Annotated in this window: 52 protein-coding genes, 1 tRNA gene and 1 pseudogene (1 of these 54 running past the window's edge); 31 read left to right on the top strand and 23 right to left on the bottom strand. The window is 70.9% G+C overall.

Annotation, left to right across the window (positions count from 1 at the left end):
* The 3 genes in view from JMF97_RS27045 to JMF97_RS27035 are tightly spaced (at most 52 nt apart) and all read right to left on the bottom strand, a layout consistent with a single transcriptional unit that may run on beyond the window.
* Positions 1-406, bottom strand: the 5' portion of a protein-coding gene (locus JMF97_RS27045; RefSeq protein WP_203224091.1) for an acyl-CoA dehydrogenase family protein. 662 nt of this gene lie to the left of the window's left edge; only the first 406 of its 1,068 coding nucleotides appear in the window; it begins with the start codon at positions 404-406; its stop codon lies beyond the left edge, outside the window.
* A 30-nt stretch (positions 407-436) separates the two neighbouring features.
* Entirely contained in the window at positions 437-1,594 is a 1,158-nt protein-coding gene (locus JMF97_RS27040; RefSeq protein ID WP_203224090.1) for an acyl-CoA dehydrogenase family protein, read from the bottom strand.
* Positions 1,595-1,646: 52 nt separating this feature from the next.
* Complete coding sequence (locus JMF97_RS27035) at positions 1,647-2,846, bottom strand: cytochrome P450 (RefSeq protein WP_203224089.1); 1,200 nt, start codon at positions 2,844-2,846, stop codon at positions 1,647-1,649.
* A 156-nt stretch (positions 2,847-3,002) separates the two neighbouring features.
* Here JMF97_RS27035 and JMF97_RS27030 point away from each other — a divergent pair, with 156 nt between their 5' ends.
* Positions 3,003-4,271 (top strand): condensation domain-containing protein, encoded by a 1,269-nt coding sequence (locus tag JMF97_RS27030; protein ID WP_203224088.1) that lies wholly within the window; start codon positions 3,003-3,005, stop codon positions 4,269-4,271.
* Positions 4,272-4,487: 216 nt separating this feature from the next.
* Here the strand turns inward: JMF97_RS27030 and JMF97_RS27025 are convergent, their stop codons facing one another.
* Positions 4,488-4,841, bottom strand: coding sequence for a VOC family protein (locus JMF97_RS27025; RefSeq protein ID WP_013731211.1), 354 nt, complete (start codon positions 4,839-4,841; stop codon positions 4,488-4,490).
* Positions 4,842-5,045: 204 nt separating this feature from the next.
* Here JMF97_RS27025 and JMF97_RS27020 point away from each other — a divergent pair, with 204 nt between their 5' ends.
* Positions 5,046-6,071, top strand: coding sequence for an acyl-CoA dehydrogenase family protein (locus JMF97_RS27020; protein WP_203224087.1), 1,026 nt, complete (start codon positions 5,046-5,048; stop codon positions 6,069-6,071).
* Positions 6,072-6,139: 68 nt separating this feature from the next.
* On the opposite strand, the gene JMF97_RS27015 is transcribed toward JMF97_RS27020, so the two are convergent.
* The 3 genes from JMF97_RS27015 to JMF97_RS27005 form a co-directional block, all read right to left on the bottom strand.
* Complete coding sequence (locus JMF97_RS27015; RefSeq protein ID WP_203224086.1) at positions 6,140-10,057, bottom strand: non-ribosomal peptide synthetase; 3,918 nt, start codon at positions 10,055-10,057, stop codon at positions 6,140-6,142.
* Positions 10,058-10,302: 245 nt separating this feature from the next.
* Positions 10,303-10,536, bottom strand: a complete 234-nt coding sequence (locus JMF97_RS27010) for an acyl carrier protein (RefSeq protein ID WP_102656819.1) — start codon at positions 10,534-10,536, stop codon at positions 10,303-10,305.
* Positions 10,537-10,580: 44 nt separating this feature from the next.
* Positions 10,581-12,107, bottom strand: a complete 1,527-nt coding sequence (locus JMF97_RS27005) for an aldehyde dehydrogenase family protein (RefSeq protein WP_238360239.1) — start codon at positions 12,105-12,107, stop codon at positions 10,581-10,583.
* Between the two features lie 150 nt (positions 12,108-12,257).
* Between JMF97_RS27005 and JMF97_RS27000 the strand changes: the two genes are divergently transcribed.
* The gene (locus tag JMF97_RS27000) at positions 12,258-13,256 is read left to right on the top strand and encodes an MBL fold metallo-hydrolase (RefSeq protein WP_238360238.1); all 999 of its coding nucleotides are present in this window, start codon (positions 12,258-12,260) and stop codon (positions 13,254-13,256) included.
* An 87-nt stretch (positions 13,257-13,343) separates the two neighbouring features.
* Here the strand turns inward: JMF97_RS27000 and JMF97_RS26995 are convergent, their stop codons facing one another.
* Genes JMF97_RS26995 through JMF97_RS26975 form a run of 5 tightly spaced genes read right to left on the bottom strand, consistent with a single transcriptional unit; the run spans position 13,344 to position 19,585 of the window.
* Complete coding sequence (locus JMF97_RS26995; protein ID WP_203224084.1) at positions 13,344-14,753, bottom strand: NAD(P)/FAD-dependent oxidoreductase; 1,410 nt, start codon at positions 14,751-14,753, stop codon at positions 13,344-13,346.
* A 38-nt stretch (positions 14,754-14,791) separates the two neighbouring features.
* Positions 14,792-16,000, bottom strand: a complete 1,209-nt coding sequence (locus tag JMF97_RS26990) for a cytochrome P450 (RefSeq protein ID WP_203224083.1) — start codon at positions 15,998-16,000, stop codon at positions 14,792-14,794.
* Complete coding sequence (locus tag JMF97_RS26985; protein ID WP_203224082.1) at positions 15,997-16,488, bottom strand: VOC family protein; 492 nt, start codon at positions 16,486-16,488, stop codon at positions 15,997-15,999. Before JMF97_RS26985 ends, JMF97_RS26990 begins: the two co-directional genes overlap by 4 nt.
* Before the next feature lie 22 nt (positions 16,489-16,510).
* Positions 16,511-17,896, bottom strand: coding sequence for an NAD(P)/FAD-dependent oxidoreductase (locus JMF97_RS26980; RefSeq protein WP_203224081.1), 1,386 nt, complete (start codon positions 17,894-17,896; stop codon positions 16,511-16,513).
* Between the two features lie 12 nt (positions 17,897-17,908).
* Positions 17,909-19,585: a (2,3-dihydroxybenzoyl)adenylate synthase gene (locus tag JMF97_RS26975; RefSeq protein ID WP_238360237.1), complete on the bottom strand. Its 1,677-nt coding sequence runs from the start codon at positions 19,583-19,585 to the stop codon at positions 17,909-17,911.
* A gap of 134 nt (positions 19,586-19,719) precedes the next feature.
* Between JMF97_RS26975 and JMF97_RS26970 the strand changes: the two genes are divergently transcribed.
* From JMF97_RS26970 to JMF97_RS26875, 20 genes are all read left to right on the top strand, one after another.
* On the top strand, positions 19,720-19,914 hold the full coding sequence (locus JMF97_RS26970) for a ferredoxin (RefSeq protein ID WP_013731222.1): 195 nt from the start codon (positions 19,720-19,722) through the stop codon (positions 19,912-19,914).
* Positions 19,911-21,080, top strand: coding sequence for a steroid 3-ketoacyl-CoA thiolase (locus tag JMF97_RS26965; RefSeq protein WP_203224079.1), 1,170 nt, complete (start codon positions 19,911-19,913; stop codon positions 21,078-21,080). The genes JMF97_RS26970 and JMF97_RS26965 overlap by 4 nt, the downstream gene beginning before the upstream one ends.
* 1 nt (position 21,081) lies before the next feature.
* Positions 21,082-22,275 carry a CaiB/BaiF CoA transferase family protein gene (locus tag JMF97_RS26960; RefSeq protein WP_203224078.1) on the top strand — a complete coding sequence of 398 codons (1,194 nt, stop codon included), beginning with the start codon at positions 21,082-21,084 and terminating at the stop codon, positions 22,273-22,275.
* Between the two features lie 162 nt (positions 22,276-22,437).
* Positions 22,438-23,178: a 3-oxoacyl-[acyl-carrier-protein] reductase gene (fabG, locus tag JMF97_RS26955; protein WP_203224077.1), complete on the top strand. Its 741-nt coding sequence runs from the start codon at positions 22,438-22,440 to the stop codon at positions 23,176-23,178.
* Positions 23,175-23,609 carry an ApeI family dehydratase gene (locus JMF97_RS26950; RefSeq protein WP_203224076.1) on the top strand — a complete coding sequence of 145 codons (435 nt, stop codon included), beginning with the start codon at positions 23,175-23,177 and terminating at the stop codon, positions 23,607-23,609. The genes fabG and JMF97_RS26950 overlap by 4 nt, the downstream gene beginning before the upstream one ends.
* A complete protein-coding gene (locus tag JMF97_RS26945) occupies positions 23,606-24,154 on the top strand; it encodes a 3-hydroxyacyl-ACP dehydratase FabZ family protein (RefSeq protein WP_203224075.1) in 549 nt (182 codons plus the stop codon). Before JMF97_RS26950 ends, JMF97_RS26945 begins: the two co-directional genes overlap by 4 nt.
* Entirely contained in the window at positions 24,144-24,398 is a 255-nt protein-coding gene (locus tag JMF97_RS26940) for an acyl carrier protein (protein WP_013731228.1), read from the top strand. Before JMF97_RS26945 ends, JMF97_RS26940 begins: the two co-directional genes overlap by 11 nt.
* 4 nt (positions 24,399-24,402) lie before the next feature.
* Positions 24,403-25,608, top strand: coding sequence for a beta-ketoacyl-[acyl-carrier-protein] synthase family protein (locus JMF97_RS26935; RefSeq protein WP_203224074.1), 1,206 nt, complete (start codon positions 24,403-24,405; stop codon positions 25,606-25,608).
* Positions 25,605-26,672 carry a beta-ketoacyl synthase N-terminal-like domain-containing protein gene (locus JMF97_RS26930; protein WP_203224073.1) on the top strand — a complete coding sequence of 356 codons (1,068 nt, stop codon included), beginning with the start codon at positions 25,605-25,607 and terminating at the stop codon, positions 26,670-26,672. Before JMF97_RS26935 ends, JMF97_RS26930 begins: the two co-directional genes overlap by 4 nt.
* 3 nt (positions 26,673-26,675) lie before the next feature.
* On the top strand, positions 26,676-27,794 hold the full coding sequence (locus JMF97_RS26925) for a beta-ketoacyl synthase N-terminal-like domain-containing protein (RefSeq protein WP_203224072.1): 1,119 nt from the start codon (positions 26,676-26,678) through the stop codon (positions 27,792-27,794).
* Positions 27,795-27,799: 5 nt separating this feature from the next.
* Positions 27,800-28,705 carry a beta-ketoacyl synthase N-terminal-like domain-containing protein gene (locus tag JMF97_RS26920; protein ID WP_238360253.1) on the top strand — a complete coding sequence of 302 codons (906 nt, stop codon included), beginning with the start codon at positions 27,800-27,802 and terminating at the stop codon, positions 28,703-28,705.
* Entirely contained in the window at positions 28,702-29,511 is an 810-nt protein-coding gene (locus tag JMF97_RS26915; RefSeq protein WP_203224070.1) for an alpha/beta fold hydrolase, read from the top strand. The genes JMF97_RS26920 and JMF97_RS26915 overlap by 4 nt, the downstream gene beginning before the upstream one ends.
* Complete coding sequence (locus JMF97_RS26910) at positions 29,508-30,446, top strand: thioesterase family protein (protein ID WP_203224069.1); 939 nt, start codon at positions 29,508-29,510, stop codon at positions 30,444-30,446. The genes JMF97_RS26915 and JMF97_RS26910 overlap by 4 nt, the downstream gene beginning before the upstream one ends.
* On the top strand, positions 30,443-31,198 hold the full coding sequence (locus JMF97_RS26905; RefSeq protein WP_203224068.1) for a 2-hydroxychromene-2-carboxylate isomerase: 756 nt from the start codon (positions 30,443-30,445) through the stop codon (positions 31,196-31,198). The genes JMF97_RS26910 and JMF97_RS26905 overlap by 4 nt, the downstream gene beginning before the upstream one ends.
* The gene (locus tag JMF97_RS26900; RefSeq protein ID WP_238360236.1) at positions 31,195-31,932 is read left to right on the top strand and encodes a class II aldolase/adducin family protein; all 738 of its coding nucleotides are present in this window, start codon (positions 31,195-31,197) and stop codon (positions 31,930-31,932) included. The genes JMF97_RS26905 and JMF97_RS26900 overlap by 4 nt, the downstream gene beginning before the upstream one ends.
* A 2-nt stretch (positions 31,933-31,934) precedes the next feature.
* Positions 31,935-33,497 carry an AMP-binding protein gene (locus JMF97_RS26895; RefSeq protein ID WP_203224067.1) on the top strand — a complete coding sequence of 521 codons (1,563 nt, stop codon included), beginning with the start codon at positions 31,935-31,937 and terminating at the stop codon, positions 33,495-33,497.
* Positions 33,494-34,759 (top strand): cytochrome P450, encoded by a 1,266-nt coding sequence (locus JMF97_RS26890; RefSeq protein WP_203224066.1) that lies wholly within the window; start codon positions 33,494-33,496, stop codon positions 34,757-34,759. The genes JMF97_RS26895 and JMF97_RS26890 overlap by 4 nt, the downstream gene beginning before the upstream one ends.
* A 33-nt stretch (positions 34,760-34,792) precedes the next feature.
* Entirely contained in the window at positions 34,793-35,473 is a 681-nt protein-coding gene (locus tag JMF97_RS26885) for a peroxiredoxin-like family protein (RefSeq protein ID WP_203224065.1), read from the top strand.
* A gap of 69 nt (positions 35,474-35,542) precedes the next feature.
* Entirely contained in the window at positions 35,543-36,871 is a 1,329-nt protein-coding gene (locus JMF97_RS26880) for an LLM class flavin-dependent oxidoreductase (protein WP_013731240.1), read from the top strand.
* Between the two features lie 120 nt (positions 36,872-36,991).
* Positions 36,992-37,585 carry a monooxygenase family protein gene (locus tag JMF97_RS26875; RefSeq protein ID WP_238360235.1) on the top strand — a complete coding sequence of 198 codons (594 nt, stop codon included), beginning with the start codon at positions 36,992-36,994 and terminating at the stop codon, positions 37,583-37,585.
* Positions 37,586-37,630: 45 nt separating this feature from the next.
* On the opposite strand, the gene JMF97_RS26870 is transcribed toward JMF97_RS26875, so the two are convergent.
* Positions 37,631-38,671 carry an LLM class F420-dependent oxidoreductase gene (locus JMF97_RS26870; protein ID WP_013731242.1) on the bottom strand — a complete coding sequence of 347 codons (1,041 nt, stop codon included), beginning with the start codon at positions 38,669-38,671 and terminating at the stop codon, positions 37,631-37,633.
* Between the two features lie 247 nt (positions 38,672-38,918).
* Here JMF97_RS26870 and JMF97_RS26865 point away from each other — a divergent pair, with 247 nt between their 5' ends.
* Together JMF97_RS26865 and JMF97_RS26860 are read left to right on the top strand one after the other, a co-directional pair.
* Complete coding sequence (locus JMF97_RS26865) at positions 38,919-39,596, top strand: Crp/Fnr family transcriptional regulator (RefSeq protein WP_203224064.1); 678 nt, start codon at positions 38,919-38,921, stop codon at positions 39,594-39,596.
* Positions 39,597-39,849: 253 nt separating this feature from the next.
* The gene (locus tag JMF97_RS26860) at positions 39,850-41,136 is read left to right on the top strand and encodes a hypothetical protein (protein ID WP_203224063.1); all 1,287 of its coding nucleotides are present in this window, start codon (positions 39,850-39,852) and stop codon (positions 41,134-41,136) included.
* A 57-nt stretch (positions 41,137-41,193) separates the two neighbouring features.
* On the opposite strand, the gene JMF97_RS26855 is transcribed toward JMF97_RS26860, so the two are convergent.
* The 6 genes from JMF97_RS26855 to JMF97_RS26830 form a co-directional block, all read right to left on the bottom strand.
* Positions 41,194-41,988 carry an ATP-binding cassette domain-containing protein gene (locus tag JMF97_RS26855; RefSeq protein ID WP_203224062.1) on the bottom strand — a complete coding sequence of 265 codons (795 nt, stop codon included), beginning with the start codon at positions 41,986-41,988 and terminating at the stop codon, positions 41,194-41,196.
* Positions 41,988-43,232 carry an alanine racemase gene (locus JMF97_RS26850; protein ID WP_203224061.1) on the bottom strand — a complete coding sequence of 415 codons (1,245 nt, stop codon included), beginning with the start codon at positions 43,230-43,232 and terminating at the stop codon, positions 41,988-41,990. The genes JMF97_RS26855 and JMF97_RS26850 overlap by 1 nt, the downstream gene beginning before the upstream one ends.
* Positions 43,233-43,251: 19 nt before the next feature.
* Positions 43,252-44,232, bottom strand: coding sequence for an ABC transporter permease (locus JMF97_RS26845; protein WP_203224060.1), 981 nt, complete (start codon positions 44,230-44,232; stop codon positions 43,252-43,254).
* Positions 44,233-45,258, bottom strand: a complete 1,026-nt coding sequence (locus tag JMF97_RS26840; RefSeq protein WP_203224059.1) for an ROK family protein — start codon at positions 45,256-45,258, stop codon at positions 44,233-44,235.
* The gene (locus JMF97_RS26835; protein WP_203224058.1) at positions 45,258-46,250 is read right to left on the bottom strand and encodes a phosphotriesterase family protein; all 993 of its coding nucleotides are present in this window, start codon (positions 46,248-46,250) and stop codon (positions 45,258-45,260) included. Before JMF97_RS26835 ends, JMF97_RS26840 begins: the two co-directional genes overlap by 1 nt.
* A 121-nt stretch (positions 46,251-46,371) precedes the next feature.
* Complete coding sequence (locus tag JMF97_RS26830) at positions 46,372-47,490, bottom strand: substrate-binding domain-containing protein (RefSeq protein ID WP_203224057.1); 1,119 nt, start codon at positions 47,488-47,490, stop codon at positions 46,372-46,374.
* Between the two features lie 389 nt (positions 47,491-47,879).
* Here JMF97_RS26830 and JMF97_RS26825 point away from each other — a divergent pair, with 389 nt between their 5' ends.
* The 5 genes from JMF97_RS26825 (at position 47,880) to JMF97_RS26805 (ending at position 53,600) form a co-directional block, all read left to right on the top strand.
* A complete protein-coding gene (locus JMF97_RS26825) occupies positions 47,880-49,073 on the top strand; it encodes an ROK family transcriptional regulator (protein WP_203224056.1) in 1,194 nt (397 codons plus the stop codon).
* 254 nt (positions 49,074-49,327) lie between these two features.
* Complete coding sequence (locus JMF97_RS26820) at positions 49,328-51,208, top strand: alpha/beta hydrolase-fold protein (protein ID WP_203224055.1); 1,881 nt, start codon at positions 49,328-49,330, stop codon at positions 51,206-51,208.
* A gap of 134 nt (positions 51,209-51,342) precedes the next feature.
* Positions 51,343-51,750, top strand: coding sequence for a DUF4260 family protein (locus JMF97_RS26815; protein WP_203224054.1), 408 nt, complete (start codon positions 51,343-51,345; stop codon positions 51,748-51,750).
* Positions 51,751-51,891: 141 nt separating this feature from the next.
* Positions 51,892-52,263 carry a YciI family protein gene (locus tag JMF97_RS26810; protein ID WP_203224053.1) on the top strand — a complete coding sequence of 124 codons (372 nt, stop codon included), beginning with the start codon at positions 51,892-51,894 and terminating at the stop codon, positions 52,261-52,263.
* The gene (locus tag JMF97_RS26805; protein ID WP_238360233.1) at positions 52,260-53,600 is read left to right on the top strand and encodes an RNA polymerase sigma factor; all 1,341 of its coding nucleotides are present in this window, start codon (positions 52,260-52,262) and stop codon (positions 53,598-53,600) included. The genes JMF97_RS26810 and JMF97_RS26805 overlap by 4 nt, the downstream gene beginning before the upstream one ends.
* Before the next feature lie 128 nt (positions 53,601-53,728).
* Here JMF97_RS26805 and JMF97_RS26800 read toward each other — a convergent pair whose 3' ends face one another.
* The 3 genes from JMF97_RS26800 to JMF97_RS26790 all read right to left on the bottom strand — a co-directional run bounded on the left by JMF97_RS26800 (position 53,729) and on the right by JMF97_RS26790 (position 54,976).
* A complete protein-coding gene (locus JMF97_RS26800; protein ID WP_203224052.1) occupies positions 53,729-53,971 on the bottom strand; it encodes a hypothetical protein in 243 nt (80 codons plus the stop codon).
* 257 nt (positions 53,972-54,228) lie between these two features.
* On the bottom strand, positions 54,229-54,669 hold the full coding sequence (locus JMF97_RS26795; RefSeq protein ID WP_203224051.1) for a DUF6228 family protein: 441 nt from the start codon (positions 54,667-54,669) through the stop codon (positions 54,229-54,231).
* Positions 54,670-54,900: 231 nt separating this feature from the next.
* Positions 54,901-54,976, bottom strand: a tRNA-Arg gene (locus tag JMF97_RS26790).
* An 896-nt stretch (positions 54,977-55,872) separates the two neighbouring features.
* Here JMF97_RS26790 and JMF97_RS26785 point away from each other — a divergent pair.
* Entirely contained in the window at positions 55,873-57,618 is a 1,746-nt protein-coding gene (locus tag JMF97_RS26785; protein WP_307817118.1) for an anti-sigma factor, read from the top strand.
* On the opposite strand, the pseudogene JMF97_RS31565 reads toward JMF97_RS26785, so the two are convergent.
* A pseudogene (locus JMF97_RS31565) lies at positions 57,588-57,671 on the bottom strand (DNA mismatch repair protein MutT); the annotation flags it as partial. The gene JMF97_RS26785 and the pseudogene JMF97_RS31565 sit on opposite strands and share 31 nt — an antisense overlap.

The following is a 57,671-nucleotide window of genomic DNA, read 5'->3' as shown; positions in this document are numbered from 1 at the left end:
GGCAGCGCACCGCGCCGGCCTGCGGAACCGCCGCGACCTGCCCGGTGAGGGTCCAGCCCTGCGGCGAGCGCACGGCCCGCACCGTGCCGCCGCCGTCGGCGAAGGTGGCCGGCACGGTCAACTGCTCCCCGGCGGCCAGGGCGTACGGTGCGGCCAGCGCGACCGTCGTCCACCACGGCGTGGGGTGCAGGCACCGGCCGCTCTCCTCGGCCAGCAACGTCAGCTCGACCATGCCCAGGTCGTCGTCGAGCCAGCCCTGCCGGATCAGCTCGGGCCAGGCACCGGCCTCGCTCCCGCCGGGCCCCTCCGCCAGGGCACACACCCGCAGCGGCGGATAGTGCCGCTCCAGGTGGTCCCGGGCGGCCTGCCGGATCGCCCGCTGCTCATCGGTGAGGGCAAAGTCCATGGTCATCTCCGTGTCGTCGCGGGCCGGTAGTCACTGGCGGGACCGGGGCAGGCCCAGCACGCGCTCGGCGACGATCCCGCGAAGGATCTCGGAGGTGCCGCCCTCGATCGTGTTGGCCCGGCTGCGCAACCGCTGCCGCTGCCAGTACCCGTGCCAGGCGGCGTCACCGCCGTCGAGCAGCGCCGCCGGACCCTGCAGGCGCAGCGCGAGCGCGCAGACCCGCTGGTGCAGCAGCGACCATTCGAGCTTGAGGATGGAGGATTCGGCGCCGGGCTCACCCGAGCGGCGCAGCGCGGCGAGCGACCGGTAGCCGGTGTACCGCAGCCCCTGCAACCGGGCGTGCAACATGGCCAACTCGCGGCGGACGGCCGGGTCCTTCTCGGCGCCGACCTCGTGGACCAGCCGCAGCAGCCGGTCGAACTGCGCGACCAACCGGGCGGTGAGGGTGATGCCGAACGTGCCCCGCTCGTGGGCAAGCGTCGACAACGCCACCGACCAGCCCCTGCCGACCTCGCCCACGACGTCCCCGTCGTCGACCCGCGCGTCGGTCAGGATGATCTGGTTGAAATCGGTGTCGCCGTTGAGCTGCCGCAGCGGCGACACCTTCACACCCGGTGCCCGCATGTCCAGCAGGAAGCAGGTCAACCCCTGGTGCTTCGGCTCGGCGGGGCCGGTGCGGGCCAGCAGCAGGCAGTGGTCGGCCAGGTGGGCGTAGGAGGACCAGACCTTCTCGCCGTCGAGCAGGTAGCCGTCCGGCTCCGCCCGCCGCGCCGAGGTGCGCACCGCCGCCAGGTCCGAGCCGGCGTCCGGCTCCGAGAATCCCTGGCAGAACAGGGTACGACCGGACAGGATGCCGGGCAGGTAGCGCGCCTTCTGCTCGTCGGTGCCGTGCGCGATGAGCGTCGGACCGACCATGTTCATCCCGATGATGTTGATGTGGTCGGGCGCGCCCGCGCGTGCCGTCTCCTCCACGAAGATGGCCTGGTAGGCGGCGCTGAGGCCGCGACCGCCGTACTCCTTCGGCCAGGTGATGCCCGCGTAGCCGGCCGTGGAGAGGTCACGGCTCCAGTCGCGCAGCTCGTCGGTGCTCCAGGTGCGGGACGGGTCGTCGTCCGGCAGGCGGGACCGCAGCCAGTCGCGCAGTTCGGCGCGGAACGCGGCCTCGGCCGGGTCGTCGTGCAGGTTCAACGCCGTCCTCGCTTCCTGGCGGCCGGGTCCGGGCGCCGCATGCTGGTCACCGTCACGCCGGCCGCACCGCGAGCGGCACCTGGTCGTACGTGCGGAAGTTGAAGCGCGGCCGGCGCACCGGCTCGCCGTCGAGTTCGATGGCGCGGGTACGACCCAGCAGCCGGTCGAAGACGGCGACGCCTTCGGCGCGGGCCAGGGCCGCACCCAGGCAGTGGTACACGCCGGCACCGAAGCTGAGGTGCTGGTTGGGTCGCCGGCCGACGTCGAAACGGTCCGGCTCGTCGAACTGCTCCGGATCCCGGTTGGCCGACCCGACCAGCAGGTACAGGACGCGGCCGGGCCGGATGACCCGGTCGGCGACCTCCACCGGCTCCAGTGGGCTGCGCATGGTCACCTGGATCGGCGCCTCGTAGCGCAGCATCTCCTCGATCGCGGTGGCGGTGCCGGCGGTCCCGGCGCGCAGCCGGGCAAGCTGGTCGGGGTGCTCCAGCAGGGCGACCATGCCGTTGGTGATCATGCCCATCGACGTCTCGAAGCCGGCGTAGAAGACGGTGATCGCGTTGTCGACGATCTCCTCGCGGCGCAGCCGCTGCCCGTCCGACTCGGTGGTCGCCATCCGGGTCAGCAGGTTGTCGCCGCCCGGACCGTTCTCGACCAGGTCGCCGAGGTATTCGCGCAGCCAGCGCAGCGACCGGACCGCCTCGTCGATGTCCCGGTCGTTGCCGAACGCCACGTCGCTGAAGGCCCGGACCAACTGCGCCGCGTGCGGCCACAGCAGGGACCGGTCGGCGGCCGGTACCCCGAGCAGGTCGCAGATCACCATCAGCGGAAACGGCAGCGCCAGGTCGGCGACCAGGTCCATCCGGCCGGTCGCCAGCACGGGTTCGAGCAGGTCGTCCACCAGGGAGGTCATGCGTTCGCCGAGCCGCCGGACCAGACCAGGGCTGAACGAGCTGACCAGCACCCGGCTGGCGAGCCGGTTGCGCTGGCCGAGGTTCTGCCCGGACAGGAAGCCGCTCAGCTCCGGATCACCGACGGTGAAGCGGTAGTACTGCTCCGGCAGGGTCTTGGTCAGCCGCTGATCCTTCAGCAGCGCGGCCACCTCGCGGTAGCCCGGCACCACCCACTGCCCCGGTCCGTTGCTCAGCACCGCACCGGTACGGCGCAGGTGCTCGTACGTGGGGAACGGGTCGGCCAGCAGGCGAGGATCCGAGACGTCGAAACTGACCCGTGGCGCGCGAACGGCTGTCATAGGGGCCTCCCGACGGACCGGTACGGCGTGCACGACCCGCGTCCGCCGCCGATTATTCGGGCTCCGCGAAACTCGTGTCAAGGAGTGTCTGCGGAGACTGTTCGAGTATCTTCCAAACCCTCGTAACCACACGCGTACTGCGGTAGCGTCGCGGCCATGCGAGAGTTACCGGCTTCGGTGGGTCAACGCCTCCTGTGGCTGATGGACCACTATCGAGGACAGCAGCACTCCCTCAACGAGCAGGTCGTGTGGCACCTGCGCGGCGACTGCGACGTCGCCGCCCTGCAGCGCGCGGTCGACCTGCTGCACGAGCGACACGAGTCGCTGCGGACGACGTTCGTCGCCCGGAAACGTCAACTCGTCCAGGTGATCAACCCGCCACGTCCGGTGGAACTGCTCCGCGTGGACACCTCCGGGCACGCCAACCCCCGCGAGGCCGCCCGCGAACACATCGCCGCCGAGCTGTCCACCGCCGTGGACTTCGGGGTGTGGCCCACCCGACCCACCCTGATCACCGTCGGTCCCGAGCACCACATCTTCGTGCTGACCATGCACCACTACGTCAGCGACGACTGGTCCAACGCGCTGCTCTCCCGCGACATCCGGGCGCTCTACCAGGGCGAGGAACTGCCGGAGATCGGCTGGCAGTACGCCACCTGGGCGGACTGGCAGCGGGAGCGGATCTCCGGGCCGGACTCGACGGCGCTGTTCGACCACTGGCGCGGTCAACTCGACGGGGCACGACTGGTACGCCTGCCCGAGCGTGCCGAGGTCCCCCGCGGCCCGGACGAGCCGGCCTGGGTCTCGGTGGAGCTGACCATCGACGCGCACGTCGTGCAGGGCCTGCACCAACTCGCCCGCCGGCAGCGCACCACCCTCTTCCCGGTGATGCTCTCCCTGTTCTACCTGGTGCTGCACCGGGCCACCGGCCAGTCGGACCTGACGGTCGCGTCGCTGTTCGCCAACCGCAGCCGGCCCGAGGTCCGCGACACCGTCGGCTTCTTCGTCTCCATGGTGCTGCTGCGCGGTCGGGTGGACGACGCCGAGCCCTTCACCGACCTGCTGCGACAGGTGCGCAACGTGGTGATGGAGGGCCTGCGCCACCAGGAGTTGCCGGCGCAGCTGCTGCCGCCCGGCCTGGTCACCGGCGAGGGCCGTACCGACGACGTCATGTTCCAGCTGCTCGGGTCGTTCGTGCCGCGAGCCGACATGAGCGGCGATGAGCTGGACGACCTGGAGGCGCAGCTGGAGCGCAGCCGCTTCGCGCTGGAGTTCGTCGTCGTACCGCAGGACGAGACGCTCACCGCCGTCCTGATGTGCGACCGCGACCGGTTCACCCCGGACTGGGCGCACCAACTGGTCAAGGACTACGTGCAGCTGGCCGCCGCCGTGGTCGCCGACCCGCACCGCCTCCCGACCGCCTGAGCGGGCGCCCTGGCTCGGGGAGGGGTTGGTTGGGGCGGTCACCGTTACGGCGTTGTGGCGGTGTTCCAGAGGGTCGGTGACCACCGTTTCGGCGAAACGGAGTTGATCAGCCGGGCCGAGCTCGTCGCGATGGGCGGGGCGCAGCTGTGCACGAACCCGTGCGCAGACGAGCGGTGGTGGTCGGCGGAGTGCGCCGACCACCACCGTCGCGTCCGGTCAGCTGGCCTTGGGGAGTTCCCGCAGGCCGAAGGCGACGCCCTGGTTGTCGCGGCACTCGGCGAACGCGCCGTAGTCGGGGCTCGGCGGCCGCAGCGGGCCCACCTCGCCGCCCAGCTCCTTGACCCGCTCGACGGCCGCGGCCAGGTCGTCCACGGCGAAGTAGACGATGATGTGCGGCGGGTCGGTGTCCGGGTGGGAGCCGGCCTCCAGGCCCGCGGGCGCGCCCGGCATCTCGATGTACGACCCGTGGGTGAGCATCGTGAACTTCCAGCCGAACAGCGCCTCGTAGAAGTCCCGGGTGCGTTCGGGAACCGGGACTGCAAACTCGATGAACGAAGGTTCTCCTGCCACGGCGCCCTCCGGTGCGTGATCTGTCAGGAAAGATGTCCTAGCATCATAACGGGCATTGACTCGTCTTTTGCAGACACACAAGGATGCTAGTAAAGACGAGTTCTGGTGGTTGGCGGGTCAGCCACCGCGGCAGCCGACGCGGCCACCGGGCTCATGGGCCCGCACCACCGGCCCCCCGGGGCCCCGTTAACGGAGGGCACTGCTGTGACTGTCTCCATCGACGAGTCCACGAGCCTGCGACAGGCGCGCGAGATCGCCGACGAGGTGTTCTTCCCCGCCGCGCTGGCGGTCGACGCCGCTGACCGTGTACCCATCTCCCACCTGGACCTGCTCGCCGAGCACGGCTTCTACGGACTGGCCGCACCTCCGGAGTTCAACCGCCTCGACCTGCCGAGCTTCCCTGCGGTGTGCCGGGTCATCGAGACCCTAGCCAGCGGCTGCCTCACCACCACGTTCCTCTGGGCTCAGCATCACAACGCGGTGATGGCGGCGGCCAACACCGGCAACGCCGAGCTGCGGGCGGCCTGGTTGGAGCCGCTGGCCACCGGGCAACGCCGGGCGGGGCTGGCGATCGGCGCGGCGGTGCGGCCCGGTCCGGCGGCGCTGTCGGCCACGCCGGTCGACGGTGGATTCCTGTTCTCCGGCGACGCGCCGTGGGTGAGCGGCTGGGGCCTGGTCGACACGATCTACGTGGCGGCCCGGCTCGCCGACGACACGCTGGTCTTCGCGCTGGTCGACGCCGCGACGAGTGACACGCTGACCGTCGAGCCGCTGCGCATGTCGGCGGTGAACGCCAGCAGCACGGTGACGGTCACCTTCGACAACCACTTCGTGTCTGCCGACCGGGTCGCCAACCAGATGCCGCTGGAGGCGTGGCGACAGCGCGACCCGGCGACGTTGCGCTTCAACGGTTCGCTCGCGCTCGGCGTGGCGGACCGGGCGATCGAGCTGGCGGACGAGCCGCGCCTGCGGTCGCAGCTCGACACCGTCCGGGACCGCCTCGACAGCGCCGACCCGGAGACCATGCCCGCCGCCCGGGCCGCCGCCTCGGAGTTGGCGCTGCGGGCCAGCGCGAACCTGGCCGTGGCCGCCGGCAGCCGGGCGGTGCTGCTCGACCAGCATGCCCAGCGGCTGGTACGCGAGGCGACGTTCCTGCTGGTCTTCGGCTCCCGCCCGGGCATCCGCGACGCCCTGCACACCACGCTCACCACGTCCCCGGGCGTCGCCTGACACTCCGCCGCCGTACCGGCGATCGGGGCCCGCGACGTGAAGAACCGTCGTCGCGGGCCCCGTGCCGGTTATCGCATCTCGTCGATCAGGCGGGCGACGGCGTCGGCGTGCTCGCCGTCGACCACGGTGAAGTGATCGGCCTCCAGCATGTGGAAGCGGGCCGGGAGTTTGGCCGCGGCGTGCCGCAGCGGTGACAGGTAGCCGGCCGCCGGGCCGACGAGCCCCCGCGACGCCTCCACCACGTCCAGCTCAAGACCGTCTTCGGGGACGAGCGAGTACCGCAGCAGCGCCCGGGTGTTGGCCTCGAAGACGTCGTACATCGCCTGCAGTTCGGCGTACGTCATCGATTTCAGTTCTTTGAGCTGCGGGGGCGGGGCCTCCCAGATGCGGCGGAGCGTCTCCTGGGCGACGTTCGGGGTGCACGGGTCGACGGGGACCTCCACCGGCGTACCGGCGAGGTTGTGCAGGAACGCCTTCACCAGCGCGGTGTCGTCGACCGTCGGGTGGGCACCGCAGCCGACCCACGGGTCGATGAGCAGCACCGCGCACTCGCGGTCCTGTCGCCGCAACTGCCGGGCCATCTCGTACGCCACCACGCCGCCCAGCGACCAGCCGGCGAGCCGGATCGGCCGGTCCGGCGGCTCGTTCGCGAGCGTCGGCGCGAGTTCGGCCAGGTAGCCGGCGGCCAGCTCCTCGATGGTCACCCCCGGCTGTGCCGGGGACGGCGCGGACAGGCCCAGCACCCGGTGCCGCTCGCCCAACTCGGCGAGCAGTGGGCGGTAGCAGAGCAGGTCGCCGCCGACCGGGTGCACCAGGATCAGCGGGCGATGCCCGTTGTCGGAGAGCACGACCAGGTTGCCCGCCGGCCCGGTGTGACAGGCCGGGTCGAGCAGGGCGGCGATCTCCGCGATGGTGCCCGAGGTGTAGAGCGTGGCCAACGGCAGCCGTCGCCCGAACTGCTGCTCGATGCGGTTCATCAGGCGTGCCGCCAGCAGTGAACTGCCGCCGTAGGCGAAGAAGTCGACGGAGCGGCCGACCTCCGGCACCTCCAACAGCTCCTGCCACAGCCCGGCCAGGGTCCGCTCGGTGCTGGTACGGGGTGCGTCGTCCCCGACGTGCCGGGTCGCCCCCACGCCGGCCGCCCGCTCGGCCAGCTGCCGCCGGTCGACCTTGCCGTTGGTGGTCAGCGGCAGCCGCTGCCGTACGTCGATGCTGCGCGGCACCATGTACTCCGGCAACCGGGACGCGAGGTGGTCCTTCAGCTGGGTGACCAACTGCTCGGCCGGGGTCTGCGAGGCCACGAAGGCGACGAGCGACAGGGCCCGCCCGTCGGTGCGGGTGACCACTGCGGCGTCGGTGACCGCCGGGTGGGCCAGCAGCGCCGCCTCGATCTCGCCGAGTTCCACCCGGAAGCCGTTGACCTTGACCTGCGGGTCCTCCCGGCCGAGGAACTCCAGGGTGCCGTCGGGCCAGTAGCGGGCCCAGTCGCCGGTGCGGTAGATCCGTTCCTGCTGCCGTGGGTGCACCAGGAACGAGGCGGCGGTCAGTTCGTCGTCGCCCAGGTAGCCCAGGGCCAGGCCGCGCCCGCCGATGAACAGCTCACCCGGCACCCAGTCCGGGCGGTCCCGCAGGCCGGCGTCGAGCACCTGGAAGCGCTGGTTGCGCAGCGGATGACCGTACGGGATCGAGATCCAGTGTGGTGGCACCCGCACCGGCACCGGGTGGTAGTTGGACCAGATCGATGCCTCCGTCGCCCCGCCGAGGCTCACGCAGGCCGCGTGCGGCGCGATCTCCGCCAGCTCCGCGCCGAGGTTGATCGGTACCCAGTCGCCGCTGACCATGGCCAGTCGCAGCTCGGTGAGCGGACGCCGGCCGCTGGTGCGGACGAACTCCACGAACATCGCCAGGTACGCCGGCACGCTGTTCCACACCGTGACCCCGGTGGCCTGGCACAACTCGTAGAGGTGGGTGACCTCGCGCTCCTGCCCGGCGGTCGGTACGACCACCGTCCCACCGGCGGCGAGCATCCCGAACACGTCCCACACCGACAGGTCGAACGTGTAGTCGGAGACGGCGAGCACCCGGTCGCGGGGGCTGAGCCCGAACCGCTCGTTGATGTCAACGAGCGTGTTGACCACGCTGCCGTGCGAGATCATCACGCCCTTCGGCGTGCCGGAGGTACCGGAGGTGAAGATGACGTACGCCAGCGACTCGGGGCTGGTCGCCACCGCCGGCCGGGCCGCACCGTCCTGCCGGGCGATGGCGTTGGCGATGTCGATGCTGCGCCCACCGGCGTACGGCTCCTCGTCCTGGATGCTGCGGTCGGCCAGCAGCACCCGCAGTCCGCAGATCTCGGCCACCTGCTCGCGTCGACGGCGTGGCCACTGCGGCGAGACCGGCACGTACGCGGCCCCGGCCAGCAGCACCCCGAGCAACGCGACGATCTGGTGTGCCCCGCGCAGCGCCTGCACGCCGACCACCTCGCCCGGCCGTACGCCCGCCTCGACGAGTTCCGCCGCGACGGCGTTGGCCTGGTCGCGCAGCTGGGCGTAGGTGATCTCCCGGCCGTCGGCGATCACCGCGAGCCGGTCCGGCTGCCGCTCGGCCTGCTCCTCGAAGAGCTGGTGCATGGTGGCGACCCGGGCCGGTGCGGCGGTGTCGTTGACCTGCTCGCGGATCTTGAGCTGGGCCGCCGGGGTGAGGTCGAACGACTCCATCCCCCAGGCGTCGTCCTCGGTCGCCAGCCGGATCAGCAGGGACCGGTAGGCGGCGAACATGTCGTCGATCATGCCCGCCGGGTAGAGGTCGTCCGCGCTGTCCCAGGTGGTGACCAGGGCGCCGCCGGCCACGAAGACCTGGTGGTCCAACGCGACCTGCGGCGTACGGACCTTGCCCTCCAGCCGCTGCCAGCCGAGATGCTCCAGGAAGACGCCGGTGTCCGGATCCCCGACGCCGAGCATGCTGGTGAACACCACCGGCATCAGCGCGTTGCGGGCGTTGCCCGTGCGCTGGTTGAGCTGCCGGATCACGGAGACTCCGCCGAAGGAGGAGTGCTCCATGTCCTGGAGCAGCTGCCGACGCCAGGCGCGGGCCCGGTCGAGGAAGGTGCTGCCCGGGCCGACCTGGCGGCACTCCATCAGCAGGGTGCTGCTGAAGTTGCCGATGATCCGGTCGACCTCCGGATGGAACGGCAGCCGGTCGCCGTACATGATGTTGATGGTGAAGTCGGGGTTCTTCGACCAGTGCCGCAGCACCTCGCAGAACGCCGCGCCCAGCACCATCGTGCCGGTGAGCCGACTCTTCCTGATCCGCGCGGCCAGGCTGGTCCACTGCTCGGCGGTGAGCTTGAAGACCCGGCGTACCAGGCGCGGGCTCGGGTCGCCGGTCATCCGGCGGCGCGGCAGCTCCGGTGCCGCGGGCAGGGTGTCCAGCCGGTCGAGCCAGTAGCGGCGGGCCCGCTCGTGTTCGTCGCTGTCCTTGCGTCGCTCGACCTCGTTGCGGTACTCCCGGAAGGTGTACCGCAGCGGGGGCAGCGACTCGCCGTCGAGCAGGGCCCGGAGCTCCTGGGCGAAGATCTCACCCGAGAACCCGTCGATGGCCAGCAGCCGCGCGCAGACCTGCACCACGATGTGGGTGTCCAGGGCGAAGACGAAGACCTCGAACGGCGCGTGCCGGCCGCGTGGCGGCCCCTCGTCGTAACAGCGCTCCCGGTTGCGGGTGAGCAGCCGCCGACAGACGTGTTCCGGCTGCCCGCGCAGCGACCGGTAGGTCAGCGGTACGGGCAGCTCGTCCTGGACGTGCAGCAGGCCCGTCTCGTCGAACGACGCGCGGAGCATCTCGTGCCGGCGCATGAGCTGGTGCAGGGCCGAGCTGAAGGCCCGGATGTCCAGCTCCTGACAGGCGTATTCCTCGAAGAAGAGGGCAGGACCACCGAGCTGGAAATCGCCCAGCTCGCCGAGCAGGTACGCGTACTGCAGATCGCTCAACGGTGCCGAGTGTGCCCCCGAAGCGTCCGCGCGCGACGGTGCCGGCGGCGGGGCCTGGGGGACGCTGGCTGACGAAGGGTGGTGCTCCGATCTGGCGATGTCCATGACGTTCCCTCGGGATGGCCGGTTGACAACGAAGTGGTACGAATGCCCCCGCCGGAGGTGTGCCCCGGACGGGTTCTTGAGCTGCGGTCGACCGGTGACTGCTGGCGACCGGTGAGGGAGAGGTGCGAGCCGGGCGACGGCTACCGGGCAGCGGCCCGTAGTTCGTCCACCGCACCGGTCAGTTCCGCCGGAGTGGGCCGGTCGAAAACCTCGATCATCGGTAGCTGTACGCCGAAGACGATGTTCACCCAGTGCACGATGGCCGCTGCCGCCATCGAATCGCCTTCGAGGTCGTCGAAGAAGTCGGTGTCCGGCCCCACCTGGCGGCCGAAAATGTTCTTCCAGATGTCGAGCATCTGTTCTTCGCTTGTCACGATGCCTCCCCACGACGTGCCCGGTCGCCGAGCGCGACCGGTACTCACTTCGAAGCAGGTGTCGGCCCCCACGAACGGTTGCCGAGGTCATTTATCAGTGTTTTTGTTTCGAGAAAGGCGTCGACGCCCGCCTTGCCCATTTCCCGCCCCCAACCCGAGCCCCGCATCCCGCCGAAGGGCAGCGCCGGATCGAGCACGTGCCAGCTGTTGATCCACACGGTGCCGGCGCGCAGTCGACGGCCGACCTGGTGCGCCAGACCCAGGTCGCGGGTGAACACGCCGGCGGCGAGCCCGTACGGGCTGTCGTTGGCCAGCGCCACCGCCTCCTGCACCGTGTCGAAGGGTTGGGCCACCAGCACCGGCCCGAACACCTCCTCGCGGACCACCGGCGCCTGCGGGTCGGCGTCGGTCACCACGGCCGGAGTGCAGAAGAAGCCCGGCGAGTCCGGCACCTGACCGCCGGTGACCCGGGCCCCGTGGGTGCGGGCGGAGTCCAGGTAGGACAGCACGCGGGCGCGGTGCTCCGCGGAGATCAGCGGCCCCATCTCGGTGTCCCGGTCCAGGCCGTCGCCGATCCGGATCGCCGCGGCCCGCTCCCGGATCCCCGCGACCACCTCGTCGAAGACCTGCCGTTGCACGTACAGCCGGGAACCGGCCACGCAGGTCTCACCCTGGTTGTAGAAGATCGCGTGGGCCGCCCCGTCGATCGCCTGCCGCAGGTCGGCGTCGCCGAACACGATGTTCGGTGACTTGCCGCCGAGTTCCAGGGTCACCCGGCGGAAGTCGACGGCCGCGCCTCGCACGATGCTGCGCCCGACCTCCGTCGACCCGGTGAAGGTGACCTTGTCGACGCCCGGATGGGCGGCGAGCGCCGCGCCCGTGGCGGCGTCGCCGGTGAGGACGTTCAGCACACCCGGCGGCAGACCGGCCTCCTGGGCCAGTTGCGCGAGCGCCAGGGCGGACAGCGGCGTCTGCTCGGCGGGCTTGAGCACCACGGTGCAGCCCGCCGCCAGGGCGGGGGCCACCTTCGCCGCCGCCATGTAGAGCGGGAAGTTCCACGGAATGATGGCGGCGACCACACCCACCGGCTCCGGTACGGTCAGCGCCAGGTGCCGCTCCGGGCTGCCGGTGTAGATCGAGGCGTTCTCGCCGTTCAACCGGCCGGGCCAGCCGGCCATGTAGTGGAACACCGCGGCGGCGGCCGGTACGTCGCCGGCCCGGGCCACCCGCAGCGGCTTGCCGTTGTCGAGACAGTCGAGCAGCGCCAGCCGGTCGGCGTGCTCGAGGATCAGGTCGCCGATCCGGTGCAACATCCGGGACCGGGCCGCCGGTGACATCCGGTGCCACCGGGATCCAGGTCGGCCGGCGGCACCGGCCGCGGCGACGGACCTGGCCACATCGGTGACGCCCGCATGCGCGACCGTCGTGAGTGTCTCTGCGGTGGATGGACGCAAAGACACCAATTGGCGATGATCGTCCGCAGCAGACCACTTGCCTGCGATGAACAACCCTCGCGGCAAATCGTCCAGACAGGACAAAGATAGCCTGTCGGTGTGTGTGGTCGCCGACATGCGAGAGACGCTAGCGCAAATACCAGGCTCGGCATACCCTCGATTGGGCCTAGCTGACGGCGCAAATGTTGCAGGTGCAGGGGTCTGCCGGCGAGAGCATCGAGGTACGTGATGAGATATCCGCGAAGTGTTTATCGCGTCTTTGACAGGATGCTTTCCGGAAGGCGCGGTAAACGCAGTTGGCCGACCAGCTTCGCCGACCGGCTGACCCACCCGGTGCCCGGCTCCCGGGCGGTCCGCAAGCTGATCGCCGAGGGCGGGATGAAGCCCGATCTCAGCGAGGTCGACCAGATCCCCGTCAAGCCGGCCGCTGAGCTACCGCACGCCGGTGCGGGCGAGGTGGTGGCCACCTGGGTCGGTCACGCCTCGTTCGTGCTCCAGATCGGCGGGCTCGTGGTGCTCACCGACCCGGTGTGGTCGCGGCGCATCCCCGGCGTACGGCCCCGATTCACCCCACCCGGCCTGCCCTGGGAGGCGCTGCCCCCGGTGGACGCCGTGGTGATCAGCCACAACCACTTCGACCACCTCGACGCGCCCACCATCCGCCGGCTGCCACGCGACGTGCTGATGCTCGTGCCGGGCGGGCTGGGCTGGTGGTTCCGCCGGCTGGGCTTCACCGCCGTGGAGGAACTGGACTGGTGGGAGAGCGTCCGGCTGGGCGCGGTGCAGTTCCAGTTCGTACCGGTGCACCACTGGAGCCGCCGGACCCTCTTCGACGGCTGCCAGAGCCTCTGGGGCGGATGGATGCTGGAGGCCGACGCCGACCCCGCCACCGCCGCCCCGGTACGTCGGGTCTTCTTCGCCGGGGACTCCGCCTACGGGCCGTACTTCACCGAGATCGGGCAACGCTGCGGCCCGGTGGATCTCGCCCTGATGCCGGTCGGCGCGTACCTGCCCCGCTGGTTCATGAAGCCGCTGCACATGAATCCGGCGGAGGCCGTACGCGCCTGCGGTGACCTGGGCGCCCAGCGGATGGCCACCATGCACTGGGGGACCTTCGCGCTCTCCGCCGAGGCGCCGCTGGAGCCGCTGCGGCAGGCCCGGCAGGCGTGGCAGGCCAGCGGGCGGGCCGCCGAGGACCTGTGGGACCTGGCGGTGGGCCAGAGCCGCACCCTGCACGCCCACGCGACCGCGCCGGTCGCCGACTGACCGACACGTCCGCGCCGGCCGTCGACTGACCGGCGCGGACGGACCGCGACACCGACCGCCGAGCGGGCGGTGTCGCGGTCGGGTGGGTCAGTCGCTGCTGCGGCCCGCGGTGGCCCGTTCGGGAGAGCCCGTACGGCGGGCGAAGAACCGGTTCGGTGCCAGCGCCGACTTGTACGGCAGCAGCAACGGCAGCCGGTCGCCCACCCGCTGCCGCCAGATGAAGAACTCGCCGCCCTTGTCGCCGAACGGGGCGGGCAGGAACTTGGGCTGGTTGACCGTCACGAACGCCAGCTCGGTGAACTCCGTCTTGCGCCGCAGCACCAGGTCACGCAGGATCTTCCCGCCGGTGTGGCTGGCCGCGATCCCGCTGCCGGTGTACCCGTGGCCGTAGACCATGCCGGAGTCGGTGCGGCCGAACTGCGGGATGAAGCTGTGGCTCCAGCTGATCAGCCCGCCGTTGCCGTGGCTGAACCGTACGTCGCGCCACTGCGGGAAGAACTCCCGGAACGACGCGCCCAGCTTGTCGAACGCGTCGTCGTTGCGACGGTGGCGGGGATCGGTGTCCCGGTTGCCGAACATGTACCACAGGCCGCCGGCCCAGAGCACCCGGTTGTCGGCGGTCAGCCGGGCCGCGGTGGAGAACGACAAGGAGTTCGCCACCCCTTCCCGCCCCGGCCAGGGCACCCGGTCCAGCTGCTCGTCGGTCAGCGGTTCGGTGACCAGCAGGTAGTTCCACACCGGCATCTGGCGCGCGTACAGCTCGGGGAACGCGCCCTGCATGGCCTCGGTTGCCACGATCACCTCGTTGGCGGTGATCGTGCCGTGCGGCGTGGTGATCCGCCACTTCCCGTCGACCTTCTCGATGGTCTGCGCCGGGGTCTGCTCGTGCAGCAGCACACCCTGCTCCTGCACCACCCGCGCCAACCCGCGCACCAGCCGGTACGGGTTGAGCAGTGCGCCGCTGACCTTCAGTGCGCCGAGGACCGTCGGTGAGCCGATCCGCTCCTGCGCCTGTTCCCGGTCGAGCAGGCGGAACGAGGTGACCCCGGCCCGCTGCGCCCGCTTGATCTGCAGCTCCAGTCGGGCCAGCTGCTTGGTGTCGGTGGCCACCTGGAGGATGCCGGTGTTCTCGTACTGGGCGTCGATGCCGTTCTGCCGGCAGAACCGGCCGATCTCCAGGATCGACCGGGCGACCGCCTTGTACACCCCGCCCGCCTTCTCCGCCCCGTAGTACCAGAGCATCCGGCGCAGCACCTTGCCGGCGGTCATCTGCACGAACCCGGCGTTCATGCCCGAGGCACCCTCGCCGGCGAACTTCGCCTCCAGCACCCGCACCGACATGCCCGGCTCGGCCTGCTTGAGGAAGTGCGCCGCCCACAGCCCGGTGTAGCCCGCGCCGACGATGCACACGTCGCAGGAGGCGTCACCGTCCAGCGGCGGGCCGACCTCGGTGGGTTCGGTGGAATGCCAGTAAACGTCTGTGGACAACTGCGCCATGAGGGTCTCTCCTTAACGACAGGGGGTAGGCAGCGGCCTCACGCGGAGCGGACGGCCAGCGGAAGGCGCTCGAAGGAGCGCAGGCTGCCGTGCTGGCGGCGCAGGGCGTCGCCGTCGGGCGCGATGTCCCGGAAACCGGTGGCGAGCGCGGTGAACGTGAGCTCGCCCATCAGCCGGGCGAGTGCGGTGCCCAGGCAGTGGTGCAGGCCGCCACCGAAGCCCAGGTGCGGGTTCGGGGTGCGGGACAGGTCCAGCTCCGCCGGCCGGTCGAAGACCGCGGGGTCGCGGTTGGCCGCGCCGAGCAGCAGCATCACCGACCGACCGGTCCTGATCTTGTGACCGCCGATCTCGATCGGCTCCCGGGCCACCCGGATCGCGTTCTGGATCGGCGAGTCGAACCGGAGGAACTCGTCGATCGCCGGCCGGACCAGGGTCGGGTCCCGGCGTAGCCGGTCCAACTGGTCGGGGTTGCGCAGCAGCGCCACGCATCCGTTGGAGACCAGCCCCATGGTCGTCTCGAACCCGGCATGGAACAGGAACAGCAGGTTGTCGACGATCGTGGCGACGTCCCCCCGCTCCTCGGGCGTGGCCGCCGCGAACATGCCGGCCAGGGTGGCGTCGCCGGGGGTGGCGTCGCGCAGCAGGGCGGTGACGTACTCGCGGAGCCAGGCGACGGCGGCGTCCACGCCGTCCCGCTCGTCGGGTTTGAGGTTGGCCGCGTCGAAGACCTGGGCCAGTTCGATCACCCGGGGCAGCACCTGCTCGCGGTCGGCGTCGGGAATGCCGATCAGCCGGCAGATCACCGTGACCGGCAGCGGCACGGCCAGGTCGGTGACCAGGTCGAGGCGACCGGCGTCGCGGGCCGGGGCGAGCAGCTCCTCGACCAGCGCGGCCACCGCCGGGGTCATCGCCCGGACCCGGGGCGTACCGAACGCCTGACCGAGGAACCGGCGGGCGTGGGTGTGCTCCGGCGGGTCCTGGGTGAGCACGATGCGGGTGGGGAACTCGGCGGCGGGACCGTGGCCGAGGGTCAGCCGGATGAACTCGCGGGGGAAGTGGCTGGCCAACCGGCCGTCGCGGAGCAGGGCGCTGACCGCGCCGTGGTGGACCACCAGCCACTGCCCGAACTCGCCCCGCACGACCGGGCCCTGGGCGCGCAGCCGCTCGTACTCCGGGTAGGGGTCGTCGGAGCAGGCCAGGTCGACGGCGGCGATCCGGGGCCGGGCGACGGCGTCGGGCAGGGTCACTGCTGCCCGCCGACGCGCTCGGCCCGCCGCGCCCGGTGGTGCTCCCGCATCCGCTGCATGAAGTAGTCGGCGTTGAGCCAGTACAGCTCCAGCCAGATGTTGTCCGGATCGCGCAGCCACACGCCGTGCCCGGCCTCCAGGAACAACTCCTGCACGCCGCCGTGTTCGACGCCCACCGCGTCCAGGTGGGCGACCCAGGTGTGCAGGTCCTCCCGCTCGGGGACGTGGAACGCCAGGTGGTGCAGGCCCACCCGGTGCTCGTCGAACGGCTCCTCGACCGGCCGGTCGGCCTGCCCGAGGACGATGGAGGTCAGGGCCCGGGAGTGCAGCAGCGTCCGGAAGGTGAACCCCGACTCGACCGGCCGGGCGTCGCGGACCACGGTGAAGCCCAGGGCCCGGCAGTACCAGTCGGTGCTGCGGTCGAGATCGCGGACCGTCAGGTTGATGTGGGTGCCACCGTTGAGCGGGGGTACGGAGTCGTTGGCCACGGAGTTCCTCTCGAGAAGACGGTCACAGGACGGTTCGCATGACGGCGCCGGCCAGGGGCGCCGTACGCCGGAACCGGTCCTCGTACCGGTCCGCGGCGGTGGCCAGCGCGCTGACCCCGCGTACGCCGATGGTCCGCAGCGGTTCCGGCTCCCAGCGGCGCGACCGGTGCCCGGTCCAGAACAGCCGGGTCTCCGGCCGTTTCACCCCGGTCACCAGCGCGGCCAGGGTGCGGCCGGCGAGGTTGCTCAGCGCGATGCCCTCGCCGCCGTAGCCGCCGGCATGACCCAGGCCGCTGTCGCGGTCGTACACCACACCCGGCTCGCCGTCCCGGTGCATCCCGTACGCCCCGCTCCAACGGTGACTCACCGGCGCGTCGGCCAGGGCGGGGAAGCTCTCGGCCAGGGACTCGCGCAGCCGGGCGTAGACCCGTTCACCGGAACGGTCGGCCGCCTGCGGGCGGGACCCGGTGCGGTAACCCGAACCACGACCGCCCACCAGCAGCCGGTCGTCGGCGGTGCGCTGGAAGTAGGCGAACTGGTGGCGGGAGTCGGCGACGGTGACCCGGTCCCGCCAGCCCGCCTCGCGCCACCGCTGCTCCGACAGCGGTTCGGTGGCCAGCACCCGGGAGATCACCGGCAACACCCGGCGGGCGTGCCCGGGCAGTCCGGCCGTGTACGCCTCGGTGGTGCACAGCACGCTGCGGGCGTGGATCGTGCCCCGGTCGGTGACCACCACACCGGGCCGCAACTCGATCGCCCGGGTGCCCTCGACCACCCGCACCCCGCGCCGCTCCACAGCCTGCGCCAGCCCGGCGGCGATGGCCGCGGGCTGCACCGCCGCGCACTGCGGGGTGAATCCGCTCAGCAGCGCCCCGGCGATGCCGACCCGCTCGCTGGTCTCGGCGGCCGACAGCAGCGTCATGTCGGTGATGCCGAGCTTGAGGCGCATGTCCTGCCAGGCCCGCAGCCGGGCGACCTGCGGCGGGGTACGGGCGACGTAGAGCGACCCGTCGCGCCGCCACCCGCAGTCGATGTCCTCGGCGGCGAGGACCCGTTCGATCTCGTCGAGCGTGCGTTGGCCGGCCCGGAAGAAACGCATGGCGTCCATCGGGCCGTAGCGCTGCACCAGGTTGGCCAGCAGAGCGGGCATCTCCGTGGTGCACCAACCGCCGTTGCGGCCACTGGCCCCGTACGCCACGTGCTCCGCCTCGATGACCAGCACGGAGGTCTGCGGTGCCAGTTCGGTCAGGTAGTAGGCGGTCCACAGGCCGGTGAAACCGGCACCGATGATCACCACGTCGGTCCGGGTGTCACCGGACAGCGCCGGGCGTCGCGTGCGCAGGGACGCGGGCAGCGTGTCCAGCCACAGGCTCGCCGGTCGCCGGGGCGCGTCGAGGGAGGCCGTCATGGCGTGCTGCCGCTACCGGCTGGCGGCGGTGGTCAGGTCGCCGAGGACGGCCGCGGCCAGGGCCCGCTTGTCGACCTTGCCGACGTTCGTCAGCGGCAACGCCTCGACCACCTCCAGCCGGTCCGGCAGCTTGTAGTCGGCCAGGCCCCGGTCCCGCAGCAGCTTACGTAGCTCCACCAGGCTGGGCGCTGGGTCCTCCGCGACGATGACCGCGCAGGTCTTCTCGCCGAGCCGCCGGTCGGGGAACGGGACGACGGCCGCCGCCCGGACCCGCTCGTGGGCCAGCAGGTGCCCCTCGACCTCGTCGGCCATCACCTTCTCGCCACCCCGGTTGATGACGTCCTTGATCCGCCCGGAGATGACCAGGCGGCCCTCGGCGTCGAACCGGGCCAGGTCGCCGGTGCGCAGGAAGCCGTCGGGGGTGAAGACCGTCCGGTTGTGCTCGGGTACGGCGTAGTAGCCGCGCAGCACGCACGGTCCGCGCGCCAGCAACTCGCCGACCTCACCGGGCGCGACGGGCTCGCCGGTCTCGTCGACGATGAGCAGTTCGTCGTCGGCACACATCGGTGTGCCCTGCGTGGTGGCCGCGGCCTCGTCACCGTCGCCGGGACGGGTGAAGCAGAGCATCCCCTCGGCCATGCCGAACCAGTGGGTGAGTGTGGCACCCAGGGCCGGGCGGACCGCGCGGGCCAGGTCGGGTTGCAGCACCGCCCCGCCGACCTCGATGACCAGATCGGACAGGTCCACGTCGAACATGTCGGCGGTCTCGACCCACAGCGACAGCACCGCGGGCATGACCGTGGTGAGGGTGACCCGCTCCTGGGTCATCAGCGGGAAGACCTCGTCCGGGCTGGGGCTGGCGGCCAGCACCGCCCGGCCGCCGACGCGCAGCGCGCCGAGCACGCCGGGGCAGCCGAGGGCGGCGTTGTGGGCGACAGGTACTGCGGCGAGGTAGGCGTGCCGGTGGTCGAAGGACATCGCCTCGGCGGTGGCGCGCAGTTGGAAGGCGTAGTCGTCGTGGGTCCGGGGGATCAGCTTCGGCAGCCCGGTCGTCCCGCCGGAGAGCAGGAAGAACGCCACGTCCTGCGGGTCGGGGCGGGGCAGCTCCCGGGCCGGGGCGCGCACCTGCGACCAGGCCAGGAACGGGCCGGGATCGCCGACCACCAGCACGTGCTTGAGCGTGGGGCAGGCGTCGCGTACCTCCTGCGCCACCGTGCGGTGGTCCACGCCGGGCGTCCGGTCGCTTGTCACCAGGGCGACGGCACCGACGTACTGGGTCAGGTAGGTCAGTTCGGCCCGACGGTGCGCCGGCAGGGCCAGCACCGGCAGCGCACCCAGGCGGAACAGCGCCACGCAGGTGACCAGGAACTCGACGGTGTTGGGCAGTTGCACGACCACCCCGTCGCCGGGGCGTACGCCCAGCTCGAACAGGCCGGCCGCCAGCTCGTCGGCGCGGGCGTCGAGCTCGCCGTAGGTGTGCCGGCCCTGGCGGGTGACCACGGCGGTACGCCCCGGGTCACGAGCCTCGTCGGCCCAGTCGGCCCAGGGGCGGAGCAGGTCACCGAGCACCTCACCGCGCCAGTAACCGGCCTCGCGGTATCGGGCGGCGAACTCCGCCGGCCAGGGGGTGAAGCCTTCACGAACAGCCACGGGGCCTCCCGAACGCCGATCACCGGCGGAGCCGGCCATGGGTATCCGTACGCACGGTATCGACGCTCCAGAAGACACACAAGGGTCTGTGCAAAGACGATGCTTGTATTTCCGAGATACGAGTACTCCACTACCGTGGAACACGAGTGCGGGACCGAGAGAGGACGGCCACGATGCGGGTACGTGTGGACTTTGACAGCTGCGACAGCAACGGCCTCTGCGCGCTCGCCGCGCCGACGGTCTTCGAGGTACGCGACGACGACTACCTCTACGTGCTTCAGGAGAACCCGCCGCAGGAGCTGTGGGACGAGGTGACGCAGGCCGCCACCGCCTGTCCGAAGCTCGCCATCACGCTGGAGGACCAGTGACCGCGCAGGACCGCGAACCGGTGGTCGTCGCGGCGGTCCGTACCCCCATCGGCAAGCGCGGCGGCGCGCTGGCCGGACTGAAGGGTGTCGCGCTGCTCCGGCACGTGCTGGCCGCGGTCATCGACGCCGCGGGCGTCACGCCCGACGTGGTGGAGCAGGTGGTGGGCGGCTGCGTCACCCAGGCGGGCGAGCAGAGTCTCAACGTCACCCGCAACGCGTGGCTGAACACCGGCTGGGATCCCGCGGTCGGCTGCACGACGGTGGACGTCTCCTGCGGCTCCGCCCAGCAGGCCAACCACCTGGTCGCCGCGCTGATCGGCAGCGGCGCGATCGACGTGGGCATCGCCTGCGGGGTGGAGTCGATGAGCCGGGTGCCGATCGGCGTCAACCTCTACAACGGACCGGGTCACTACAAGACCGCCGACTACCCGTGGGACGACCCACCGAAAGCGCAGTTCGGCGGTGCCGAGCGGATCGCCACCCGACAGGGGCTCACCCGCGCCGACGTCGACGCGTACGGGGTGCTCTCCCAGCAGCGCGCGGCGGCGGCCTGGGCGGCCGGTCATTTCGACCGTGAGGTGGTCGGCATCGACGCGCCGGGCGACGGCGAGGACACCGGCAGCCGCCGGGTCGACCGGGACGAGGGGCTGCGCGAAACCACCCTGGAGGGGCTGGCCAAGCTTGCGCCGAACGTGCCCGACGGGGTGCACACCGCCGGGACCACCTCACAGGTCTCCGACGGCGCGGCGGCGATCCTGTGGATGTCCCGGGGCCGGGCCCGGGCGCTGGGGCTGCGACCCCGGGCGCGGATGCTCACCCAGGTGGTCACCGGAGCGGACCCCTACTACCTGCTCGACGGGCCGGTGGTGGCGACCGGCCGGGCGCTGGAGCGGGCCGGGATGACGCTGGCCGACCTCGACCTGGTCGAGGTCAACGAGGCGTTCGCGGGCGTGGTGCTCAACTGGGCCCAGCAGTACGACAGCGACCTGGAGCGGGTCAACGTCAACGGCGGGGCGATCGCGCTGGGCCATCCGCTCGGCTCCAGCGGTACCCGGCTGCTGGTCACCGCGCTGCACGAGTTGGAGCGCCGGGACGCGCAGACCGCCCTGGTCACCATGTGCTGCGGGGGTTCGCTGGGCACCGCGACGATCCTGGCCCGGGTGTGACGTGCGGCGCGAGGAGTTCTACCGGGAGGCCCGCGACGACCTCGACGGGCCCCTGCACGGCCTGTCCGTGCTGGACGTGACGAAGGTGTGGTCCGGTCCGTTGGCCACCAGTCTGCTGGCCGACATGGGTGCGGACGTGATCCGGGTCGAGTTGCCCTACGGACGCGACGGTGAGGTGCCGCCGGAGATCCCCGGCACGGGCCTGTCCTGGTTCCGCGAGACGGTGAACCGGAACAAGCGCAGTGTCGGGTTGGACCTGCGGCAGCCCGCCGGCCGGGAGGCGTTCCTACGGCTGGTCCGCGACGCGGACCTGGTGGTGGAGAACTACAAGCCCGGCACCCTCGACGAGTGGGGCGTCGGCTACTCGGACTGCCGCAAGGTCCGACCGGACATCGTGTTCGTCTCCATCACCGGCTGGGGGCAGTACGGCCCGGACATCGACCGGCCGGCGTACGACCCGGTGGTGCAGGCGGCGAGTGGTTGGATGGCGCTCAACGGGGACCCGGCGGGACGCCCGGTGCGGGCGCCCACCTTCCTCGCCGACGAACTGGCCGGCCTGCACGCGGCCGTCGGCGCGCTGGCCGCCCTGGCGCACCGGGACCGCACCGGCGAGGGGCAGCACGTCGACGTGGCCATGCTCGACAGCCTGCTGGCCAGCAGTTGTGGCCTGTTGACGCTGGCCGCGACCGGCGCACCGCCGGTCCGGTGGGGCAACCAGACCGACTTCGCGGTCCCGTCCAACGTCTACCCGTGCCTCGACGGTGAGGTCTATCTGTCCGTCGCCCTCGACAAGCACTGGCGGGCGTTGGCCGAGACGATGGGCCGCCCGGAGTTGGCCCGGGCACCCGGCTACGGGCGGGGTGCCCAGCGCCGGCAGAACCGGGTCGAGGTCGACGCTCTGGTGGCGCAGTGGTGCGGCAGCCGTACGGTCGACGAGGTGATGGCGGCGTTCCGCGCCGCACACCTGGTGGCCGAGCGGGTGCGCACGCTCAGCGAGGTCGCGGCCGATCCGCAGGTGTCGGCGCGGGACATGCTCCAGCCCACGGTGCTGCACAACGGCACCGTCGCGCCGCTGACCGGCCCCGCGGTGAAGTTCTCCCGTACCCCGACCCGGATCCGCCGGGGTGCCCCGGCGGCCGGCGCGGACAGCCGTGACGTGCTGCAAGAGGCCGTTCCGCAGCCCGACGGTGCATAGGGTCCGACGAGCGTCTGCATAGTATCTGCGTGCGTTTTGCGTGTGTCCTACTGCTTCTATTGATGTCAGGCGCAAGATGCTTCAACATAGGAGTACGAGATACGAGTTCCCGTCGCCGATCGGGGGCACCCGGCGTGGGTGCGACGGGCAGAGGAGGCGTCTGTGAGCGAGCGACCGCTGGCACTGGTGACCGGCGCCTCACGAGGCATCGGTCGCGCGGTGGCCGTCCGGCTCGCCGAGCAGGGCTACGGTGTCGCCTGCTGCTACAGCAGGCCGAGCGAAGCCGCCGAGAAGACCGAGGCTGCGGTCGCCGCGACCGGGGTGCCGAGTTACTTCGCGCCCTGCGACGTCGCCGACGATGCGGCGGTGGACGCGTTCATCGCCGAAGCCGAAGGGCGACTGGGCCCGATCGACCGGCTGGTCAACAACGCCGGCATCACCCGGGACAGTCCGCTGGTGCTGGCCCGCCGCCCCGACTGGGAGGCGGTCCTCGACATCAATCTCGGTGGCACCTGGAACTTCTGCCGGGCCATGTCCTTCCGGTTCATGAAGCGGCGCGCCGGTGTCATCGTCAACCTCTCCTCGATCGCCGGCATCCGCGGCAACGTCGGCCAGACCGCGTACGCGGCCAGCAAGGCGGGCATCATCGGGCTGAGCCGGTCGCTGGCCAAGGAGCTGGCCCCGTACGGCGTACGCGTCAACGTGGTCGCGCCCGGGTTCATCGAGACCGACATGACCGACGCGCTGGACGCCAAGGCCCGGGAGCGGGCCCTGGGCATGATCGGCCTGCGCCGCTTCGGTCGCCCCGAGGACGTCGCGGCAATGGTCGACTTCCTCCTCTCCGACCGGGCCGACTACGTCACCGGTCAGGTGTTCCAGGTGGACGGGGGGATGACCCTGTGACCGCGGCGACGGCAACGCCGGTCTGGCGGCCCGCTGCCCCGGTCGGCTTCGCCGCCCCGCTGCCCGCCGTCGACCTGATCCGGGTGGCGGCGGCCGACGACGGCTGGACGGTCAGCGCCCGGGTCGTGGTCGACTCCGAGTCCCCGAACCTGGCCGGTCACTTCCCCGGTCAGCCGATCTATCCGGGGGTGTTCGTGGTCGAGACCCTGTGCCAGGCGATGGCGCAGGCCGTCCCCGGCGCACCCCGGCTGCGTACGGTCACCTCGGTCCGGTTCCTCGCGGCACTGCTCGGCGGCGACGAGATGACCCTCGACCTCGACGTGCGACCGGCGACCCCGGCCGGCTGGGCGGTACGCGGCACCGCTCGGCGCCTCGACGGCACGGTCACCGCCCAGCTGCGCGCCGTCTTCGACGCCGGAGCCGGCGCGTGAACGCCGCCGAGATCCGGGCCGTCCTGCCCCAGCGCCATCCGCTGCTGCTGGTCGACCAGGTCACCAGCATGCAACCCGGTGACGTCATCGAGACGGTGAAGGCGATCACCGCCACCGAGCCGTGCTACGCCCATCTCGGCGACGACGCCACCGCCGAGGACTACGCCTATCCGGCCTCGCTGCTCATCGAGTCCTTCGGGCAGAGTGCCGCGCTGCTGTGGCTGGCCGGCACAGGGCCGGATCGACTCACCGATGACGCCCTGCTGCTGTTCGTGGGCGCTCGGGAGTACACCGTCGAGGGCCGGGCCTACCCGGGCGACGTCGTCCGGCACGTCGTACGCCTGGAACGGGTCGTCGCCGACACCGCCTTCGCCACCGGCGAGAGCTGGGTCGGCCAGCGGCGCATCGCCACCGTCGGCTCGCTGATGGCCGCCCGCCGCCCTCGCTCCGCAGTCGCCGAACCGGCGGCCGGCCCGACCGGCGCGGGCGTCGACCGCACCATCCCCGCTAACACCAGTGCCCAAGGAGGCCGACATGTCCGGTGAAAACGAGCGGTACGAGCAGCTCCGGGAGATCATCGCCGAGGTGTTGGAGATCGAGACCGACGAGCTGACCGACACCGGGGACTTCGCCGAGGAGTACCAGGCGGACTCGCTGCGGGCCATCGAGATCCTGGCCCGCATCGACAAGGAGTTCAAGGTGGAGATCCCGCAATCGGAGCTGCCCGAGCTGCGCAACCTCAAGGCCACCTACGAGGCCGTCGCCCGGCACGCCGGCTGGCAGGACTGACACCGTGCGGCGTGTGGTCGTGACCGGCCTCGGCCCGGTGTCGAGCATCGGAACGGGGGTGACGGCGTTCGGTGCGGCCCTGCGGGCGGGCCGCTCCGGCATCTCCCAGATCACCAGCTTCGACCCGTCCGGGTTCCCGTACCGCAACGGCGGTGAGGTCCGCGACTTCGACCCCGCCGCCTGGCTGCACCGGCTGCCCACCGATCGGTGGGGCCGGTCCAGCCAGTTCGCGGCCGCCGCCGCACGGCTCGCCGCGGAGGACGCCAAACTGGACCTCGACGCGGTGGACCGGACCCGGGCGCATGCCGTGATCGGTACCACCAGCGGCGAGTCCGTGGTGCTGGAGGCGCTCACGGCACGCCTGGTCGAAGCGGGCTTCGACGCGGTACCGCCGCAGCTCGTCGAGCAACTGCCCGCCGGGCGGTTGGCGCACGCGGTCAGCGAGGAGTTGGGCCTGCGCGGCGACTCGCTGACCCTCGCCACCGCCTGCTCCGCCAGCAACTACGCCATCGGGTACGCCTACGACCTGCTCGTCTCCGGCGAGTCGGACGTGGTGTTCGCCGGCGGGGCCGACTCCGTCTGCCGCTGGGCCCACGCCGGGTTCTACCGGCTGGGCGCCCTCACCGAGCACGCCTGCGCCCCGTTCGACCGGGACCGCTCCGGCATCATCACCGGCGAGGGCGGCGCGGTACTGGCGCTGGAGACGTGGGAGCACGCCGAGGCGCGTGGCGCGCACGTCTACGCGGAAGTGCTCGGCTACGGCCTCAACTGCGACGCCAACCATCCGGTGGCCCCGGACCGGGACAGCATCGCCGAGTGCATCCGCATCGCCCACCGCAACGCCGGAGTCACCCCGGAGCAGGTCGACTACATCTGCGCCCACGGCACCGGCACCCCGGCAAACGACCTGGTCGAGGCGCAGGCCGTGCTGGAGGTGTTCGGCACGAACCCGCCGCCGATCAGCTCGATCAAGTCGATGATCGGGCACACCATGGGTGCCGCCAGCGGGTTCGGCGCGATCGCCTCCGCGATCGCCATCGAACAGGGCTTCCTGCCACCCACCATCAACTGGTCGCACCCGGACCCGCAGCTGACCGGCATCGACCCGGTGCCGAACGAGGCCCGCCCGGCCACCGTCCAGCTGGTGCAGAACAACGGGTTCGCCTTCGGCGGGAACAACGCGATCGTGCTGTTGGGAGCTGCCCGATGACCGCACTGACCATCAACGGCCTGGCGGCGCTGAGCGCCGCCGGTGACCGGCCGGAGGCGCTCGCGGAACGAGCTGTCGCCCTGGCCGGGGATATCCACCCGGGGGTACCCGTCGGCGGGATCGTCACCGAGGAGTTGCCCCGCCCCGAGGGGCACGCCCTGCTCGACTTCGACGTACGGGCCCGGCTCGGCCGGCGCGGCACCAGCTTCTACGACCGGGCCACCGCCCTGGCCGTGGTGGCCTGCGGCGACGCCCTCACCGATAGCGGGCTGACGGTGGACGACACCAACCGGGCCCGGGTCGGCGTGGTGCTGGGCACCACCGTGGGCAGCCTGAAGTCCACAAGCGACTACACCCGCGAGACCCTGGTGCAGGAGAAGCCGTATCTGGTCAACCCGATGCTGTTTCCCAACACCGTGATGAACTGCGCGGCCGGCCAGGCGGCCATCCGACACGGGCTCAAGGGCATCAACGCCACGGTCACCGGCGGGCCGCTGGCCTTCTTCAATGCGCTGCGGTACGCCGGCAACGCCATCCGTCGCGGCTACGTCGACACCATGCTGGTCGGCGCGGTGGAGGAGTTCTCCGCACACCGGGCCTGGGCGTCCGCGTCCGGCCCGGCCGGTGGCGAGGTCCCGGCCGGCGAGGGCGCCGCGGTGTTCGTGATCGGCGGCGAGGCCGACTCGGCCGGGCGCGCCACGATCTGCGCCGTGACCACCGGCTACGGCCCCGACGGTACGGCGGAGCAGGCTCTCACCGACTGTGTCGCGCGGGCCCTGCACGTGGCCGGTGCCGCGCCGACCGACGTCACGCTGCTGGCCACCAGCGAGACCCGCACCGCGGGCACCCGCCCGCAGCGCGCCGCCGCCTTGCGGGCGCTCGACGGGCACGTGCCGGCCGAGTTCGTCCTCAGCCGGGTGGCGGGGGACTGCGGAGCTGCCACCCCGGCCCTCGCCCTGGCGGCCGCGCTGCGCCTGCCCACCGACGGCGACCCGTCCGGCTTGATCCTGCTCACCGCCCACGGCACCGACGGCGGCGTTGGTGCCGCCCTGGTCCGGCGGTAGCCCATGGCCACGCTGATCGCGGCGAGCAGCCTGCGTACGTGTCTCGGCGACGGCGCGGGCACCTTCGCCGCGTTGCTGGACGGACGCAGCGGGGTGGGCCCGCTGCGGCACCCGCTGACCGGGCAGCTCAACGTGACGGCCGGCTACCAGATCGACGAACCCGCCCCGGGCACCGCGCTGCGGGCCGGCATCTGGCTGCGCGAGTGTGTCGACGAGGCGCTGACCCGGGCCGCCGTCGACCCGGCGGCAAGCCGGGTGGTGGCGCTCGTCGGCACCGGGTTGCGGGAACTCGCCGCGGTGGAGGAGTTGGCGTTCAGCGGAACCGCCACCACCCCGTCCCGCCTGCACTTCGGGCCGGCCGTCCGGGACGCCGCACCGGGCCTGGCCGAGGTGGTGACCATCGCCAACGCGTGCAGCGCGGGCGGGCACGCCCTCGCGCTCGCCCAGGATCTGATCGAGACCGGTGAAGCCGACGCGGTCGTCGTCGGCGCGGCCGACACGATGACCGCCTCGATGCTCGCGATGATCGGCAAGGTCACCCCGGAACCGACCACCCAGGTCCGTCCCTTCGACCGCGACCGCACCGGGGTGCTGCTCGGCGAGGGCGCCGCCGCGCTCGTCCTGGTCGGCGAGGACTGGACCGGACCGGCCGTCGGCCGACTGCTCGCCACCGGGCTGTCCTGCGACGCCGTGCACGAGACCGCCCCCGATGTGAACGGCATCGGCCGAGCGATGCACGACGCCTGGTCGCGGGCCGGACGCGACCCGGACGAGGTGGACCTGGTGGTGGCCCACGGCACCGGCACGGCCCTGAACGACCCCACGGAATGCGTCGCGTTGCAGCGCTGCCTGCCGCGACCCGCAGCGCCGCTGGTCACCGCCGTCAAGGGCGCCATCGGCCACCTGTCGGGGGCCGCCGCGCTGGCCAACCTCGACGTGGCGCTGCGCTGCCTGGCCAGTGGCACGGTCCCGCCGGTGGTCGGGTTGGCGAACCCTCTGCCGGAGGGGGACGGGCTCACCTTCGTCCGGGACGCCCGCACCCACCGGGACGTCACCCTGGCCCAGGTCAACGCCTTCGGCTTCGGCGGCGTGAACGCGGTGACACTGGTGGAAGCGCCGTGACCAGCATGCCGGCCCCACCGGTCACCGCCGTGGCCGTCACCTCGTACAGCGTCCACCTGCCCGCCGACGAACGCTTCGACACGGCCGTCGCGGACCTGCCGCCGGTGGAGCCCGGCTGCCCGGCCGACCGCGCGCACACCCTGCTCGGCCGCAAAGGGCTGCTGTACAAGGAACCCGCCACCCGACTCGCGTTGTGCGCAGTGCACCGCGCCCTGGGCCTGCCCGACGGCGTACGCCCCGCCAACGCCCTCGATCCCCGTACCGCGGTGGTGGCGGCGAGCAACCTCGGCAACGTCGCCACGGTGGTGGACGTGACCCGTGCCGTCGCCAAGGAGGGCAGCCGGGGAGTCAGCCCGATGGCGGCACCGAACGCCTCCAGCAACGTCATCGCCAGCAGCATCGCGTTGTGGTTCCGCTTCGGCGGCCCGAACCTGATGGTCTGCTCCGGCGAGACCGCCGGGCTGGACGCGCTGGCCCTGGGCGCCCTCCTGCTGCGGGCCCGCCGGGCCGACCGGGTGCTGGTCGTCGGCGCGGAACCCGACGACGAGACCGCCGTCGCGGTACACCGTGGCCCCGCCGCCGACCCCACCGCGCCACCGCTGCGCGCCGGTGCCGCCTGCGTGGTGCTGGAACCTGTCACCCGGGCGGCCGCCCCGCTGGCCACCGTCACGGTCGGGCCGACGGTGAGCCGACGCGCCGACGTACCCCCGTGGTCGGCCCCGATCGTGCTCGGCCCCGGTCACCTGGACCCCGCGGCGGCCTGGGGCGACTGCTACGGCGCCCAGGGAGTGCTGCAGACCGCGCTCGCCGCGCAGCTCGTCGCCGAGGGCGCGGACGGCGTCGCGGTGCTCTGCGGCGGTGACGACGACGGATGGCGTACCGCCCTGCTGACCCCCGGGAGGCGGCCGTGACCACACCGGCCGTGACCACACCGGCCGTACGCCAGCTGCGCCCGCCCACGCCGGGCGGCCCGCTCGTGGCCTTCGTGCACGGGCTGGAGGACTCCTGGGAGAGTTGGCTGCCGCTGAGCAACGTGCTGCCCGAGTGGACCTCGGTCGCCCTCGACCTGCCGTGGCGGCCCGGAAACGACTACCTGTGGCGTCGTCGCCCCTCGCCCGCCTGGCTCGCCGACGGTCTCGACCTGCTGGGCCGGCGTCCCGACCTGGTCGTGGCCCACTCCTTCGGCGCCAACGCCCTGCTCGAACTGCTCTGCGCGGGCGACCGGCGGGTGCCGGAGACCGTCATCCTGATCTGCCCGCTGTACCGGCCCCCGGACGTCGCCGTGACCTGGCGGGTCTTCGAACGCGCGCGGCGCTCCTTCGAGCAGCACATCCACGACTCGCTGCGCAGCCGCCTCGGTCCACGGTTGCGGAACATGGACGCCGAGGTGGTGGAGCGGATGATCGCCAAGGCGGTCGACCGGGTCGGCCCCTCCGGATTCCTGGCCGTGTTCGACCAGTTCTGCGCCAGCGCGTCCCTGCGGCTGGACCAGGTGACGGCCCGGGTGCTGGTGCTCGCCGGCGACTCCGATCCGACCCTGTCCCCGGCCGCCGCGCGGATCCTCGCCGACGGCATGCCGAACGCGGTGCTGTCGGTCGGCGACAGCTACGACCACTTCTGCTACGCCCGCCAGCCGGAGGATGTCGCGTCCCGCCTGCGGGCCTTCGTCGACGTGGCATCCGTCGTCAGCGGTCATCCCGAAGGAGTAGCCACGTGACCACCCTCGTCCCGCCCACGCCCGTCCCGAGCGTCCTGGTCGGCCGACCGCGCTACGAAGGCGCCAACATCCGCACCTGGATCGGCTTCAAACACTTCATGTACCTGGTGGAGGAGGCGGTCCTGCAATGGCTGCGCGACCAGGGCTGCGGTGCCCGTGAGCTGTTCCACCAGTACGGTCTCGGCACCGAGATCGTCGACTGCTCGGTGCAGCTGCCCGCCGTGCTGGAGGTCGACGACGAGGTCCGCGCCGAGGTGGTCGCCGGCACCGGCAACCGGCTGCGGGTGCAGATGTCGGTCCACCGTGACGGCCAGGACGTCGTGGTGCTGCGGGGACACGTCACGGTCGCGCTGATCCCGGAGACCGACGCGCCGACGCACCGGCCCGCCCCGGACACCCTCGCCGCCTGGGAGGCCGCCGAACTCGGGGCGGCGACCGGACTGCGCTCGGAGCGCGCGCTGCCGGCCGGTGCCGACCTCGCGTCCACGTTGGCACCGGCCGGCTCGGGGGCCTTCCTGTGGTCCTGGCGGGCACCGTACTTCTACTGCCACTTCTCCGACCGGGTGCAGCACTCCGGCTACGTGCGCGCCCTGGAGGAGGTCGTCGACCGGTTCCTCGCCGACCGGGGCATCTCGGTGGGACGCATGCTGCGCGAACGCGCCTGGATCCCGGTGGTCTCCCGGGCCCGGGTACGCCTGGCCGAACCGGCCCACATGGAGGAGACGGTGCACACCGTCTTCCACGTCGACGACGTACTGCGGGAGATGATGTTCAGCGGCCGGATGGACTGCTGGGTCCAGCGGGACGACCGGCTGATCCTGGTGGCCTCAGCGACCATCCTGCACGGCTACGCGATCAGCCGGGGACCGGACGCCGGTCAGCTCGCCCGCCTCGACCCGGAGGTCTGCGCGATCCTCACCGGGAGCCCGTCGTGAGCCGCGCGCCCGCCCGCCCCCGGCTGTTCTTCTCCTTCCGCAGCCCGTACAGCTGGTTGACGATCCGGCGGTTGCGCGCTGCGGTGCCGACGGCGTTCGCGGAGCTGGACTGGTTCCCCTACTGGGATCCGGACGCCCGGACCGGCGAGGCGCTCGCCGCGCGCGGTGCGGAGTTCCACTACGTGCAGATGAGCCGGGCCAAGCACCTCTACCTGCTGATGGACACCAAACGACTGGTGCAGCACGAGGGTGTGCCGATGGCGTGGCCGATCGACGTCGACCCGCACTGGGAGGTGCCGCACCTGGGCTGGCTGGCGGCCCGCCGCGCCGGTCGTGCGGAGCTGTTCTACGACGAGGTGGTCGCCGCCCGTTGGGAACGGGGCGAGAACATCTGCGACCCCGAGGTGGTGGCCGGCTGCGCCGAGCGGGCCGGCCTGGACCCGGCCGTGATCCTCGGCGCGGTCGACGATCCGCAGCTACGGGCCGAGGGGGTGGGCTGTCTCGAACGCGCCTACCTCGACGACGTCTTCGGAATTCCGTACCTGAAATGGGGCCGGCACCGGTTCTGGGGGCTGGACCGGCTGGACGGCTTCCTGGAGGCGTGGCGGCCGGACGCCGCCGCGACCGCACCGGCCACCGTCCCGGCCACCGTCGCGGTGCCGGCGCTGGCCGCCGTGGGGCTTCCCGACCGGGCGGAGGCGATCGTGGCCGCCGGCGGATACGACACCGACACGACGGGTGGATGCGGATGATGTTCCCTCCTGACACAGCGGCTGTGCGGCGACAGCGGATGGAGCAGTTGGCCGCCACGCTGCGGCTGTTCGCGGAACTCGGCTACGACGAGGGGGCGGGTGGGCACATCACCGCCCGCGACCCCGAGCAGCCCGACTGCTTCTGGATCAACCCGTTCGGCATGTACTTCGGTCACGTCCGGGTCAGCGACCTGCTGCTGGTCGACGCCGACGGCAAGGTGCTGGGCGGCAAGGGCCGGATCAACCCGGCCGGCTTCGTCATCCACTCGGCGGTGCACGCCGCCCGCCCCGACGTCATCTGCGCGGTGCACACCCATTCGGTGTACGGGCGGGCGTTCTCCACCCTGGGTCGGCTGCTCGACCCGATCACCCAGGACGCCTGCGCCTTCTACGGCGACCACGCCCTCTTCGACGACTACACGGGTGTGGTGCTCGACTCCGAGGAGGGCAAGCGGATCGCCACCGCGCTGGGCGCCGGCAAGGCCGCCATCCTGCGCAACCACGGCCTGCTGACCGTCGGCGGGTCGGTGGCGGAGGCGGCCTGGTGGTTCGTCGCCATGGAACGGTCCTGCCAGGTGCAACTCGTCGCGGAGGCGGCCGGCAAGCCGATCCTCATCGACCACGAGGACGCCGAGCGCACGCGTGAGGTGATCGGTTCGCCCGGCATCGGCCGGTACAACTTCAAGCCGCTCTACGAGGGTGTCCTCCGCCGCCACCCGGATCTGCTGGACTGACGATGCCGTCTCCTCACGACCCGCCCGCGCTGCTCGCCGCCCGGATCACCGCCACCCCGGACGCGCCGGCGCTCGCCGACGAGGGTGGGGTGCTCACCTGGGCGCAGCTGGGGGAGCGGGTGAACCGGTGGCGGGCGCTGCTCGCCGGCGCCGGCGTCAGCTCCGGCGACGCGGTGGCGCTGATGCTCGGCAACCGCCGGGAGGCGCTGGAGGCGCTGCTGGCCTGCCTGCACGCCGGGATCACGGTGGTGCCGGTGAACTGGCACCTCACCGCGCCGGAGGTCGCCTACCTGTTGACCGACGCCGACGCCCGGCTGCTCGTCGTCGACCCGCCGCGCGCCGAGGTGGGTGCCAAGGCGGCGGCCGACGCGGGCACGGTCACCGCGCTGGTCACCGGCGACGAGGTCGCGTACGGCCTGGCGGCGGTCGAGCCGCTGCTGGCCGCGACCGACCCGTCCGCCGCTCCCGCCGAGCAGGAGTGCGGGCAGTTGATGATCTACACGTCGGGCACGACCGGTCGACCCAAGGGTGTGCTCAACGGTCTGTTCGTCACCGGGGCACCGTGGGCCCGGGCCACCCGCCTGCTGGAGTACGCCACCGGGACGCTCGGCGTACCCACCGACGGGCGGGTGCTGCTGGTCGGGCCGTGGTACCACTCCGCTCAGCTGTTCTTCGCGCTGCTGCCCCTGCTCAACGGCGCGACCCTGGTCGTGCGGGAGCGTTTCGACCCCGCCGGGATGCTGTCCACCATGGACGCCGAGCGGATCACCGAGTGTCATCTCGTGCCGACCCAGTTCGTCCGCCTGCTCCGCCTCGACCCGGCCGTCCGAGCCGGGTTCTCCGGGGCCAGCCTGCGTCGGATCTGGCACGGCGGCGGTCCGTGCCCGCCGGACGTCAAGCGCCGCATGATCGAGTGGTGGGGTCCGGTGCTCGTCGAGTACTACGCGGCCACCGAGGGGGGAGTGGTCACCCTCATCGACTCGGCCGACTGGCTCACCCACCCGGGCAGCGTGGGCCGGGCGGTGCCACCGAACCGGATCCTCGTCGTCGACGACGACGGCCGTGAGCTCGGCCCGTACCAGCCGGGCCGGATCTTCATCCGCCGACCCGGCCGAGGGTTCCGCTACCACAACGCCGCGGAGAAGACCCGCGCCGCGCATCTCGCGCCCGGCGTCTTCACCTACGGCGAGGTGGGTCACCTCGACGACGACGGCTACCTGTACCTCACCGGCCGCGCCCAGAACATGATCGTTTCGGGGGGCGTGAACGTCTACCCGGCCGAGATCGAGCAGGTGCTGCTGCAACACCCGGACGTACGCGACGCCGTCGTGCTCGGCGTGCCCGACGAGGAGTACGGCGAGCGGGTGGCCGCGGTCGTGGAGTGGGAACCGGGCGGCCGGCAGCTGCCCTGGTCGGCGCTGGACGCCCACTGTCGCCAGCACCTGGCCGGTTTCAAGGTGCCGCGCTGCTGGCGGTCGGTCGACGCCATCCCCCGCGAGCCGACCGGCAAGCTCCGCCTCGACCAGTTGCGCACGCTCTGCGGAGACGACCGATGGGAGCGATGAGCCAGATGCCTGTGACGCGTACGACCCCCACCGCGGACATCGCCCACCCGGCGACCTACGCCCTCGGCGTGCCGCACGCCGAGTTCGAGCGGCGTCGCCGCGAGGAGCCGGTCGGGTGGGTGCCGGAGCCGGCGCTGTGGCGGCACAGTTCGGCCGGACGGATGCAGCAGCAGGGCCCCGGATTCTGGGCAGTGACGACCCACGACGCGGTCATGGAGGTGTCCCGGCAACCCCAGGTGTTCTCCTCCGCGCTGCGCGGGGCGTTCCTGCACGACCCGCGTACCCCCGCCGACCTGGACTTCATGCGCCAGCTGCTGGTGAACATGGACGCCCCGCAGCACGTACGGATCCGCCGCATCGTCAGCTCGGTGTTCACGCCACGCGCCGTACGCGCGCTCGCCGACACCGTCACCCGGCACGCCCAGGACCTCGTCGAGGCGGTACGTCAACGGGACAGCTTCGACGCGGTCACCGACCTGGCGGCGGAACTGCCCCTGCTGGTGCTCGCCGACCTGCTGGGCCTGCCGCACGGCGACCGGCACCTGCTGTACCGCTGGAGCAACAACCTGGTCGGCTTCGACGACCCGGAGTACGGCGGCGGTGACGTCGAGGTCTACCGGCAGACGTTCGCGGAGGCGTTCCAGTACGCCCTGGCCGTGGCCGTACGGCGCCGGGCCGCCCCCCGCGACGACCTGATCAGCCTGCTCGCCACCGCGGAGGTCGACGGGCGGCGGCTGACCGACCGGGAGTTCTGCCAGTTCTGGCTGCTGCTGGTGGTCGCCGGCAACGAGACCACCCGCCATCTGATCTCCAACTCGCTGCACCTGCTGCTGCACGACGAGCAGCTGCGCGGCCGCTGGCTGGGCAGCCCGCTGCCCACCGCCACCGCCGTCGACGAGTTCCTCCGGGTGGTCACCCCGATCATGCAGTTCCGCCGGACCGCCACCCAGGACACGACCCTCGCCGGCACGAGGATCGCCGAGGGCGACAAGGTGGTCATGTTCTACGTCTCCGCCAACCGGGACGCCGCGGTCTTCGCCGACCCCCACCGGGTGGACCTGGAACGGGCACCCAACCCGCATCTCAGCTTCGGGGTGGGTCCGCACTTCTGCCTCGGTGCCCACCTCGCGCGGATGGAGATGGCCGCGTTGCTCGACGCCATCGCCCCGCACCTTCCCCGACTTGCCGCCACGGGCCCGGTCGTCCGACTGGAGTCCAACTTTGTCAATGGCATCAAGTCGATGCCTGTGGGCTGGACCTGAGAACCAGGACCAGGCCGCCGAAAAGGAGTAACGATGTCCCTCAACGAACGGCTGCGCGAGTACAAGGCCCGCCAGGAGGCGGGCGAGGTACCACCCATCACGTCGGCCCACCTTGAGGTGATCTACCGGGAGGCGGAGGCTCTGGCCGCCTCGGGCGCCGAGGACCGGGTGCTGAAGGTGGGAGATCCGTTCCCGTCCTTCGAGCTGCCCGACGAGAACGGCGACGTCGTCTCCTCCGCCGACCTGCTGTCCCGGGGGCCGCTCGCGGTCGTCTTCTACCGGGGCATCTGGTGCGACTACTGCAACTTCGAGCTGGAGGCGTTGGAGGAGGTCTACCCGCAGATCCGGGAACTCGGTGCGGAGCTGGTGGCGGTCTCGCCGGTCACCATGCCCAACCTGCGGGCCGCCATCCGCCGTAACAAGATCTCGTACCGGATCCTCAGCGACCGGGGTAACACCTACGCCGCGCGGTTCAACCTGACCTACACGATGAACCAGGACCTGCTCGACGTCTGGGGCAGCTTCGGCATGGACTTCTCGCAGATCAACGGCGACGACAGCAACCGCATGACCATGCCCGGGGTGTTCCTCGCCGACACCGACGGCGTGCTGCGCTTCGCCTCGGCGTACGCCCGGCACTGGGAGCGGACGGAGCCGGCCGACCTGATCGCGGCCATCGAACAGCTGAGCCCGCAGAACGCCGCCCGGTCCTGACCAACGGCACCGGTCGCGTCGCCACCCGTCGCCGGGTGGCGACGCGACCGGGTGTGGAGGGGGAAACACATGCATCTGAACGTGTTCACCGAATGCTCGCCGTCGCCGCAGTTCGTCGGCATGTGGCGAGCTCCCGGCGACGCCACCGGCACCGGCTACCGGTCGTTGGACTACTGGGCCGCGATCGCCCGACGGCTGGAGGCGGCCTGTGTCGACGCGCTGTTCTTCGCCGACATCCACGGCACCTACGACGTGTACCAGGGGTCGTGGGCGACCGCGGTCCGGCACGCGGTGCAGATCCCCTCGATCGACCCGGTGCCGGTCGTCGCCGCGGCGGCGATGGCCACCACCGACCTCGGCTTCGCGGTCACCTACTCCACCACCTACCACCAGCCGTACGAGTGCGCCCGGCTGTTCTCCACGCTCGACCACCTCACCCGGGGTCGGATCGGCTGGAACATCGTCACCTCGTACCTGCGCTCGGCCACCGACAACGGGCTCGGTGAATATCTGGACCACGACCTGCGTTACGACCGGGCCGACGAGTACATGGAGGTGGTCCGCGCACTCTGGGAGCGCAGTTGGGACGACGGCGCGGTGGTCCGCGACGTCGACGGGGACGTTTTCACCGACCCGTCCCGGGTGCGCGCCATCGACCACCAGGGTGAGTGGTTCACCGTACGCGGCCCGCATCAGTGCGAGCCGTCGCCGCAGCGCACGCCGGTGTTGTACCAGGCGGGTGCGTCGGGGCGGGGCATGGCCTTCGCCGCCCGGCACGCCGAGGTGATCTTCCTGACCATGGCCGACCCGCAGAGCGGCGCGGAGACGGTCGGGCGGCTGCGCCGGCGGGTGGCCGACGCGGGGCGTGACCCGCGGAGTGTGCGCGCCCTGCAGGGCACCATGGTGATGGTCGGTGCCGACCGCGCCGATGCGAAACGCAAGGCCGCGCAGTATCACGAGCTGTGGAGCCCGGAGGGGCAGTTGGCGAAGTGGTGCGGCTGGATGGACATCGATCTGGCCGCGTACCCGGACGACACTCCGGTCGACGAGGTGAAGAACCAGGGCAGCCAGTCGTTCCTGGGCTTCCTGCGCGGGCTGAGCCCGGAGCGGTCGTGGACCATCGGCGACGTGCGGTACCTGGTCTCCCGCCCGCGTCGGGCCCGTCGGGACGCGCCGATGACGCTGTTCGGCACGGCCGAGGAGATCGCCGATCGGATGGAGCAGTGGCTGGAGGTCGCCGACGTCGACGGCTTCAACCTGATCCCGTGCAGCCCTTCGGACGGCCTCGGCGACATCTGCGATCTGCTCATCCCCGAACTGCAACGCCGTGGCATGTTCCGCACCGCCTACCGCAAGGGCGAAACCCTGCGGCAGCGGTACTTCGGACCGGACGCCTGACCGTCCGCACGCCGGCGGCGCAGTGACACTTTACGCGCATGTTGAAGTGTCTTGTTGGGTGCGAGTGTCGTTGCTAGTGTTCCGAAGTATTCGACCCGTCGCTGAAAAGGATGTCCGGGCATGGGTAGGAAACCAGTCGTAGGCCCACGGATGACGGCCGAGATCGAAGGCGATTTCGCCGTCTTCATGACGGGCATGCGGATCAACAACTTTTTCAAGGTCAACCGCTGGCTGCCGACCTTCTGGTCGATGGGTGGCGTGTTGAAGGCCATGTTCGCCGATCAGGAGGCGACCGGCGCCCTGCACGCGCACGCCTACTGGGGCAACCGGGGTGCGGTCATGATCGCCTATTTCCGCAGCATCGAGCACCTCGAACGGTTCGCGAACAACCGCGAACTGGCGCACTCCAAGGCCCTTCAGGACTACTTCCGGCGGATGAAGGACAACAACGTCGTCGGCATCTGGCACGAGTCCTACGTGGTCCGTAACGGCGAGTACGAGGCCGTCTACAACCACATGCCGGAGGCGACGGGCCTCGCCGCGGCCGGTGAGTGCGTGCCGGTCAACCGCCGGGGCAACAGCGCGTCCGCCCGCCGGGCCACCGGAGCGCGGACCGCCGCCGAGGTAGCTGCCGGTTCGGGCCGCGACGTGGAGCCGGTGGCACCGGTGGTGGACGAGATCTTCCCCGCGGTCGCCGCCGACCGCGTCGCCTGACGCTCCCGGTCCGGCCGGGACACCGGCCGGACCCACCGCGGCCGCTCAGTCGAGCAGGTCGCGCAGCCGCTCGACGAGCCGCAGCCGGTCCCGGTGCGCGCGGGCCAGCGGGGTCACGTTGAGGGTGGTCACTCCCGCCTCCCGGTACGCGGCCAGCCGCTCGGCCACCCAGGACGCGGGCCCGATCAGGCAGGTGCCCGCCACCAGTTCCTCGGGCACCGCCTCGGCCGCCGCGTCCCGACGCCCGGCCAGGTACAGCTCCTGTACGGTGCGGGCGGCCTCGCCGAACCCGTACCGCTGGGCGAGGGTGTTGTAGAAGTTGGCACCCACCGCGCCCATGCCACCGAGGTAGAGCGCCAGCTCCTGTCGGGCCAGCCGGCGCAGCCCGGTGACGTCGTCACCGATCGCCAGCAGGGCGTTGACGCTCACGTCAAGCGGCCCGAGCGAGGGGTCCCGCCGCTGGGCGCCACGGGCCAGGCTCTCGCCCCACACCGCGGCGGACCGTTCGGGATGGAAGAAGGCCGGCTGCCAGCCCTCCGCCAACTCCGCGGCCAGTTCGACGTTGCGTGGCCCGATGGCGGCGAGGGTGATCGGGATCCGCTCCCGGACCGGTTTGTTGATCAGCTTGAGGGGGCGACCCAGGCCGGTGCCCTGCCCCTCGGGCAGCGGAATGCGGTAGTGGGTGCCCTGGTGGACCAGCTTCTCCCGGCGCCAGACCCGCCGGCAGACCTCGATCACCTCGCGGGTACGGGCCAGGGGCGCGTCGAACGGTACGCCGTGGAACCCCTCGATGACCTGTGGGCCGGAGGTGCCGAGGCCGAGCGTGAACCGTCCCGACGAGACGTGGTCGAGCCCGGCTGCAGTGGTGGCGATCAGAGTCGGGGTACGCGTGTACAGCTGCATCACCCCGGAGGCGATGCCCAACCGCCGGGTCCGCCCGGCGATGAAGCCCAACTGGCTGACCGCGTCGAACGTGTACAGCTCGGCCACCAGCACCAGGTCCAGGCCGGCCTGTTCGAAGTCGACCAGCTCGTCGGCGATGTCGACGATGCCGGCGCGATAGTTGAGGGGCATGCCCAGCCGCATCGGCGACGCTCCAGTGATCGTATGTGATCGTATCCGCAAGTCTTCTTACGCCATCCCGCCGGTCCTCCACAAGGCGCAACCGACCTGACCAGGGCCGGGAGCAGCCCAGGTGCCCGGCGACCGAGGGGGTACGACACCTGGCCGACTGCATCCTCGTCTTTACGGGTATTTGTGAGCCTTCCCTAGTGTCTGTGGCGAGGATGTGGTTTCCTCAACGAGTGCTCTGCCGCGCGGAAGGTAGGCCGACGTGACGCAAGCCAAATCCCTGTCGAGGCTCGACATCCCTGATTTCCGGGCGCTGGCGGGACGGGTGCCCGGGACCTCGCTGATCGAGGTCTCCCGCAACAGCCACGTCTATCGGTGCGGAACACGCGACGACCACGTCTACGTGGTGGAGCGTGGCCAGGTCAAAACGCAGATGGTGGCCGCGAGCGGCAAACGCTGCCTGCTCTCGGTGCACGTGATGGGTGACATGTTCGGCGAGATCGCCCTGCTCGGACAGGGGCGGCTGGAGTCGGCGATCGCGCTGACCCGGACGGTGCTGCTGCGGATCCCGGCAGTACGGGCCGCCGCCGTGCTGGCCGCCGAGGGCTCAGGCGACCTGCTCGCCCGTCACCTCGGCAACCGGCTGCGCCACCAGCAGCAGGTGGTGGCGGAGATGGTGACGTTGCCGAGCGAGCTGCGTCTGGCGTACCGCCTGCTGGACCTGGCCGAGCGCTTCGGTCTGCGCGATCCGGCCGGCACCCGGGTGGACATCGCCTTCACCCAGGAGGATCTGTCCGAGATGGTCGGCACCACGCGAACCCGGATCGGTCAGTTCCTCAAGCGGTTCCGTGAACTGGAATTGGTCGAGTTCACCCCTCGATCGCATCTGACCGTGCACGAGGAGCGCCTTTCCTCATGGGTTTCCAGACAAACGCATTGACTGCTCATTAGTGAGCAGACCGCCGAGCCGACAACAGTAGAGGATGCCTCTCAAGGAACCCCACTTCTGAGGGAGGTCAGTATGAAGAAGCTTGTCGTTCGCAAGCTGGAGCCGATCAAGACCAGCGCCAACGCGGACTGCGTGCCCGCGATCGCCTGACAAAAGGGTTCATGATCGGCGGGGATCGGTGTGAGTGATCGCTCCGGTCCCCGCCGAGCGCCGTTCGCCCGCGGAAGTGGAAGGGAATCGCCCCATGGCCGTCAACACGGCTGAGTCCGTCGTCACCGTCCGTCCGTTCGTCTCGACCGTCGACGGCTCGGACGTCATCATCGGTGACACCGACCGCAAGGTCTATCTCGCCATTCCGGCCGAGGGGCTGGACATCCTGAACGCGCTCGCCGAGGGTCGGACCATCGCCGAGACCGCCCGCATCTACGAGCGCAAGCACGGCGAGAGCGTGGACGTCGAGGACTTCGTCGCCGTACTGGCCGACGAGGGTTTCGTCACCCGGGGCGGCGAGCCGGAACCCGCCACCGAACGCGCCCACCAGCACGCGCACCGCACGGTCAAGCGGTGGAGCTTCGACTGGATCCCGCCGGCCACCGCGCGCCGGCTCACCGGTCCCGCCGTGATCCTGCCCGGCCTCGCGGTCATCCTCACCGCCGTGGCGCTGGTGATCACCGATCCGGGCCTGATTCCGGGCCCGCGGGTGCTGCTGTTCGAAGGCGGGAACTTCGCGATCCTCACCGTGGTCAGCGTGACGCTGGCGATGATCGGGCTGTCGCTGCACGAACTCGCGCACGCATTGGCGGCCCGCTCGGTGGGTGTGTCGGCGACGCTGGGCATCAGCAACCTCATGTACGTCCTGGTCGCGCAGACGGATATCAGCGGCATCTGGATGGCCTCCAAGCGCGCACGGTTCAAGGCGTTCCTCGCCGGGTTCTTCGTCGACGCGTTCTTCGGCTCCCTGCTCGTCGCATTCCTTTTCGCCACCCGACGCAACCTCATCGAGGTACCGAACTGGGCGAGTCTGCTCGCCAGCGCGGCACTGCTCACCTTCCTGGTGCGCATCGGCTTCCAGTTCTTCTTCTACCTGCGCACCGACGTCTACTACGTGATCGCGACCGCGCTGAACTGCCGCAACCTGATGTCGGACACCGAGCGGTTCCTGTCCAACGGGATCAAGCGGCTGACCTTCCGCCGGCACAAGGTGATCTCGCAGGCCGGCATCCCGCGCGGCGAAATGCGCAAGATCCGGGCGTACGCGGCGGTGTGGGTGTTCGGTCGGGTCTTCGGGCTGGTCGCCCTGATCTTCACCATCCTGCCCATGCTGTGGGTCTACCTGGAGCAGTTCGTGCTGCTGGCGTTGGGTGAGCCGACCCGGTTCTCGTCGGCCGACTTCGCCACGGTCGCGGTGCTCGCGGCGCTGCTCAACGGCGGCGGCCTGGCGATGTGGGGCCGCAACCTGTGGCGCGGCTGGCGCCGTCGGCGGGTGGAGGATGCTCGGACGCTCGCCCGGCAGGCCGCAGCTGCCGGCTGAACGTCCCGACGGACGCCGGGCCCCCACATGGGGGGCCCGGCGTTTCGCGTTGCTGCCCTAGGACGAGGACACTTCGTCCGGTGCCGACGCGCCGGTGATCATCGAGACGATCTCGTTGCGGCTGGTCTGGCCGATGGACTGGACCCCGACCTGACGGCCCCGACGCAGTACGGCGACCCGGTCGGCGATCCGGAACACCTGATCGAGGTTGTGGCTGACCACCAGGACGGCGGCACCACGGTCCCGCAGCTTGAGGATCAACTCCTCCACCTTGGCGGTCTCCGCCACGCCCAGCGCGGCGGTCGGCTCGTCCATCAGCACCAGCCCGCTGGCCCAGTGGGTGGCGCGGCAGATCGCCACCGCCTGCCGCTGCCCGCCGGAGAGGTCCCGGATGATCGCCTTGGCGCTGGGAATACGGACGTCCAGGGCGTCCACCAGGGCCTGGGTCTCCCGGGCCATCCGGCGTCGGTCGAGCAGCCGCAGCGGCCCGCGGGTCAGTTCCCGGCCGAGGAACATGTTCATGTAGACCGGCTGCGAGTCGGCCAGCGCCAGATCCTGGTAGACCACCTCGACACCCTGCCGTCGGGCGTCGGAGGCGTCCCGGAAGGAGACCGGGCGGCCGTGCATCCGCAGCTCACCCTCGGTCGGTTGGTACACCCCGGAGATGATCTTCACGAGGGTGGACTTACCCGCGCCGTTGTCGCCGACCAGGGCGGTGATCTCCCCGGCGGCCAGTTCCAGGTCGAAGCGCTCGATCGCGACGACTCCGCCGAACTGCTTGCGGATCCCGCGCAGTTGCAGCGGCGGTGCGTTCGTACCGGTCGTGCCGGCGTTCTGGGTTGCCGCGCTCATCATGCCCTCCCGGTGCTGCCAGCGGCGTGGGTACGGGTGTCGGTGTCGTCCAACCGGATCGGCGTCGAACCGTCGGCGGCCCAGATGCCGGGCACGGCCGGCGCACCGGACCGGACGCCGGTCACGCCTGCGGTCAAGGCCCGGGTGACGAACGCCTGCGGCCGGAACCCGAACAGGACGGTGTCGCCGGGCGCGACCGCCGGTGCGTCGCTGACATCGGCCATCGCGTAGTAGTCGATCGCCTCCGGCGCGGGCATCTCCACGTCGACCAGGTACGCGTCGTCGAGTCCGCCGCCGGCGGGCACGATCAGGGCGCGGGTGTCGCCCAGACCGAGCACCGGGTCGACGTAGAGCCCACCGCCGAAGACGTAGGCGCGACCGCCCCACAGGTGCGAGACCTCGCTGACGTAGAGCACGGCCGGTTCCTCGACCAGGTCGGTGACGGCGTGCCAGGGCGTGGTGCCGGTCAGCCCGTGACCGGGCTCGACCTGCGTCGCGCCGGCCTCGGCGAGCATGCCCAGCACCGCGACGGACGTCGTACCGGGGGCGTTGATCTCGACCCGTCCGCGTCCGGCCGCACGAAGCGCGGCGGCGGCCGTGCGCAGGGTGTCGAGGTTGGGTGTCGGCACGACGCGGCCGGCGGCCGAATCGAACAGTTGGGTCGGGAAGCTGGTGACACCCGCGAACCGGGCACCGGGCAGGGCGTCGAGCCGGTCGGCGACCGCGACGATCTCCTCGGCCGCAAAGCCGCCCTCGTGCCCGCGGTAGAAGCGGTCGCCCGGGGCCATGATCCGGGCGAGCAGCGCCTGCTCCCGACCGGCCGCGGCACTCGCGGCCGCCGCCTCGGCGGCCTTGGTGTCGTTGAAGACGGTCCAGTGGGCCGGGGCGAGCGCGGCGGCGGTGGCCGCCTCGTGCCGGGGGATCTGCACCAGGTGGCCGACGTGGCCGATGCCGAGCCCACCGTGCCAGTCGGCCAGCGCGCACTGCAGGTCGACGCCGACCGCCTCGGTGATCCCGGCGGCGCGGATCGTCCGGCAGAAGTCGGGATTGCGGCCGACCTGCTTGGTCATGGCGTAGACGGACAGGCCGTGGCGGTCGGCCTCGCGCCGGATGGCCGTGGCGTTGGCGGCGACGGTGTCCAGGTCCAACGCGTAGCAGTTGGCCGGCAGGTCGCCGTTGCGGTGCAGGTCCGCGGCGGCGGCCAGGAAGGCCGGGTTGCGGCGTCGAAGCAGATCGAGAAACATGCGTTTGCTTCCTTCCTGGTCAGCTGCGCCGCTCGCGCAGCGACAGGGAGACGGCGACGAGGATGATCGCGCCGCGCGCCATCATCTGCTGGGAGACGGAGAGCCCGGCCAGGATCAGGCCGTTGTTGAGCATGCCCATCAGCAGGCTGCCCAGCAGGGCGCCGACGATGGACCCCTTGCCGCCGAACAGGCTGGTACCGCCGACGATCACCGCGGCGATCACGGACATCAGGTCGGCCTCGCCGAGGGTGTACCGGGCGCCCTGAAGGCGGCCCGCGTACAGCAGGCCGGCGATGGCGGCGCACATCGCGCTGCCCATCAGCACCATGATCTTGACGCGGATCACCTTGATGCCGCTGACCCGGGCCGCGGCCACGTTGTCGCCGATGGCGAGGGTGTGTGCCCCGTACCGGGTCTGGCGCAGCACGAGGTAACCGATGACTGTCGCGGCCACCGACCAGAGCACCAGGTTGGGGATGCCGAACACCTCGCCCTGGCCGAACAGGGACAGGAACGCCTCGTTGCTGACCGGCACCGACTGCAGGCCGGTGACCTCGCGGGCCAGGCCGGCCACCGCCCCCATGGTGGCGAGGGTGACCAGGAAGGAGGGCAGCCGCACCAGGGTGACGAAGAGCCCGTTCACCAGGCCGACCGCCGCGCCGGCGGCCAGCCCGGCAGCCGCGCCGAGCAGCATGTTGTCGGTCTCCCGCAACGTCACCGCGCCGACCAGCGCGGAGAGCGCGACGACCGAGCCGATCGACAGGTCGATCTCGCCGGCTGCCAGGACGAAGACCAACCCGATCGCCATCACGGTGATCGGCGCGGTCTGGATGATGATGTTGGTGAGGTTGCTGGTGGTCAGGAAGCCGTTGCTGCCCTGGGTGATGGCGAAGAACAGGAACACGACGACGAAGCCGATGTAGACCACGTAGTCGCGCCAGTTGACCCTGCGCCAGGCCGGTCCGCTGCTGGCCTTGACCGCCGCTTCGGTCTGGGTCATCTATCCCTCCGCTGGTTCGAAAGAGGTGTTCCGGCGAAGCTCGAACACGACGGGCGACGCCGCTGGATCGGGGTGGGGCGGCAGACCGGGATGGACGCCGGCCTCCTGCCGGGCGACGGCGATCGCGCCGAGCACGCCGGCCCGGTCGCCGAGTTGGCTGGTCTTGATCAGCGGCACGTCCGCGCTCAGCGCGGCAACCCACCGCCGGACCGGCTCGACCAGCTCGACCCGGGCGCCGATGCCGCCGCCGAGTACGACCGCCTCCGGGTCGAGTACGGCGGTGACCGCGACGGCGGCCAGGGCGATGAGCCGGGCCTCCTCGTCGATGGCGGCCCGGGCGGCCTGATCGCCGGCCGCCGCGCGGTCGAAGATCACCGGCACGCCGACCTGCTCGCCGGTGGCCGTCCGGTACCGGGCGGCGAGCGCGGAACCGGCCACCGCCTCCTCCAGCGCGCCCCGGATCTGGTTCGCCGGGTCGAACGGATCGGTGCCCAGCGGCAGGTAGGAGATTTCCCCCGCCGCGCCACGGGCGCCGCGGACCAACTCGCCGTCGAGCACGATGCCCATGCCGATGCCGGTGCCGACCGCCACGAACACGAAGTGTCGATGGGTACGTCCGCTGCCGAGCCACCGTTCCCCGGCGGCTGCCATGTTGACGTCGTTGTCCAGCACCACCGGGTGTCCCAGTCGGCGGGTCAGTTCGGTGCGTACGTCGAAGGCGCCGAGTTCGGAGACGTTCGGGGACAGGCCGACGGTGCCGGTCTCCGGGTCCGGTGCGCCGGGCAGACCGACAGCCGTGGCCCGTACCTGCGACCAGTCGACGCCGCCTCGCCTGGCCAACCCGCGCAGCAGGGTGTCGATCTGGGCGGCGACCGCGGTTCCGCCACGGGGGTCGGTGGCCAGCACGTCCTCGGCCACGATGTGGCCGGTGAGATCGGCGAGCGCGGCCAGGACTTTCGTACCGCCGAGGTCGACCCCGGTGACGTACCCGGCCGGAGCGGACGATGTGTGCGGGTGCTCGGCCATCAGCCGACCGTCAGCAGTCGAGCCGGGTTGGCCACCAGCATCTGGTCGATCGCCTCCGGCGGCACACCGAGCCGGGCGAGACCCGGCACGATCTCCTGACCGAGGTACGAGTAACCGAGGCGGCCGTGGGTGCGCGGGTTGAGGTACGCCTCGGCCCCGGTCAGGTCCATCGAGAGCAGGATCCGGTCGGCGTACCCGTCCCGGACCAGTCCGGCGAGCATTTCCAGTCGGGCCCGGTCCGGCCGGTGGTACGCCCGCTTGGCGAACTCGCCCTCCGGCGGGTTCTCCGGCAGCGGTGCCAGGACGAAGTCCCAGAACTGCTTGCCGATCGTGTCGAAGGCGATGTTGACGCCGGTCGCCAGGACCGCCCGCAGGTAGTCGGGGTCGGGGTTGATGTCCAGGTGGCCGATGACGATCCGGGAGAGGTCGGCCTTCTCCTCGCGGAGGATCTCGACCTGCTCCAACGCCATGGTGCCGTGGGTGGTGTGGGTGTTCACCGCCAGCCCGGTGGCCACGTGGGCGCGGGCGGCGGCCCGCAGGCACTTCTCCTCGTGCGGGGTGATCTCGTTGAGCCCGGTGGCCTGCTCCCCGAAGATGCCGACCTTGATGCCGGTGTCTCCCACGCCGATGGTGGCGTCGGCGATGAACCGCTCCCGCATCTCGTCCACGCCGGCGGTCAACGCCCAGCTCGGCGAGTACGGCTCCAGGTAGATCGCCGATCCGGCCACGATGTGCAGCCCGGTACGCTGCGCCACCTCGCGGAGCAGGGTCACGTCATGACCCACCACCTCGTACGGGGACAGGTCCACCACCGTGCAAAAGCCCAGCTCCGGCAGGCCGCGTACGGCGTCGACGGCGAGGTCCGCACGGTCGTCACCGGCACCGCCGGCCAGCCACGGCCCGGGCACCAGCGCGCCGAGGTGCTCGTGACTCAGCACCCGGCCGAGCGACTCGGGTGGCACCGGCCCGAGGACTGTCTGGACGTACCCCATCTGATCTTCTCCTTGCCGATCGACGCACCGGCGTCACGGTCGAGGGCTGCCGTGCCGCGCGGCCGGGGTGAGGTCCGGGGCCGTCCGCCAGAAAAGGCCCCGGACCTCACGTCATCTGCGGTCAGTTACCGAGCACCTCGGCCGGCGGCTCCTGGCCGTAGTCGTCGCGCCAGGCCTCGGCGATGTTCTCCTTGGTGGCCGCCATCGGCGCGCTGACGACCAGCTCCGGCGCCTGCTTGCCGAGCAGCCCGTAGGCGGCGACGATGCCCAGGTTCTGGCCGAGCCGGGTGGAGCCGTTGCCGATGACGCCGACGACGTTGCCGCCCTTGACCATGTCGGCGGCGAGGTTCGCCTCCAGGTCGTTGGTGACGATCTTGACGTCGGTACGACCCTGCTGCCGGGTCGCGGCGAGCACGCCCTCCGCGGCGGTGGCCCAGGCGACGTAGACGCCGTTGAGGTCGGCGTGGCGGGTCAGCATCGCGGTGGCGATGTCCTCGGTGCGCGCCGGGTCGGAGAAGCCGGTCTCCTCGACGATCTCGATGTCCGGGTAGAGGTAGCCGAGCCAGTCCTTGAACGCCTTGTCCCGCTGGTTGGTGAACCAGAAGTCGGCGTCGTGGTAGACATAGCCGACCTTGCCCTTGCCGCCGAGCGCCTTGCCGAGCAGTTCCGCGTTGGCCTTACCGAACGCGGTCAGGTCGACGGTGACGATCCCGACGATCTGCTCTCCGGACTTGAAGTCCTTCGGCGGGGTGGTCATCACGACCAGCTTGACGCCGGCGTCCACGGCGGGCTTGAAGGCCGCCGCCGCGGCGGTCGGGTCGACTGCGATGGTGACGATCAGGTCCGGCTTGAGGGCCAGGACGGTCTGCACGTTGTTGGCCTGCCGGGCCGGGTCGAACTCGGCGCTGGTGCTGGCCAGCACCTTGATGCCGAGCTCGTCGAACTCCTTGCGGACCCCGGACTCCACCGCCTGGGTCAGCGCGGAGCCCTCGTGCCAGACGAAGGCGGCCGAGTAGTTGCCGTCCTTGACCTTCTGCCGCTCCTCGGGGGTGAGCGAGAGCTGGTCGGCGGCGGTCGGGGTCTCTCCGCCGGGGCCCACGAACGACAGGCTCGGTTCGGTACGGGGGCCGCTCGACGCGCCGCCGTTGCCGCCGGACGTCTCGTTCGAGCAGGCGCCGACCATGAGCGCCAGGGCGCAGAGCGCGCCCAGGGCGGCCCCACGTCTACGGCTGAATTTCATTGCTCTACCTCCAGCAACGGGGTCCGGGACCGGGTGGTCCCGGACTGACACGGGGTTCCGACGCGACCGGCGCGGCGCGTGACGGGGGCACGCGCCGCAGCCCCGGGGGTACCGATGGGGGCCGGCGACCTCTATTTCCGTTCAGGCTGAAAGTATTATCGCGGTCGTCACACTGAGTCAAGAGGCCTGGTCAGAGATCCCGAGCACTTGTTTCGACCCGGACAATCCGCATTTCGGCTACCTCGCGCGCCGGGTCAGCCGCGTCGATGAGCCGGGGACGGGGCACTGTCGAACGATGTCGCAGGGGCGGCTGACGCGAAATTTGGTTGTTGCCCTGCCGCCGGCGCGGCCTTAGCATTCGGTCGGAAAAGAAATCGGCGGAGGTGGACGTGGAAGCCCGAGCACCGCGGCGCGCCAACCGGTCGACCGTGCTCGCCCATGTCCTGACGCACGGGCCGGTCACCCGCACGGCCATCGGTCAGGAGACCGACCTTTCCCCAGCCACCGTCTCGCGCATCGTCGAGCAGTTGCTCGACGAGGGACTGCTGGTCGAGACGGACGGCACCCCGACCGCGACCCGGGGCCGGCGGGCGACGCGGGTGGCGATCGCCGCCGGACGCGGCGTCGTCTGCGGCGTCGACGTCGGCGGGTCCAACGTCCGGATGGTGGTCGCCGATCTCGCCGCCACGCCGCTGGTGAGCCGGACCGTCCCCACGCCGGCCCACTACGACGCCCTTCGGCTGGCCCAGTGGCTCGCCGACCTGATCCGGCAGACCGTCGGCGACAAACTGGACCGGCTCGACTGCGTGGCGGTGGGGCTGCCCGGTGCGGTCCGCGAACACGACCGCGCGGTGTCCAACGCGCCGAACCTTCCCCAGGTGGAGGACCCGGAGTTCCTGCGGTTGCTGGAGAAACGGCTGGCTACCGAGGTCGAGGTGGACAACGACTCGAACTACGCGCTCCTCGGCGAACTGCGCTTCGGTGCCGCCCGCGACGCGCAGACTGCGGTGATGTTCACCATCGGGGCCGGGCTCGGTGCCGGCGTCGCCATCGACCGGCGGCTGTTCCGTGGCCGCAGCGGCATGGTCGGCGAGTTCGGGCACCTGCCGGCCGGTCCGCTGGGCGCCTCGCTCGAACAGATCATCAGTGGGCCCGGCATCCTCGCCCGCGCCCGTGACCTCGGCCTGCCGTTCGACAATCCGGCCGACGTGTTCCACTCCACCGACTCCCGCCTGGTGCCGGTCAAGCAGTACGTCGAGCAGGCGCTGCTGATCATCCTCACTGCCGCGGTGGTGGCCTACGAACCCGAGGTGATCGTCCTCGGCGGCGGCATCTCCCATGCGCTCAAGCCCGAACTCGGCCGGCTGGGCGGTCGGCTGCGGGAGATCGTGCCGGCCGCCGCGGCGGCCGTGCAGAGCGCCGAACTCGGGGACCTGTCCGGTGCGCTGGGCGCCGTGGTGGCGGCGTTGCACACCGCGTACGGGCGACTCGGGCTCGCCGAACTCGACCTCGCCCACGTGCCCCAGCCGGATGCGCTCGCCGGCTGCGACCTGCACGCGTTGTCCGCCAACGCGATCGCCTGACCGTTCCGCCCGGTAGCTCCACTGTGGAGCTGCTCGTGGGCTGCCTGCCGGGCGGCCCTGGCGAGGCTGTGAGCAGGAGTGATCGACGGCCGGCAGAGCCCGGAACCCTTGACATCGAAACGTGTGCGCCGTCACACTGTGGCCTGCTAATTCGATTTAGCGCAGGGCGGGTTCCCCGCAGTAGCAGGCTCCTCGCCCTGACCGGACACCACACCGCCAAGCCGCGAACGACACTGCAAAAGGAGCGTGCTCGGATGAAGAGAGCGATCGGAAGGGGCCCGGTCAGGCGGGCGATCACCCTGCTCGCGTTGATGTCACTCGGCGTCGGCGCGGCCGTCTCCGCGCCGGCTGCCGCCGCCACCCCCGCCAAGGTGGAGGGTGCCACCGTACGGGCCGACAACGGATCCCCGACCGGATACACCGTCGACTTCGTCTACCGCAATCCGCACGCCACCCAGGTCCGCCTCGCCGGAGACCTGACGTTGCTCGACGTCACCACCGGCAACACGCGCTACCAGCCGGAAGCGTGGCAGACCGGCCGGTACCACGCCGGCGGAACCGAGTTCCTCCGGGACATGACCAGGGACGCCGACGGATACTGGTCGGTCTCGGTGCCCCTGCACGCCGGCAGCCTCAGCTACTGGTACCGCGTCTGGGACCCGACCCAGGGCTGGGAGAACAAGCGCATCTGGGACCCCGCCTCGACGAACCCACGGCCCCCGGGCCAGTCCTCGTTCCGGGTCAGGAACAACGACGTGCTCGACGCCGTCTACGTGCCGTACGCCGACAAGCAGAACGACCCGGTGCTCAAGGAACGCGCCGAATACGAACTGCCCGCGGCCGACCCCGCACACCGGGGCACCGTCCAGTACGTCCCGTACACCACGATCCTCGGCGACAGCGGCCACTACCTCGGCGTCTACCTGCCGGCCGGCTACGACGCCAACCGCCCCGAGCCGTACAAGGTCGCCTACCTCGCGCACGGCATCTTCGGCGACGAGACCGACTTCATGGTCCCCGCGAACGTCCCCCACATCCTGGACAACATGACGGCCAAGGGTGAGATCGAGCCGACGGTCGTGGTCACCATGGGCAACCACTTCACCGGCACCAGCCTCGGCTTCGCCTCGTACAACCAGACAAACGCCGCCAACAACCTGGTCCAGACGATCCTCCCGTTCATCGAGGAGCGCTACCACGTCTCGACCGAGCGCGAAGGACGCGCGTACGCCGGATTCTCGTACGGCGGGATGACCGGCGCGCACGTCATCCGGGGCTACCCGACCACCTTCGCGTTCTACGGGCACTTCTCCGGTAACCCGTCGCTGACCGCCCAGGACTACGACAACGTCGCTGCCGCCGTCGGCGACGACGACCTGTTCGTGTTCCTCGGCAACGGTGTCTTCGAGGGCAACCTCAACGCCCAGAACACCATCGCGAACAACTTCCGGGCCCGGGGCTACCGCGCCACCACGACCCAGGTCCCCGGCGCGCACGACGGGATGACGGCGAGCCAGCTGTTCACCATCTTCGCCCGCGACCACCTCTGGACCGGTGTCGACTCGGTGTCGGTGTCGCCCGCGACCGAGGAGCTGACGAAGGGCTGGAACTGGCGCAAGCAGTTCACCGCCGACGTGCACACCAACGAGGGCGTCAGCCCGGCGGTGACCTGGTCGGTGGAGGGCGCCACCTCGGCGGCAACCACCATCTCCGCCGACGGTCTGCTCTCGGTGGCCGCCGACGAGACCGCCTCGACGCTCACCGTCCTGGCGACGTCCGTGGTCGATGCGACCAAGTCCGGCTCGGCCACGGTCAACCTGACCGCGCCGGGCACGAACCGTGTCGTGGTCAAGGCGAAGGCCGCACCCGCGTCCATCGCCCGGGGCGGCACCTTCACGCTCACCGTCGACCTGCGGGCCCAGACCCAGCACCGGAAGGCGCCGACGGTGACCGGTGAGATCGCCGTGACCTTCGGCGGGACCACCCAGGTGGTCGCGTTGACCGACGGTTCGGCCGTGGTCGAGCTGCCGACCAGCGGCCTGTCGGCCGGGGGATACCCGGTCCACGTCGCCTACTCCGGTGACCCGACCTACACCCCCACCGCCGCAGTCCACCAGCAGTTGCGAGTGCGGTAACCACCTCACGTGAGTGGGCCGGCGACGGTAGGTCGCCGGCCCACCCGCGTGCGGGAACCATGCCGGTCGAATGCCACGTCGGCGTAGATTCAGACTGCTGCCCGACCCGGCGGACGACGAGAGGGGACCCGGAGATGAAGCCGGTCACGACACAGCGCATCGAGTCCGCTGCCCTCGCCGTCCTCGCCGTCGTCGTCACCATCGCCGCCGGGTACGCCTGGTGGTGGCTGCTCGCCCTGTTCCTCCTCTTCGACCTCTCCATGCTCGGCTACCTGCGCGGCCAGCACCTCGGCGCCGCCTGCTACAACCTGGTGCACTCGTACACCCTGCCGGCCCTGCTCGGCGCGGTGGCGGTGGCCGCCGCGGCGGCCGGCGAACCGATCGACTGGCTCGGCATCCTCACCGTCGCCTGGGTGTTCCACATCGCCCTCGACCGCGCCCTCGGCTACGGCCTCAAGACCACCGAGGGTTTCGAACACACCCACCTCGGCCTGATCGGACAGGCCCGGCGAGCCCACCGGGTCACGACCCGCGAACAGTGATCAGCGCAGAATCGATAGCTGCGTGCGGTCCCCGGCGGATGATTGAGCCGCAGGCCGACTGCTGACGATTCCGGCCCGCGCCGATCGTCATCTCCGTGCCGGTGCCGAGGCGGCACCGCACCGAGAGCCAGGGAGAAGCCGATGCGCTACGCACTGATGATCCACTACCCCGAGCCGGGCGAGGGCGAACTCACCGACGAGGTCATCGCGGAGGCAAGAGCCGCCTTCGACGCGTACGGCCGGGCGCTGAGCGCCGCCGGGGTCCTCCTGGCGGCCGACATCCTCCAGCCCGCCGCCGCCACGACCACCGTCACCCGCAGAGACGGCAACCTGCGGGTGCAGGACGGCCCCTTCGCCGAGACCAGGGAAGCCCTGGCCGGGGTGTTCCTCCTCGACGTACCCGACCTCGACGCCGCCATCGGCTGGGCGGAGAAGTGCCCGGCCGCACAGTGGGGCGTCATCGAGGTACGCCCCACCGCGACGGCGTTCGTCGACGGAGCCTGGACGAGTTGACCACCAGCGAGGGCCGGGCAGCCACCGCCGTCGCGGCCGGTGCCGAGGCGCGGGCGGCTACTGCCGTCTCGGCGGGCGACGAAGGCCGGGCGGCCACCGCCGTCTCGGCCGGTGACGAGGGGCGGGCCACCGCAGCGGTCGCGGCGCGCGACAGTTACGGCCGGCTGCTCGCCCTGCTGTCCACCTCGACCAGCGACATCGTCCGGGCCGAGGACGCCCTGGCCGACGCGTTCGAGCGGGCCCTGCGCAGCTGGCCCGACCAGGGCGTACCGAACAACCCCACCGGATGGCTGCTGACCGTCGCGCGCAACCGGCTCCGCGACCACTGGAAGTCGGCACAGTGGCAGCGCAGCGTCCCGCTCGACGTCGAACGGGACACCCCCGTGCACCTCGACACACTCGACCCCGACGCCATCCCCGACCGGCGGCTGGAACTGATGCTCGTCTGCGCACACCCGGCGATCGAGCGCGCCGCACGCACCCCACTGATGCTCAACACCGTGCTCGGCTTCACCGCCGAGCAGGTCGGCCGGGCCTTCTCGACACCCACCTCCACGATGGCAACCCGCCTGGTACGCGCGAAGCGACGCATCAAGGCCACCGGCATCCCGTTCCGCATCCCCGACCGCAACGACCTGCCGGGCAGGATGGCCGCCGTCCTTGAGGCCATCTACGGGGCGTACGTCATCGACTGGGCGACGACCGGCCGGCAGGCCCGCCCGGTGCCCACCGAGGCGCTGCACCTCGCCGAGGTACTCACCACGCTGGTCCCCGACGACCCCGAGGCGCACGGGCTGGCCGCACTCGTCCAGCTCTCCGCCGCACGCCTACCCGCCCGCCTCGACGAACACGGACGATTCGTGCCGCTGGCCGAGCAGGACCCGACCCGCTGGAACGACCGCCTGATCCACCGGGCACACCAGCACCTACGCACCGCCCACGCCCGCCGACACCTCGGACGCTTCCAACTCGAAGCCGCCGTTCAGGCGGTGCACTGCGCCCGGCGACACACCGGCACCACCGACTGGCCGGTCCTGCTGGACCTGCACCGCGTACTCCACACGCTCGCACCGTCCCTCGGCGGCGCCGTCGCCCTCGCGGTCGCCACCGCCGAAGTCGACGGCCCGGCAGCCGGACTGACCCGACTCGACGAACTGCCGAACGACCGTGCCCGACGGTTCCAGCCGGCCAAGGCCGCCCGTGCCCACCTGCTCGAACGGCTCGGCCGCCAGGCCGAGGCCGCCGCGGCGTACGACAGCGCCATCGCCCTCACCCACGACCCCGCCGAACGCGAACACCTCACGCGCCGCCGTGCCCGCATGTGCCCCGGCACCTGACCGGCACCGGGACCTCGGCGGCCGATGAAGTGTGCAGACGCTTCTGCACACTGGAGCGACCAGCCGATGGATGGGGGTCAAAGCGGTGTCCCCGGCAGGATTCGAACCTGCGACACGCGGCCCGGCGGTCATGAACCCTCATCCCGCAACCGGGCTCGTGACTGCTCGACCATCTCGGCGTACTGCGGCGAGAACGGCTCGACCAGCTCCCGTTCCAGTAGGCAAGTGAGATTCCACAGCGCCCGTTGCTCCGCCTGATCCTCGACCACGTCGGCGAAGTCGTTGGTCGTCTCGTCGGTGCGATACAGCCACTCGAACAGAACCAGCGCCTCGTCACGACTGAGCCGCAAGACCACCTCGTCCTCTGCCACACCAAAGCAGCGTACGGACACCTTCCGTTTGGAGGAGCATGATCAACCGACCGTGATGCCCGAAACGCTTGCGGCCGGCGGTTCACTCGGCAGCTTCTCGTGCCCGCTACGCGCCCCGGTTACTGGCCCCCGGATGGCCCGTGACGGCCTCGGGATTAGAGGAGATCGTGGATGGCTGGTGAGTGCCAGCCGGTCCGTCGTTGTCGGCCAGCGTCGGTGTCAGTGGGCGGGCCCGGCTGTACCGGTGGCTGTACGGGTCACCTCGCTAATTTCTCGAAATGGGCACGAAGATCGGCAACGAGCGAGGTCATCTGTTCTCCCGCCTCGACGGTGATGAAGACTCGGGCGAGCCATCCGTCGGGTGAGTAGGAGTCCTGGCGAAGGGTGCCGCCTAGAGAGACGTGCCCCTTGCCGTCGTGGCGGGCGGTGATCCGCATGGTGGCGTCCAATGATCGCCAACTTCGTTCACCCTCCCAGCCGCGCCAGTCGTCGGCCAGTTGCTCGAAGAAGATGACGAGGTCCGGCTCCTGGGCGTGAGTCGGCCATGCAAGGTCTACTCCGCGCCGAGCGGTAAGTCCTTGATCATGCAGCTCCACCTGCATCACGACGACGTACCCTTCACCCCACGGGTCTTCTGGTGGATGAAGCACCCACGTGCTCCCTGCGGGTGGATATCCGATGATCAGTGGGGCGTTCATGATGCCGCATCATGGCTGGCGGATCATGGCGTCCTGGTGGCGGCTCGTCGGCTCGGGCACGCCAACGCCAGTGTCACGACTCGTCACTACGCCCGTGCAGCCGACGGGCGAGATGCTGAGGTCGCTGAGTACCTGGACGTGAGCCGGTCGAAGGTGGCGAGGCGATCGGCAACGCAGCGGGCACGCAAGCCATGGAAGGCGGATCAGTGATCGGTGATCATGGCTTTGACCTGGTGCCCCCGGCAGGATTCGAACCTGCGACACACGGTTTAGGAAACCGATGCTCTATCCCCTGAGCTACGAGGGCGCGAGGGCCTAGTCTAGCGACCTGGGGGTTCACCTGGGGTGGCAGGGAGTGGCCCACGTTCACCCACGTCGTCGGAAACCCTGTTCCCGCAGCCCATGACCACCGCCCGACCACATCAACCCCGGTTTTCGACCGGCGGTGGGCCGCGGTGACCAAGATTGGCACGGGTTGACCCAGGGTGGTATCGGCTGGAGAGCACACGCCGCACACATCAGGAAGATCATCCTCGCCCTGGCTTGGTCCGGATCAAGACTGGTTCCGGCGGGTGTCTGGCGAGAGGTCGCGTGCTTGGGCGCGGCGCTGTCCCGGCCGAGTGGCCTTGAGGTCACGGCGAGCTTTTCGTTAGTCTATGGGCATTCTGTCCTATCCCCCTGATTTCGGATGACTTGTGTGGTAGGTCGTAGGTCGCCTCGGACAGTAAATTTTCTTGCTGAAAATTCTCTGAAGATCTCGTTGCGTGAAGGCGTTGGCTGGGCCGGTGGAGAGGTGGGCCCTTGATGCGCGCTTTGGGGCGGTATTCGGCGGCAGGTGTGATCCGATGGCCCGCCTGATGAGTGCGGCCTGTGACCGTCCCTAGTGGAGCTTTGTCGATCATGCTCTTGTGTGGGCGTCGGTGGGGTGTCTAGCGTGTCGATCAATTTCTTGGATCGACGGGGGGCGTTGTGATGCTTGCTGGCCGCCGTGGGGGCACTGCGTTTGACCGTTTTGGGGCGCGGGGGAGGGTCAGGGCGGGAGCCTTGGCGGTCGCGGTGTTGCTGGGGTTGTTGCCGGTGGTGCAGTTACGTGGCCCGGCGGTTGCGGCGGGGCCGGTGTTGGAGCCGGGTGATTCGACGTCGGTGGCGAGTGTGGGGGTGCGGCAGCAGGCGCAGGATCCGGATCCGGATGACGAGGTTACGGTGACTGATCCCCTTCCGGCGGGCACGTTTCCTGAGGGTGGTGAGGCGGTCCTCGACCTTCAGGGTGATGCCGGGGATCGGCAGGCGTTCGGGTTGACGGTCGAACCGGCCGGTGAGGCGCCCGAGGGTGAGGGTGTGGCAGGGCGTGGCCTGGCTGGTGGTGAGGTCGGGTCGGTGCGGGTGCGGTCGTTCGATCGGGCGACGTCGGTGGCGTTGGGTAACGCGGGCCCGTTGTATGCGCTTGACCGTGCGGATGGTTCGGCGGCGGCGGGTGCGGTGCAGGTCGTCGTCGACTATGCGGATTTCGCGCAGGCGTATGGGGGTTCGTTCGCGGATCGGTTGACGTTGGTGCGGTTGCCGGGGTGTGCGGCGACGACGCCTGAGGTGCCGGAGTGTTCGGCGGATCCGGTGTGGGTGTCGGCTACCAATGATCCGTATGCGAAGACGTTGACGGCGGTGGTCGAGGTCGGTGGCGACGCGACGGCCGCCGGTAGTCGGACGGGTGTGTTCGAGGGTTTCGGTCCGGAGTCGGCGGTCGAGTCGACGGGTGTGTATGCGTTGGCGTCGTCGGCGTCGGGTGGGTCGACGGGTTCGTACACGGCCACGGATTTGAAGCCGTCGGGGTCGTGGCAGGTGGGGGAGAGCGCGGGGTCGTTCACGTATTCGTATCCGTTGCCGGAGCCGCCGTTGCCGTACGGGCAGACCCTGGGCTTGGAGTTGTCGTACAGCTCGTCTGTGGTGGATGGGATGACGCACGGGACGAACAACCAGTCGGGTCCGGCGGGGTTGGGGTGGTCGTACTCGCCGGGTTATGTGGAGCGGACGTACAAGCCGTGTCGGACGCATCGGACGGAGATGTGTTGGGAGTCTCCGGATGGTGAGGACGGGGAGTCGGCGACGAATGATGCGGGGGCGTCGCATATCACGATCTCGTTGCAGGGGCAGTCGACGCAGATCGTGAAGACGACGGCGGGTGTGTGGAAGCCGGTCGACGACTTCGGGTGGCGGGTGGAGTTCCTGGCGGGTGGGGCTGAGGACGACGGTTATTGGAAGGTGTGGACGCAGGACGGTACGGAGTACCGGTTCGGGTTCGTGCGGGACTCGGTGTGGAAGATGTCGTTCCTCGGTGACGAGGCGGGGGAGCCCTGCTATGACGTGTATCCGGCGTCGTGTCGGGATCCGTGGCGGTGGAACCTGGATCGGGTTCGTGACGCCAATGAGAACGAAACCTATTTGCACTGGACGCGGGAGACGAACCATTACAAGCGGGCGTTGAGTGGGTCGATCCTGGAGTACGACCGGGGTGGGTATCTGTCGGAGATCGAGTACGCGAAGAACGTGACCGAGGCGGGTGCGGTTCCGGTCGGGCGGGTGGTGTTCGGGTGGGCGCACCGGTGTGTGGAGCGCACCGCCGAGGATGATCCGTTCAACAACACCCCGGCGACGTGTCCGGCGTTGTCGTCGAACCCGAACTCCTACCCGGATGTGCCGGGTGACCTGGTCTGTGGGTCGTCGTCGTGTGGGAACTACACCCAGTCGTTCTTCACCAGCAGGATCCTGGACCGCGTCATCTCCTACCAGTGGAACGCCGGCACCGGAGAGTGGAACAACATCGGCCGGGTGCAGTTGCGGTACAAGGTGTCCAACCCCACCGGCTTGACCGAGCGGGCGTTCGGAGAAATTGTCAATACCTGTGGACGGGTGTTGACGTTGCCTCAGCGCATGCGCGCGGTCTCGTGTAGATGATCGAAGATAATCTGGTCGACTGGGGAGACCCGGTGGCGGTCGGCGTGGGTGAG

Source organism: Micromonospora fiedleri (assembly GCF_016774385.1).
Taxonomy (GTDB): Bacteria; Actinomycetota; Actinomycetes; order Mycobacteriales; family Micromonosporaceae; genus Micromonospora; species Micromonospora gifhornensis.
This window is presented reverse-complemented; position numbering and strand designations above follow the sequence as displayed.

Bases quoted from the DNA above. Each gene is read 5' to 3' on its own strand.
- JMF97_RS27035 (WP_203224089.1), bottom strand. From the start codon at position 2,846: ATGACAGCCGTTCGCGCGCCACGGGTCAGTTTCGACGTCTCGGATCCT.
- JMF97_RS27030 (WP_203224088.1), top strand. From the start codon at position 3,003: ATGCGAGAGTTACCGGCTTCGGTGGGTCAACGCCTCCTGTGGCTGATG.
- JMF97_RS27005 (WP_238360239.1), bottom strand. From the start codon at position 12,107: ATGTCGGCGACCACACACACCGACAGGCTATCTTTGTCCTGTCTGGAC.
- JMF97_RS27000 (WP_238360238.1), top strand. From the start codon at position 12,258: ATGCTTTCCGGAAGGCGCGGTAAACGCAGTTGGCCGACCAGCTTCGCC.
- JMF97_RS26995 (WP_203224084.1), bottom strand. From the start codon at position 14,753: ATGGCGCAGTTGTCCACAGACGTTTACTGGCATTCCACCGAACCCACC.
- JMF97_RS26980 (WP_203224081.1), bottom strand. From the start codon at position 17,896: ATGACGGCCTCCCTCGACGCGCCCCGGCGACCGGCGAGCCTGTGGCTG.
- JMF97_RS26975 (WP_238360237.1), bottom strand. From the start codon at position 19,585: ATGGCCGGCTCCGCCGGTGATCGGCGTTCGGGAGGCCCCGTGGCTGTT.
- JMF97_RS26970 (WP_013731222.1), top strand. From the start codon at position 19,720: ATGCGGGTACGTGTGGACTTTGACAGCTGCGACAGCAACGGCCTCTGC.
- JMF97_RS26940 (WP_013731228.1), top strand. From the start codon at position 24,144: ATGTCCGGTGAAAACGAGCGGTACGAGCAGCTCCGGGAGATCATCGCC.
- JMF97_RS26930 (WP_203224073.1), top strand. From the start codon at position 25,605: ATGACCGCACTGACCATCAACGGCCTGGCGGCGCTGAGCGCCGCCGGT.
- JMF97_RS26925 (WP_203224072.1), top strand. From the start codon at position 26,676: ATGGCCACGCTGATCGCGGCGAGCAGCCTGCGTACGTGTCTCGGCGAC.
- JMF97_RS26920 (WP_238360253.1), top strand. From the start codon at position 27,800: ATGCCGGCCCCACCGGTCACCGCCGTGGCCGTCACCTCGTACAGCGTC.
- JMF97_RS26900 (WP_238360236.1), top strand. From the start codon at position 31,195: ATGATGTTCCCTCCTGACACAGCGGCTGTGCGGCGACAGCGGATGGAG.
- JMF97_RS26895 (WP_203224067.1), top strand. From the start codon at position 31,935: ATGCCGTCTCCTCACGACCCGCCCGCGCTGCTCGCCGCCCGGATCACC.
- JMF97_RS26890 (WP_203224066.1), top strand. From the start codon at position 33,494: ATGAGCCAGATGCCTGTGACGCGTACGACCCCCACCGCGGACATCGCC.
- JMF97_RS26885 (WP_203224065.1), top strand. From the start codon at position 34,793: ATGTCCCTCAACGAACGGCTGCGCGAGTACAAGGCCCGCCAGGAGGCG.
- JMF97_RS26880 (WP_013731240.1), top strand. From the start codon at position 35,543: ATGCATCTGAACGTGTTCACCGAATGCTCGCCGTCGCCGCAGTTCGTC.
- JMF97_RS26875 (WP_238360235.1), top strand. From the start codon at position 36,992: ATGGGTAGGAAACCAGTCGTAGGCCCACGGATGACGGCCGAGATCGAA.
- JMF97_RS26870 (WP_013731242.1), bottom strand. From the start codon at position 38,671: ATGCGGCTGGGCATGCCCCTCAACTATCGCGCCGGCATCGTCGACATC.
- JMF97_RS26860 (WP_203224063.1), top strand. From the start codon at position 39,850: ATGGCCGTCAACACGGCTGAGTCCGTCGTCACCGTCCGTCCGTTCGTC.
- JMF97_RS26855 (WP_203224062.1), bottom strand. From the start codon at position 41,988: ATGAGCGCGGCAACCCAGAACGCCGGCACGACCGGTACGAACGCACCG.
- JMF97_RS26850 (WP_203224061.1), bottom strand. From the start codon at position 43,232: ATGTTTCTCGATCTGCTTCGACGCCGCAACCCGGCCTTCCTGGCCGCC.
- JMF97_RS26845 (WP_203224060.1), bottom strand. From the start codon at position 44,232: ATGACCCAGACCGAAGCGGCGGTCAAGGCCAGCAGCGGACCGGCCTGG.
- JMF97_RS26840 (WP_203224059.1), bottom strand. From the start codon at position 45,258: ATGGCCGAGCACCCGCACACATCGTCCGCTCCGGCCGGGTACGTCACC.
- JMF97_RS26835 (WP_203224058.1), bottom strand. From the start codon at position 46,250: ATGGGGTACGTCCAGACAGTCCTCGGGCCGGTGCCACCCGAGTCGCTC.
- JMF97_RS26830 (WP_203224057.1), bottom strand. From the start codon at position 47,490: ATGAAATTCAGCCGTAGACGTGGGGCCGCCCTGGGCGCGCTCTGCGCC.
- JMF97_RS26820 (WP_203224055.1), top strand. From the start codon at position 49,328: ATGAAGAGAGCGATCGGAAGGGGCCCGGTCAGGCGGGCGATCACCCTG.
- JMF97_RS26815 (WP_203224054.1), top strand. From the start codon at position 51,343: ATGAAGCCGGTCACGACACAGCGCATCGAGTCCGCTGCCCTCGCCGTC.
- JMF97_RS26810 (WP_203224053.1), top strand. From the start codon at position 51,892: ATGCGCTACGCACTGATGATCCACTACCCCGAGCCGGGCGAGGGCGAA.
- JMF97_RS26795 (WP_203224051.1), bottom strand. From the start codon at position 54,669: ATGAACGCCCCACTGATCATCGGATATCCACCCGCAGGGAGCACGTGG.